We start from the raw sequence: 40,527 nt of genomic DNA, 5'->3' as shown, positions 1-40,527 counted from the left end.
TACTAATAGGCCGAGGACTTACCACAAAGAAGCTACGCGTCCACTGTGCGGTATCTGAAACAACACACAGATACCTTTGAGAAAACCTTGTTTTCTCCATCCCCCAACACCGGCAACATCAGGTGTTGACGGGTGGTGAAACCACGGTCATCGAAGGAAAGTTACTGTGACAGTTTCATAGAGTTACGGCGGTCATAGCGAAGGGGAAACGCCCGGTCCCATTCCGAACCCGGAAGCTAAGCCCTTCAGCGCCGATGGTACTGCACTCGACAGGGTGTGGGAGAGTAGGACACCGCCGAACACAACTTGAGAAAGCCCCCAACCTTCACGGTTGGGGGCTTTTTCGTGTCCCCGAAACACCACCGGCACCCGATATCGGACTCTATTGCAGCGCTGATTCCAATGTCTCGCAGAGCATTTCGAGAGTCCGAGGGTACTGGGACGGTGAGGGCGTGCTGTATCCGACAACGATGCCGTCAGAGCTGGCAGACGACGCGTCGGGGTGCCGAAACGTGGACAGCCCTTCAAGGCCGAGGCCGCGTGAATTCGCGGCAGCCATCACGGATTGTTCGCTGCCACGGGGCAATCGAATCACCGCATGAAGTCCCGCGGAGATCCCCTCGACCTGAACTTCGGGTACTCGCGCGGAGAGGATCGCAACTAGTTGATCGCGTCGTCGTCGGTAGGAAACCCGCATCTTCCGAATGTGAGTGTCGAACCGCCCCGACTCGATGAAGTCTGCCAGCGTCAGCTGATCGGTTGAGCTGACCCAACGCTCGTACGGCCCTTTGACCTCGAGCACCGGTTCGATCAATCTGTCCGGCAACACCATCCATCCGATACGAATGGCCGGCGAGAGTGTTTTGCTCGCGGTTCCGAGGTAGGCGACGTGTTGTGGGGCGATCCCCTGTAGCGCGCCGACGGGCTTTCTGTCGTAGCGGAATTCACCGTCGTAGTCGTCTTCCAGTATTACTCCGCCAGTGCTCGACGCCCAATCGATGGCAGTTGCCCGCCGTGCGGGTGTGAGCGGTCCGCCGAGTGGAAACTGGTGTGTCGGTGTCAGTAGTGCGGCTCCGGCGGATGTGGAATCGAGTTCGTCTGTGCACGTGCCTGATTCGTCAACCGAGATCGGAACGGTTCGTATGCCCTCGTCTATCAGTAACTTCCTGTGTAGATGAAGACTGTAAGCATCCACTGCAAACGTTCCTCCTAGGGCGCGGGCTAGAAGCGCGATCCCGTGACCTGAACCGGCGCTGACCACTATTCGATTCGGGTCTACCCGCACTCCTCTGGTTCGGCCCAGGTACCCGGAGAGGGCATTGCGAAGTTCGACGCGACCTCGGGGATCGGTGGCGCCGAACGCGTCGTTGGGGGCTGCGGTCAGGGCGCGTCGAGCAGACGAAATCCAGGCAGCACGCGGAAAGGCCGATACGTCAGGCGATCCGGGCATCAAACTGTGTGCGAAGCGCACTGCCGATGGTGCCCGCGCCGCGTCATTGCGGGAGTCCGCGAGCGAAGCGACCACCGTGCCGGAACCCTGACGTGTTGCGAGCCACCCGGCTGCGGCGAGTTCGGCGTAGCAGTTGGCCACGGTGTTTCGCGCTATGCCGAGGTCGTGTGCAAGAGTGCGCGACGGCGGGAGTCTGGTGCCAGGCGTCAAGACCCCGCCGTCGATCGCGTCACGAAGCGCCTGCAGAAGTGCTGCTTTGACGCCGACGCCTTGCGGCAGCTCTATATGCAGATCGAAACCGAGATTGGCCCACGAATTCACTCGCAAATTGAACCATGATTGAGGGTCATTTCGAGATTATCGTTCTAGGTATGACAACAACAGGGCAACGACTCAACATCGCACAGCTGGCACCCGAGGTTTACAAGGCGATGATCGCGCTGGACAGTGCTGCACGTAAGGGGCTGGATCCCACGCTGGTCGAGTTGGTGCTCACTCGTGCATCGCAGTTGAACCATTGTGCGTGGTGCTTGGACATGCACACACGTGATGCGCGCAAAGCCGGCGTGACGGAGCAGAAGCTCTATCTTCTGAACGCGTGGGAAGAAGCCCGAGATCTGTACTCCGACAAGGAGCGCGCAGCTCTCGCCTTGACGGAGGCCGTCACAGTCCTCACCGACGGGTTTGTCCCCGACGCCGTATACAACGAAGCCTCCGAGCACTTCGCAGATGCAGAGTTGGCTCAGCTGATCAGTGTCATCTTCACGATCAATGCATGGAACCGCATTGCCGTCACCTCGCGTATGGCGCCGCCTGTCCGGGACTGATTCCCGTCGTGTGGATAGTGTCGCGGCATGGATCTTCGACTTTCGGGAAAATGCGCAATTGTTGCTGGTGGTAGCAAGGGGATCGGGCTCGCGATCGCCAGAGGTTTGGCCGAGGAAGGCGTCGATCTCGCGATTCTTGCTCGAACAGAACAGTCGGTGGCCGACACTGCCCGAGAGCTGGCGTCGGAGTTCGGGATTCGAGCAATCGGTGTTGCCGCCGATACGAGAGACGACGACGCAGTTCAGGCTGCGGTACGCGAGGTTGTGGCGACGTTTGGTGGCGTCGACATCCTGGTGAACTCTGCGGCTACCCCGTGGAGTGCTGGTAGGCCGACGGATTTCTGGTCGACAACCGATGATGTGGTGCGGGGCGAAGTCGAGGTGAAGGTTCTCGGCTATCTCCGTACGGCCCGGGCAGTTGCCCCGCACATGGTGGCGCAGGGCTGGGGCAGGATCATCAACATCAGTGGCCTGGGCGCGCGTACCGCCACCTCGATTGCGCATACGGTGCGCAACGTCAGTGTCTCTGCGCTGACGAAGAACCTGGCCGACGAGTTGGGCCCGAGCGGAATCAATGTGACGGTGGTTCATCCCGGGGTGACTCGGACCGAACGGTTGACGACTCGGATCGAAGACGAGATGAATCTGACGGGGCGTTCGCTGGCCGAGGTGGAAGCCGGGATTGCTACCAATTCGATTCGCAAGATCGTCGACGCCGCCGAGGTGGCCGACGTAGTGACGTTCCTGGCGTCGCCGCGCAGTGTCGCGATCACGGGTGACGCGGTTGCTGTCGGCGGCGGTATTCCGGGGCCGGTGTACTACTGACCTGCAGGGAAGAGTATAAATACATCTTGTGTCTATGTTGCATTCCACGGCGGAGTCGGTATTCCGCGAAGTGAAGGAACTCATCCTGTCCGGGGAGTTACCCGGTGGTGAGCTCATCAGTGAGGGCGAGATCGCCAGTCGAATGGAGTGCAGTCGTACTCCCGTGCGCGAGGCGTTTCTCCGTCTCGAAGCCGAGGGCTGGATGCGTCTGTACCCGAAGAAGGGTGCATTGATCGTCCCCGTGGCGGACGGCGAGGCCGAGCACGTGGTCGCGGCGCGGCAACTGGTGGAGACGCAGAGTGTTCGTGTTGTGGCTGACCGACCGCAGGCTCGCAGCGGATTGATCGCAGCTTTGCGGGCAAGCATGACCGAGCAGCGTGACATTGCGGATCGTGGCGACGTCGCAGCATTCAGTGCCGCCGATGCAGATTTCCACAAGATGATTGTTGCTGCTGGTGGTAATCCACTGCTCGACACCTTCTACGCCGGTCTGCGTGATCGACAGCGGCGCATGACGGCACGATCCATCTCGCTCGACCCTGGCAAATTCCCCCGGATTCTCGAAGACCACACCGAACTGGTCAGCCTTGTCGAGGCCGGCGACGCCGATGCGTACAACGACGCGGTACTCGCTCATATGCGCAGAGTCCACGGTCTCGGACTGCAGGGAGGTCTGTGATGAGCGTCGAGACTCTGTTGTCGAACACGTCCACGGAGAGCCGTTCTGCCCGGACCTGGCTCATGGTTGCGGCCAGTATGTTCGCAGTTGCCTGGGGCGGCAACGAATTCACACCGCTGTTGGTGATGTACCGGACCGAACACGGCTATTCGCCCGTTATGGTCGACTTCTTCCTCTTTGCCTACGTGGTGGGCATTGTTCCTGCACTCTTGCTCGGTGGCCCGCTGTCCGATCGGCTGGGTCGACGCCCGATCATGCTCCCGGCCCCGTTCATCGCGATCGCCGGCTCGACACTGCTGGCATTCGGGGCAGACTCCGCAGCAGTTCTGATTGTGGGACGCATCCTCTGCGGCATTGCGCTGGGAATCGGCATGGCCGTCGGCGGTTCGTGGGTGAAGGAATTGTCCGCGGCTCCTTGGGATCCGGATGCCACCGAAGGTGCGGGTGCCAGACGCGCCGCGATGAGTTTGACCGCCGGGTTTGCGTTGGGCGCGGGCTTCGCCGGCGTGTTGGCGCAATGGGCACCACTGCCGAGTGCGTTGGCTTACATTCTGCATATCCTGATCACTGTGCTTGCGGGCGTTGCCTTGTGGCGAGCACCTGAGACTCGAGGCGCGCAACCGAAGAACGGGCGTCGACGGTTGATCGACGACCTGAAGATCCCGTCGGCCGGCCATCGTAGATTCCTGTACGTCGTTGTTCCGTTGGCGCCGTGGGTGTTCGGAGCAGCAAGTGTCGGCTACGCGGTCATCCCCGCGCTGATGACGGGCCACAGTGGCAACGCGCCGGTCGCCTTCTCTGCATTCCTCTGTGTTGTTGCCTTGGCCTGCGGATTTGCGATCCAGTCCCTCGGACGCAAGATCGACACGAACAGCAGTGCGCGCGGTGCCGTCGTAGCGCTGGTGTTCCTGGTTATCGGAATGGCTGCAGCGGCTGTGGTGGCGTCGACGCTGACAGTTGCCGCCGCGATTGTTGCGGCTGCGATCCTGGGCTGCGGGTACGGAATGGCTCTGGTGTCCGGCCTGCTCGAGATCCAGCGCATCGCCGGGCCGGATGACCTCGCCGGCCTGACCGCGGTGTTCTATTCGATCACCTACATCGGGTTTGCGGTTCCGGCGGTCTTGGCGATGCTGTCGGAAAGTATTCCGGCGCTGACCTATACGGTGACCCTGTTGTTCGGCTCGGCGGCTGCTGCTGCCTGCCTCGTACTCGTACTGTTCAAATCCCGGTCACATCTCCCGGCGGATGAGTCGGCTATCGTCAAGGCGGGCTGAGCCCAGCCCACGAATCAGGAGGAATGCTCAATGGGGACTTGGGGTTCGGGACCGTTCGAGAACGACGCGGCCGGCGATTTGCTTGTGGCGGTTCGGGCGGGTGACTTCGACATCACCGATTTCACCAGCCATGTCGACGACGAGTACGTCGAGGTGGACGATTCGCAGGCGGCACTCGCGGTGGCGGAGATTGTTGCAGTGGCGCACGGACTTCTACCGGCCCCGCCGCAACTCGAAGGTATCGATGCCGTTGCCTACACCGAGTCCTTGACCCCGGAGCAGCGGGAGTGGATTCTCACGACACTCGAACGCACAATTGCCGACCCCGAAACTTCCGAACTCTACGAGTTGTGGGCCGAGAACGGTCCGGAGGAAGTCGAGGAATGGCGAGCGCCGATCCTGAAAAGGTTGGAGAGCCTCAAAGCTCTGAGCTGAGTCGGACCGTCACCTTCGGGGCGGTAGCTCTTTGCTGTTCAGCCATGCGTCCCACAGCGGCCGAAGCGGGAGGTCGGTGAATCGTGATGCCAGATCGGTGAACTGCTCGGTGCTGACAGTGCTGTGACGGTGTTTGGTGGTCCACTGACGGAGGAGTTCGAAGAACTTGTCGTCTCCGAGGACCCCGCGCAAAGCGTGCAGGGTGAGAGCGCCTCGTTTGTAGATTCGATCGTCGAACATCAGGGCCGGCCCGGGATTGCCGAGGACGAGATCCTGAGGTTTGCGCATCAGTCCTTGGTAGGCGTTGGCCGCAAGGGTTTCGGACGACGGCCCGCCGGAGTTCTCGGACCAGATCCACTCCGCGTAACAGGCAAAACCTTCGTGCAGCCAGATGTCGCACCACGCCCCGATCGTGAGGCTGTTGCCGAACCACTGGTGTGCCAACTCGTGTGCGACAAGGCGTTCGGATCCGCGTCGGCCGGTGCAGTGATTGGCGCCGAAAATCGAGAGCCCCTGTGCTTCGATAGGAATCTCGAGTTCGTCGTCGGTGACCACGGCGGTGTAGTCGGCAAAGGGGTACGGGCCGAACAGTTTTCCGAAGACGTCGAGCATCTGCGGCTGGCGTGAGAAGTCGACGTCGAACTCGTTGTGCAGTCGGGGTGGATGAACCGCGAAGATCGGGACCCGGCCGGAGCTGACCTGCCGATGCTCGTACTGCCCGATCTGAATGGTCGCCAGGTAGGTGGCCATTGGCTCGGTCTGCTCGTACACCCAAGTGGTTGCGCTGGCGCGGGTTTGCTTGCGCACCAACGCGCCGTTGGCGAGTGCGTAGAACGGTGAATCGGTGGTGATCGAAATACGGTACGACGCTTTGGAACTGGGATGGTCGTCGCACGGGAACCACGACGCGGCCCCGTTGGGCTGGCTGGCGACGAGGGTTCCTTCGGTGAGTTCTTCCCAGCCGACTTCGCCCCAGAGACCTTTGATGGGTTCGGGGTTTCCGGTGTACTGAACGGTGACCGAGAGTGCTCCGCCGGCGGGGATCTTGGTGCCTGGCGTGATGATCAGCTTGTTGTTCTGGCGGGAGTACTTGGCGCCGCGGGCGCCGTTGACCGACACCTTGGACACCTGCAGGTTCTGAGCAAGATCGAAGCTGAACTTTGATCGGTTCTCGGTGGTGACGGCGGTGATGACGGCTTTGCCGGCCAGCCGGTTACTGAAAACCTTGTAGGTCAGTTCCAATTCGTATCGGGATACGCGATAGCCACGGTTGCCGTTCTGCGGCAGGTACGGATCGATCGGCTCTTCGAGCATCTTGTTCGGCTTCACGAAGCCGCCCATGGGGCAATGGGGTTGCCCTGCCACCGGGTCGACGGCGGAACTGTGTCACCGCGCATGACCAATGATGCAGGTCCGACGGTTGCGCCTGCGCCGATTCCGGCTGCGGGTAGCGCGACACAGTGTGGTCCCAGCGTTGCTCCTGCTCCCAAGGTGACGGTGTCCATGGCCATAATCCGATCATGGAAGAGGTGAGTTTGCACGACGCACCCCCGTTCGACGGTTGCCCCGTCACCCAAAGTCACGAGATCTGCTTCGGGTAGCCAGTACGACTCGCACCAAACCCCTTTGCCGATTTTGGCGCCGAGTCCGCGCAAGAAGATGTTCAGTACGGCAGTGCCAGTTGCTGCTCGAGCAAACCAGGGCGCCGCGACGGTCTCGACAAAGGCGTCGGCAACCTCGTTGCGCCAGACGAAGGAACTCCAGAGCGGATGCTCCACCTTCTTGATCTTGCCGACGACAAGCCACTTGGCCGCGACGGTGATCGCCCCGGCAACTGCGCCCGCGATCAGCAAGACGACGCCGCTCAGCAGAGCGGCGAACCAGAATCCGACGGCGCCTACGAGGGCTTCGAGTGCAAACAGCACGCCGAGACCGATGCCGAAGGTGACCATGACGGGGATGAGTCGGCAGGTTTCCACGACGCCGCGGGCGATCTTGAGACGGGTCGGGGGATTGAAGGTGCGGGCCGCGTCGGTGTCGCCGACTGCACGACGCAGACGCACGGGCGGGCTACCGAGCCACGAGGATCCGGACTTCGCCTTCGACGGCGTCGCGGACAACACGGCAACAAGTCCGTTCTTGGGGACGCGTCGGCCGGGAGCGGTCATCCCGGAGTTGCCGAGGAATGCGCGCTTGCCGATCTTGGCGTGCTCGATGTGCATCCAGCCGCCGCCGAGTCCGTAGCTGGCGACCATGGTGTCGTCGGCGAGGAACGCGCCGTCCGCGACTGTCGTGAACTTCGGAAGAAGCAGGACGGTGGACGCTTCGACGTTCTTGCCGATCTTGGCACCGAGGAGGCGCAACCAGCCGGGCGTGAGCAGGCTGGCGTACAGCGGGAAGAGGAAAGTGCGGGCGGAGTCGAGCAGACGCTCGGTGGCCCAGACCTGCCAGCCGATCCGGCTCCGGACGGGGTGGTATCCCTCGGTCAATCCGATCGACAACAGGCGCACGGAGACAAGAGTGATCGTGGCGAAGACCAGCAGACTCAGAATTGTCGCGAAGGGAAGCATGATGAGCGACTGGGCAATGGCGCTACCGAGGGTTTCGGTGTTGCGAATCCACCAACCGATCAACACGATTCCGGCCACCAGTGCAAAGATCGGCACACCGGCCAGGAAGACAGACGTGACGCCGTACACCGGAACCCACCCGGGGGCACGCTTCGGATGTTCCGACGGCCAAGGATGATTCGCTTTGCCGATCTTGGTAGCGGGCGAACCTGCCCACTGCTGGTTGGCTTTCACCCGGCCGAACACAGCCGATCCGGGTTCGACGACGGCGCCGCGTCCGACGCGTGCGCCGGGCAGAAGTGTGGAGCGTGAACCGACAGAAGCGCCGGCCCCGATCTTGATCTCACCGATGTGGATGAGATCGCCGTCGATCCAGTGACCGGACAGGTCGACTTCGGGTTCGACGGAGCACCCGTCGCCGAGTTCGAGCATGCCGGTGACGGGCGGCAACGTGTGCAGGTCGACGCCGTGGCCGATGTCGGCTCCGAGCGCCCGCGCGTAGTACAGCATCCACGGTGCGCCCGAAAGATTTGCTGCGCCACTGGCTTCGGTGAGTCGTTGGGCGATCCACAGCCGCATGTGTTCGCTGCCGCCGCGCGGGTAGGTTCCCGGCTGTAGATTGCGCAGCAGCGCGCGGGTGCCGATCACCGCGATCGTCATACGGCCGATCGGCGTGATGAAGACGAGGAACGCCAACAGAATCCACCACCACGAGACCGTCGGCGCCCAGCTGACGTCGACGAACCACGCGAGGACGTTGTTGGCGATCGCGAGCCACGTGACCCACTGGAGTCCGGCCAGGGTCGTGATCGGAACCGTTGCCGCGACCTGCGCCAGTTGGGTTTTCAGTGGCGTCGGTGTGACGATGCGGGGTTCGACGGTTTCGGTGGGGGCCAATTCGTCGAGGTATTCGGCCAGGGACCCCAACCGTGGATGATCGTAGAGTTGGGCGACGGTGACCTCGGGGAATCGTTCGCGTAGTGCCGTCACGAGCTGCGCTGCGGAGAGTGATCCGCCGCCCACTTCGAAGAAATCGTTGTCGAGGCCGGTGATCTGGGCGCCGAGAATCGAACCCCACAGTCCGGCTACCCAGGCTGCGGTTCCGTCCAGTCCTAGTGCGGCTCCGGCATCTTCGCCGGCACCGGGCAGTGGCCAGGGAAGAGCGTTGCGGTCGACCTTGCCGGAGGTACGCGTCGGGAGTTCGTCCATCAATGCCAGACGCGGAACGAGCGCTGCCGGCAATTGTTCGCTGAGCGTGGCGTGTGCCGCCTTGAGGTCGAAATCGGGGTCGGTGCTCGCGATGTATCCCACGAGGAGTTGGTTTCCGGCCGCGGTTTTCTTGACCGCGGCTGCAGCACCACTGACACCGGGAAGGTTCTGCAGCGCGTTGTCGACTTCGCCGAGTTCGATGCGTCGGCCGCCGAGCTTGACCTGATCGTCGGCTCGGCCCTGGAACATGAGTCCCTCGAGTTCGAGTCGGACGAGGTCGCCACTGCGGTACGCACGCTCCCAGCCGAGCGAGGGCATCGACGCGTACTTCTCGGCGTCTTTAGCCGGGTCGAGATAACGGGCGAGGCCGACGCCACCGATCACCAGTTCGCCCACCTCCCCGACTGCGACGGGGTTGTTCTGAGCGTCGACGACTGCAAGGTCCCAGCCGTCGAGAGGGAGTCCGATGCTGACGGGACTCTTGCCGTCCATCAACGCACCGCACGCGACAACCGTCGCTTCGGTGGGTCCGTACGTGTTCCACACTTCGCGGCCTTCGACTGCCAGGCGTTCGGCCAACTCGGGCGGGCAGGCTTCGCCGCCGAAGATCAGAAGGCGGACAGCTTCGAGAGCCTCGGCCGGCCACAGCGACGCCAGTGTCGGAACGGTGGAGACGATGCTGACGTCGCGGGAGACCAGCCACGGCCCGAGGTCCATGCCGCTGCGCACGAGTGATCGCGGTGCGGGAACCAAACATGCGCCATGACGCCACGCGAGCCACATTTCCTCACACGACGCGTCGAAGGCGACGGACAGTCCCGCGAGAACACGGTCACCGGGCCCGATCGGCTCGTCCTGAAGGAACATGCGGGCCTCGGCGTCGACAAACGCCGCGGCATTGAGGTGGGTGACGGCGACGCCCTTGGGTGTTCCGGTGGATCCGGAGGTGAAGATGATCCAGGCGTCGTCTTCTGGCAGGGGATCGCGGACGGGTGGGTGCTGCAGCCGTTTCGGTGCGGTGCCAGGCCCGATGCCGTCGCCGGTGATGATCGCGGCTACCTGAGCTTCACCGAAAACGAGTTCGGCGCGTTCTTCCGGATCATCGGCGTCTACGGGTACGTAGGCGGCACCGGCCGCGAGGATTGACAGGATTGCCACGTACAGCGAACGCGAACCGGACGGCATCCGGATGCCGACGCGATCACCCGCGCCGACTCCGGCGTCGGCGAGCCAGCGCGCGCCCTGTTCGATTTCGCCCAGCAGTTCCGCGTACGACAGCGTCGTGTCACCGTCGTCGATGGCAGGTGCTTCGGGGTTTGCCTGCGCGGATGCCCGCACGATGTCGATGAGGGTGCGCGGCGCAGGTGCCTGCGTCGAACGGAGGAATACGGACGGAATCCCCAAAGACGATTCCGTTTCCGCGTGCGGCTGGAGTGGCAAACCCGTTGATCCTGTTCTGCTCATGAATCTCAGTCGTGCGACCTGTCGAGTTGTTATCTCATGACAAGTTTGCGAGTTGGTGAACAGTTCTGCCTAATGCAACATGCCGACGCAACGGTTATTCCGAGTTCGTGACGCTCTGCAGGTGTCCCTCGGCCGAATCGGCGAACTCCGGAGTGTCGAATACTTCGCCGCCCAACGGGTCGACGGCCCGAGAATCTGTGGAGATGTCGACGACGCCGGTATCCGGGTTGATGTTGACCGCGTGCTGCGGGACTTCGTGGACTGCGACGAACATGTGGGTATCACTCGGATCAGTGGTGATGCCTGATTGCGACGGCGTCAGCCCGGCGAAGCTCGACGAGATGTTCAGGTCGCGCAATCGTTTGGTCGCCGGTTGTGGCACGTCGACCGAGCTGTTCGTAGTCGAGATCCGCAAGTACCGGGGAGCCGCGGCAACCTCGTATCGGAACGCTTTGAGCATCGACAGGCACGCCAGCACCATGATGATCGAGAACGGAACGGCCGTCGCGATAGCCACGGTTTGCAGGGCGGTCAGTGATCCGCTGCCACCGACCAGGAGCAGAACAGCCGCGGCGGCGCCGGACAGGAAAGTCCAGTAGACCCGGGTGATCTTGGATGTCTCCAGATTGCCGCCCGTCGCGAGAATGTCGATGACGATCGAACCCGAGTCGGCCGACGTCACGAAGAAGAACACGATGACAACGATCGCGAGAACACTCGAGATCGTTCCGAGCGGAAGACCGTCGAGAAGCGTGAACAGCGACGTGTTGGTGTCGACGGCGCCGGACCCGTCGAGCATGGTGCCCTCGTTGCGCTGACGCAGAATGCCGGAGTTACCGAAGATCGTGAACCACAACGAACCGACCAGCGTCGGGGCCAGCAGCACACCGAAGACGAATTCGCGGATGGTGCGACCACGTGAGATGCGTGCGATGAACATGCCGACAAACGGTGCCCAGCTCATCCACCAACCCCAGTAGAAGATGGTCCATGTGCCCTGCCAGCCGTCTTCCGCAAACGGGGAGGTGCGCAGCATCAGTTCCGGAAGGGCCTGAACGTAGCCGCCGAGGTTCTGTACCCAGGACTGCAGCAGGAACAACGTGGGGCCGAGGATCAGGACGAACAGGGCCAGCGCTGCAGCGAGCATCATGTTGATGTTGGAGAGCCACTTCAGGCCCTTGGTGACACCGGAGACCACGGAGAAGGTGGCCATACCCGTCACGATGACGATGATGGCGATGACCAGCCAGTTGTCGGTTTCCACCCAGCCGAGGTAGTCGAGGCCGGCGGTAATCTGCTGAACACCGAATCCGAGCGAGGTGGCGACGCCGAACAGGGTGCCGACGATCGCGACGACGTCGATGGCGTGCCCGATCTTGCCCTCGATGCGGGCGCGTCCGAGTAGGGGTTCGAGGAGCCAGCGGATCGAGAGCGGGCGACCCTTGCGGTAGGTCATGTACGCCAGTCCGAGACCGACAACAACGTAGATGGCCCACGCGTGCAGGCCCCAATGGAACATCGTCAGTTCCATGGCCTGATTTGCGGCCGCGTCGGTGGATCCTGCTACCCGGCCCGCGACCGGCGGGTCCACGTAGTGCGAAAGTGGTTCTGCCACTCCGTAAAACACCAGACCGATGCCCATGCCAGCACTGAACAGCATGGCAAACCACGACATCATGCCGAACTCGGGTTGTTCGTCGTCGCGGCCGAGCCTGATGTTGCCGATCCGGCTGATCGCGCAGTAGAGCGCAAAGACCACAAATCCGGTGGCGGACAGGATGTACCACCAGCCGACACCATCGGTGATGGCGTTGTTGAGGCTCTGGAAGGCGTCGGACGCAGTCCCGGAGTAGATCACGGCAAAGGCGATCAGCCCGAAGATCACTATCGATGCCGGGACGAATACGGGTTTCCGTAGTCCCTTCCACGCGTTTTTGACCGCAGTCATCTCGCTCCTTCACACAGTTCAGCGTGCCTATCGCACTCCGGCGACATCGTCGACGCGTTCAGCCCTCGTATGGCGGCCACAGGTCGCGTAGGTGGGCATGTGCTCGCACCATCGCAGTAAAGACCGGGCTATCGCTTTGCAATTCAACGTAGCTGCGCAGTTCTGTCGACTCAAATGAATGAAAGGTGGTGCAGTGTTGACGAATATGCCGGCTCTATTCGGCTATTCACCTGTATTTTGTTGCTGTTAAATGATTTTCGCAATCTCAGGTTCGAAATTTGTTCGAATCTCTCTGGAATTCAAGGAACGAAGGATCTTCGTGAGCTTCGGAACGAATCGAATTTGTCAAACTCGGCGAATGATTTTGTAGGTCACCGCTTATGGCCCGCGGATGCCGCTCTCGACGATAGCGGTGCCACGGAAGTCGAAACGTTGCCGTGATGGTGGTCACCACGAGGAGACGTCGGGCGATTTGTCGGTATCGAGAGCGCGCTCCGCGCTGGGGTTGACAAGCCGGTGGAGTCCTGTCATTCTCGTTTGCAGGTCACGAGTACCAGTGTTCAGCCCCGGCTTGCTGGTCGGCAACCCTCCTCCGCGGTGGGGTGCTCCGGGTGACGACCCGGCTGTATCCGAAAACGGATTCGGCAAGCGCGGACTCTTCCGGGGACATCACCCGAACGAATGAGTCCTTGAACGTGAGGATTGTCTTCGATGACTGCTGTTCTGAGTGCCGATACCTGCACCGCTCCCATCGCCAAGGTTTCCGGCGCCGACCTGCAGGTTCCCCTCGTCCAGGGTGGCGAGTGTTCCTATGCGAACTTCGACTACGCAGCGAGCGCGCCGGCGTTGGCCCAGGTCACCGACCGCATTGCGGAACTGCTTCCCACGTACGCCAGCGTCCACCGTGGTGCCGGATACGCCTCGCGGATCTCCACACTCACCTACGAGAACGCTCGCGAATCGGTTGCCCGCTTCGTGAACTGCGCCGACGATCAGGTTGTCGTCTTCACCCGCAACACGACGGACTCGCTCAATCTTCTCGCTCAGTCCGTGCCCGGCAGCACTGTCGTTCTCGACGTCGAGCATCACGCAAACCTGTTGCCCTGGAACGATGCTCGCATCGTCACGGCCGCTGATACCGTCGAAGAAACCATCGAGCGCCTGATCGCAGAACTGTGCACCAAGCCCGCCGCACTCCTCGCCATCACGGGAGCGTCCAACGTGACCGGCGAGATCCTGCCGATCGCACGCCTCGCGGACATTGCACATCGTTGTGGTGCACGCATCCTCGTCGACGCTGCGCAGTTGGCTCCCCACCGTCGTATCGACCTGCAGGACTGCGGAGTCGACTACCTCGCATTCTCCGGACACAAGCTGTACGCACCGTTCGGTGCCGGCGTCCTCGTCGGTCGCCGCGACTGGCTCGACGAGGCCAAGCCGTACCTCGCCGGTGGTGGCGCTGTCCGTGAGGTGACGCTGGAATCCACCGAGTGGGCCTGCGCTCCCGCCCGTCACGAGGCCGGTTCGCCCAACGTCCTCGGTGCTGCTGCAATCGCCGCTGCCTGCGACGCCCTGACCGCTCTCGACTTCGATGCCATCTCGGAGCACGAGAAGGCGCTCACCGCTCAGCTGACCGACGGACTGGCCGCCGTCGCCGGCGTCAACTTGCTCCGGTTGTGGGCCGATGCTCCCGACGCCGTCGGAATCGTCACCTTCACCGTCGACGGCTACGAAGCCGGCGAGGTTGCCGCATTCCTCTCGGCAGAACATGGCATCGGCGTCCGCGACGGACGCTTCTGCGCACACCCGTTGCTCTCACGTCTCGGCCTGTCCGGCGGTGCCGTTCGCGCCAGCCTCGGATTGGGCAGCAGCTCCGACGACGTCACCCGCCTGATCAACGCCGTGAGCATCCTGGTTTCGAATCAGCGTGATTGGAACTACGAAAAGACCGCCGGTGCATGGAATCCTGTGCCCGAGACCCGCACTTTCCTTGGTGGCACCGCCGGCGACGCCGGCGCAGCCGAATGCGTCTGAGCTCACATCCGGATGCAGTGATTGAAATAGGCAACTAACATGGCAGACATGACAACTGCGGCGTTTGGAATGTGTACGAGCTGACGATCGTCTCGCGCTCACCCCTCCCTCCATACTTTCGGAGATACACATGTCTTCTATCGCATCTCATTCCCTGCACGTAGCTGTTGAACTGACCGGATTCGGCCACCATCCCGCTGCCGAAGGAGCTCCCGGCAACCTGCCGCTCATCGGCGCGGATTACTGGGTCGATCTCACCGAAGGTGACACCCTTCTCGATCTGACGGCCTTCCCCGTCAATGTCATTCGGATCCGTGCCACCGACCTGCGCGACGCCCAAGCTCAGCGCGCCCAGATTCGTGCGGCGATTGCCGAGGACGGCCGTGATCCTGACTCTGTTGCCGTGTTGGTCGATCTCGAAATCCTGATCGCTCCGGAAGCGCGGGCTGCGCGTAAAGAGTTGGCGCAGTTGGACAGTGCGCTGAACGTCCCGCGTATCCCGGCGTCGCTGCACTACGTAGGAACACCGTCCGGTCTCGGCAGTTTGATCGCCGATATTCGGGCTGCCGACGTTGCAGACGGTGTGACGTTGCTTCCGTTGTCGTTGCCTCGCACTCTCGAACATCTTGTCGGCGAAACCATTCCGTGGCTGCAGTCGCGGGGATTGGTGACTCCGGCCACAGCTGTCGACGAGGTTCTCGGGCGCTTCGGATTGCCGCAGCGTCAGCGCACGCTCGCGTCCTGATCGCCGATTGCATCTGCGTAGAGGTGGAATAGCGACGGCAGTTGGTCGGCGCCATCCACCTGTGCCAGAAGCGCCCAGCACTGCGCAGTGATCGACCGCGCCCGCTTGCCAATCCAGTTGGTGGGCAGTAATTCCGGTGGTAGGAGCGGATCGGGTTCCATCGCTCGCGTGAATTCCGCCGCGAGTTCGATTGTCATCGTTACGGCGTCAGTGGCAGTGAAGGCTGAAGTGTGCCGCAGTTTGTGCAGGCGCGCGGTCGCCACGTTCAGTAGCTGATCGTATCCGGCTGCGATCTCGTCCAGTGGCCACAGTTGTGCGGCAATCTTCGAGGGGTCTGCGAGGGTGCCCACTTTCAGATCGCGAGTAGTCAGCGAAGACAGATATTGTTCGACGTCGAGTTGGGCGGCGGCATCGAGAACATAGGGTTCCCACGCGTGTGGCGAGACGTACAGGCCGCCCTGCACGAGGGCCCCGCCGAGATAGGTCACCCTGGTGCGCAGTGCATCTCGCGCTTTCCGTGACGACTCCGGAATTGCGAATCCCACCACATGCCAGCGCCCGTCCCATGGCGTCGTGGTGCCTCGATCTTGTTGATAGGCGAGTCGAACGAATTCGACGTCGGGGCCCATCTCCCGCACAGTCTTCGCGGTTGCTCGCAGCGTGGCTTGTCGTCCGCGCCCATCTTGCGTGAACTTTCCCTCGGCGACCAACCGCTTGATGCACAGTCGGATCTGCTGGTCCGTCATGTCGAGGGCGTCGGCGGTGGCATAAAGAGTGGGCCCGTCGACGGTTCCGTCCGCACGCAGAAGTCCTTCGATCAGAATCCGCGTGGGTACATCGACATGCGTGTCGGTCATCGCTCGGCCCCTTCATTCCTTCTCTGCATCTTCGCCCATCACTGTACTATCAAACACAAAACGGTCGTTTGAATTTCGTACGTTAGGGCGAGAAGATGGCAATGCAATCGGTGAGGGAGAGAAAAGGCAACACGCGTTTACGCAGGTGGGTGATCACTTCCCTGGCGGTAGTCGTCGTACTGATCGTCGGCCTGGTGGCATGGACGCTGTACCAGCACACCTACGACATCCGTGAGGAAAAAGTGACGATCACCGGGGGATCGGTGCCGCTTCAGGGAGTCCTGGCGCTTCCCGATCACGGTGACGGTCCTTTCGGGCTCGTGGTTTTTGTCCACGGAGACGGGCCGATCGATGCAACGCACGAGACCTTCTACCGGCCGATCTGGGAGTCGTTTGCAACGGCCGGGTACGCGTCACTCTCCTGGAATAAGCCGGGAGTAGGCGGGGCGCCGGGAAATTGGCTCGATCAGAGCATGGACGATCGGGCCGCGGAGACAGAAGCGGCAATCGAATGGGCACGGGGACGCTCGGATATCGATCCGTCTCGAATCGGTCTGTGGGGTGCAAGCCAGGCAGGCTGGGTGATGCCCAAGGTAGTAAATCTTGATCCGGACGTCGCGTTTGTCATTGCCGTGGGTCCCGCGGTCAACTGGCTCGAGCAAGGTGAATTCAACACCCTGGCAGAGCTTTCCGAGCGGAATGCGTCGGCCGACGAGTTCGAGAAAGCGCGAGCGGACCGAGCGAGGAACCTGGAACAGTTGGCCAGGGATAGCTCGTTCGACGATCTCGTGGCGTCCGGCGCGGCTGATGGCCTCACCGAAGATCGCTGGAACTTCATCCGGCAAAACTATCGGTCTGATGCCCGAATCGATCTCGAAACCGTGGATGTTCCGGTGCTCTTGATTCTCGGCGGACAAGACGTGAACGTCGACGTGGCGGATACTGAATCGGTATATCGCGAATTGCTTGACTCACCAGGGCAATTGGTGGTCAAGAAGTACCCTGACGCGACTCATTCACTGGTGGAGAAAAACCTCGAAGACTCGGAACTGATGTCGACCCTGGTGGCTGTTCTCGCCCCTCGTTCGATCTTCGCGCCCGGGTATCTGGCGGATCAAACCGCATTCTTGGAGGGAATTCAGGGCTGACGGAAGTGACGGTCTGTGACGCCGTGCTCGTACATGCGCTCAGATGACCATGTGGCAGTAGATACTGTCGCCACGGCGCACTGCCCCGGTTGCCAGGTCGGCAAGCGCGGTGAGGAATGGCACCGATTCTTCGGAAGGCTCGATTGTCTCGTCGATGGTCCACGCGCGGGCCGCTGCCATCACACCTTCGGCATCCAAACCGGCTAGCGCATCCCGTAGGTCGTCGGCGACGGTCAGGATGTAAGTGTCACCGTCGTCGTTGACGGCAACCAACGATCCTCGCCTGGGTTCGGCAGTGATCTCGTCATATGTCCTGCCGGTGAGCACCGACTCGAGGCGGCTGAGGGAGACGACCGGGTCGACACGCTTGGCTTGCACCGGGTCGATCGGGCCGTCGTCCAACGCGGTGGCCGCGACTGCATCCGAGGGGGCTGTGAAGTAATCGGTGATGGCAGACATAAGCGGCATATTCTCACATCTGTCTAACCACCGGTGGTCCTGGCGAATAAGGAAACCGTCGGCACCTGGTGGTGTCGACGGTTTCGCAAGGGTCGGTGCCCGTCTTGCGCCTCTCGGCAAGTGGCCGCTCGAAGCGGCGTTTCTGGGGTGGTACCCGGGGCAATGAACCGAACACCGACAGCCAGTACAACGACCGAGTCGCAGAAGTTATTCCACAGCCGTCATCTGCGGGTATTGATCATCCGAAGGGCAAAACGGAACACAACCGCGGCACCTACGCCGACAGCAAGGCCGGCCAGAACGTCGGTGAGTAGGACTCCGATACCAACCCCGAGGACCGTTGCGGCAGCAACGGCAAGGGCGACATCAGCGCGCGGAGCGGCTATCGCGAGGTCCTTTCCCGAGAATCGAACGAGTGCCAGTCAAGCGGAGCATGCCATAAATCCATGGCATGAAGCGCGACGTTAGCGCATCGGGGGTGCTGTGTGTCACGTCTGCCACGGCGAGTGCAGCATTTGTTGCTGTTTCGGCAAGGAACGTTGCACCAGCCGTGGAGATTGCTCATCCTGGAATGCATGAGCCACGAACACCATGACCACCAGAACCATGACCCCGCACACCATGACCCCGCACACCAGAACCATCACGACCACTCCGACACTACCGAGAACCCGTATGCCAAGGCAGATGCACAATTCTGGAACTCGCTGTACGCGGAGCGCCCCGCCCGCTGGAGTGGAAACCCCAACCCGCAGTTGATCGCCGAGGCGTCAGACCTCGCGCCGGGTACCGCACTCGACGTCGGCTGCGGCGAGGGCGCAGACGCTCTGTGGTTGGCACGCCGCGGATGGAAGGTCACGGGCACGGATATTTCGTCGGTGGCGCTCAGTCGCGCGAAGGCTCACGTCGAGGGCTCTGGCGTTGGTATCGAGTGGCTGGAAGCAGACCTGACCAAGTGGGATCCGCAGGGCCGTTCGTTCGATCTGGTGTCCGCGCAGTTCTTTCACATGCTCGAACCCGCACGCGGGGAACTGTTCCGCGCTCTCGGTGAACTGGTTGCACCCGGTGGCCATTTGCTGATCGTCGGCCATTCGCCCCACGAGTCGCCGACGGAGCACCATCGGGCAATGCTGCATACCCCGGACTACGTGGAGTCGTTGTTCACAGATGGGTGGAAGGTGTTGGTCTCGGAGTCGCGGGAGCGTGATCTTCCCGCGAACCCGGAGATGCATCACACCACGGATACCGTTGTGCTGCTTCAGCGATTGAGTGCGAGTACCGACAACAACTCGTAAGCGACGTGAGCCGCTGCGATACCGGTGATCTCGGCGTGGTCGTACGCCGGCGCGACCTCGACGATGTCGGCGCCGACCACGTTGAGACCCACCAGTCCTCGCAGTGTGTTCAACAGTTCACGAGATGTCATGCCGCCGGCTTCGGGTGTTCCGGTACCCGGAGCGTGGGCGGGATCGAGTACGTCGATGTCGACGGAGACGTACACCGGGCCGCCGTCGAGGCGCTTACGCATGCGCTCGACGATGCTGGCGACGCCGTCGACCTCGTAGTCGTCGCTGCGAATCACCTGGAAGCCGAGCACGCGATCGTCCTCGAGGTCCTTCTCACTGTAGAGCGGTCCGCGGATGCCGATGTGCTGTGAGCGCTCCATGTCGATGAGGCCCTCTTCGCTGGCGCGGCGGAAAGGTGTTCCGTGCGTGAAGGGTTGGCCGAAATAGGTGTCCCACGTATCGAGGTGAGCATCGAAGTGCAGCACGGCGATGGGTCCGTGATCGCGTGCGAGTGATCGAAGGATCGGCAGTGCGATGGTGTGGTCGCCACCGAGTGTGAGCACCGAGGAACCGTCGGCGCGCAGGTCGGTCACCGCGGATTGAACCGTCGTCAACGCTTCCTGGATGTCGAAGGGGTTGACGCCGATGTCGCCGAAGTCGGCAACTTGCTGGTTAGCAAAGGGTGAGACCTTCAGTGCCGGGTTGTACGGACGCAGCAGCTTCGACGCAGCGCGGATGTGACCGGGGCCGAAGCGCGCGCCGGGCCGGTAGCTGACCCCCGAATCGAAAGGGATTCCCAGAATGGTCACGTCGGCGCGCGAAACCTCGTCGAGGCGCGGCAGGCGCGCAAAGGTGGTCGGTTCGGCGTATCGGGGGACTCGAGTCGCGTCGACTGGTCCGATGAAAGATCCGGCGTCGTTGGTGGCCATTGGGGTCCCTGCCTGTGAACGGCACATCGGTGATGTAGCTCTCTGTGCAAGTATGGTTTCTTCGAGAAGCCTATTTGTCAACTCTTGTTTCCTGTAGGGGACGGGCTGTGTTGAAGGAGTTATCGCGTGGTGAAGATGAAGGACAGCTCGGAGCCTGGTAGCCCGCAGATCGGGGCGAGGCTCAAGGCTGCCCGCCAGTCGAAGCGGTTGACGCTCGACGACCTGGCCACATCGTGCGGAGTGACCAAGGGGTTCCTGTCGAAACTCGAGCGCGATCACGTGAATGCGTCGGTGGCGACCTTGATCAAGGTGTGCGCCGCACTCGAGGTCCCGATCGGTTCGCTGTTCGAGAACGCTTCTGCTGGTGAGGTGGTGCGCGTCGACGCCCGGCCGCAGATCAGTTTCGGCGGCGAGAAGATGGCAGAATTTCTGCTCACGCCGACGAATGAGCGTCGTATCCAGGTGTTGATGAGTGAGATCGAACCAGGTGGGGGAAGTGGGACCGAGTACTACAGCCTGCCGGCCGATGTGAACTTCGTTCACGTCCTCGAGGGTGGTTTACGGGTGTCGTTCGAGGGCGGGAGAACTGATCCGGAGGGTGAGTCCGTCGACGCCGAGGATGTGGTCCTGCAGGTGGGGGATTCGCTCACCTTTGCTCCGCGTCACAACCACAGTTTCTCGGCTGAGGGCACCGTGCGGGCCAAGGTTCTGTGGGTTTTGAATCCGGCCTTGCCGGAGGGGCCACGCGCACCTGCCTGAGGCCGAAGGTTGATTTTCGAGAAACATCAGTTGACAGATGTCGCGTTGCCGATCACCCTTTGAAGTCGAGCCCGTCGCATACTGACGTCACGGAACTTCTCGAGGAGCGCACGATGAAGGTCGATTCCCTCCGTGTCGGACTGTTTCAGGGCCCGCTCACATCGAAAGATGTCAATGCTTCGGTGGAGTTCAATCTGGGCGCGATCGAGGTGGCAGCACGCGCAGCAGCGGCGTCCGGTGCATCCGTCCTGGTGACGCCGGAAATGTCCGCAACGGGGTACAACATCGGCGGATTGGTCGGAACGCGCGCAGAACCGTCGGACGGACCGATCTTCGACGCGGTTGCGGCGGTCGCGGTCACCGCTGGCATCGCCATCGTCTACGGCTATCCCGAACTCTCCGGCGGCGATGTCTACAACAGTGTGCAGGTAGTAGGGCGCACTGGCCTCTCGCTTGCCAACTACCGCAAGACGCATCTCTTCGGCGCGCTCGATCGTGAGAATTTTGCGCCCGGTGACACTCTGGTCGTCGGTTTCGATCTCGACGGAATCCAGTGCGGCCTGTTGATCTGCTACGACGTCGAATTCCCCGAAGCTGTTCGTGCCCATGCTGATGCCGGAACCCAGTGGTTGATCGTGCCCACCGGACTGATGGCACCGTACGAACACATTGCACAGCAGGTTGTTCCGGCTCGCGCCTACGAGAGCCAGATGTTTGTCACGTACGTCAATCGCTGTGGTTCGGAGTCCGAGCTCACCTATTGCGGGTTGTCGTGCACGATCGATCCGGCCGGTAGGGAGCTTGCCCGAGCAGGTGCCGGGCAGGAACTGATCCTTGCCGATATCTCCGCCGCCGAGGTGAGTCGATCACGTTCCGTCAATACACATCTCGATGATCGTCGACTCGATCTGTACCCCGACTATCGTTCCCAGCGAGAGGGTCGCCGATGACCGTTCCCGTAGCTCCCGACAGTTCCTCCGAGCCTGGACCGCTTCCTCCGCTGACGATGTTCGGTCCCGACTTTCCGTTTGCGTACGACGACTACGTGTCCGACCCGGCCGGGTTGGGATCGGTGCCAGACGTCTCGTTCGGCACGGAAATCGCAGTGATCGGTGGCGGGCTTGCCGGCATGATCGTGGCGTACGAGCTGCTCAGAATCGGACTCAAACCGGTTGTCTACGAGGCAGATCAGATTGGCGGCCGAATGCGCTCGGTCGAATTCGACGGGTACCCGGGCATCGTCGCGGAGATGGGCGCGATGCGATTCCCACCGTCGTCGACAACGCTCTTCCACTACCTCGGCGAGATGGGGCTAGAGACCCAGGAGTTCGCCAATCCGCTGGCGGAGGTAACCCCGAGTACCGTCATCGACCTCAAGGGCGAAAGCCACTATGCGCACACACTCGAGGATTTGCCGCCGATCTTCACCGAAGTCGAACAGGCGTGGGCACGCACTCTTGAAGACTACGCCGATTTGATTCCCATGCAGCAGGCAATTCGGGACCGCGATACCGCTGAGATCAAGCGGATCTGGAACGAGTTGGTGGTGCGATACGACGACCAGACGTTCTACGGATTCCTCGCCGCATCGAAGCACTTCAAGTCCTTCCATATGCGGGAAGTGTTCGGGCAGGTCGGATTTGGGACCGGCGGCTGGGATACCGATTATCCCAATTCGATCCTCGAGATCCTTCGTGTGGTCATCACAGCAGCCGATGACGATCACCGTGGGATCGTCGGTGGATCGCAGCAGTTGCCGTTGCGTCTGTGGAGCCGAACCCCCGCGCGGATGAAGCACTGGCCGGCAGGCACAACGGTGTCTTCACTGAACGGCGGGAAAACGCGGCCGCGTGTCACTGAACTGCGACGCACCGAACCGGGTCGGTTCACGGTTGTCGATGCCGAGGGTTTCATCCGAACGTATGCGAGCGCCGTTGTCACCGTGCAGAGTTGGATGCTTCTCAACAACATTCGCTGCGCCGACGATCTGTTCCCGATCGATCATTGGACTGCGATCGAGCGAACGCATTACATGGGCTCGACCAAGGTGTTCGTTCTTGTCGATCGTCCGTTCTGGAAGGACAAGGATCCCGAGACCGGTCGCGATTCGGTGTCGATGACCCTGACCGACCGCATGAGTCGCGGCACGTACCTCCTCGATCAAGGGGAAGGAAAACCCGGCCTGATCTGTCTGTCGTACACGTGGTCGGATGATTCGTTGAAGTTGTTGGCGCTGAACGCTACCGAGCGCATGGAGATCATGTTGCGCTCATTGGAAGAGATCTACCCCGGCGTCGATTTCCGGAGTCACATCATCTCCAGTCCGGTCACGCTGTCCTGGGAAACCGAACGCGATTTCATGGGCGCCTTCAAGGCAAATCTGCCCGGGCATTACCGGTACCAGGAGCGACTGTTCTCGCACTTCGTGCAAAGTGACCTCGAACCGCGTCATCGCGGAGTCTTCCTCGCAGGCGACGACGTTTCCTGGACGGCGGGATGGGCCGAGGGAGCGATCCAGACCGCGATCAACGCAGTGTGGGGAGTCGTCCATCATCTCGGCGGTTCTACGCCATCCGAGAATCCTGGTCCTGGCGACGTCTTTGCGGACTTGGCGCCGATCCGGCTGGGCGACTGACCCGAGAGTTGCAACTGCCGGATTGTCGTGCCAGTCGAGGTTTAGCACTCCTATCGGGCACGAACTTTCTTCGGTGATGCACGTAACACTGGAAAGTGTTCGGATCCAATACTTTCCAGGAGGGTGTTCAATGGCGAGCACATCAACGGCAACCAAGTCAGAATTCGCAGACTCGACGGATCCAGCGTTGGGACTGGTTGCCGAGCTGGCAGCAGCGGGTCAACGACTGGTTTTCCGTCAGGGTGACGAACTGACCGGCGTGGTTCTGTGGCCGTCCGGAGAGCCCTCCCTCTCCGATCTGTGCGAGAACTTCGAATCCCTCGGACTGCGAGTGTCGACGCACCGCCCGCTTCCGACAGTTCTCGGATCGGCGCATCATTTCACCTTCGAGCCCTGTGCCTTCGACGGCGGTGCACTCGAGAAGATGGCCTCGGCTTTCGAAGCTGTGGTTGCAGGTAGGACCCGGATGGACAATTTCTCGGGCCTGATCGGACGAGCCGACATCACGTGGCGTGACGCAGAGTTGCTGCGCGCGGCGTGCCGGTTCCTCGCTCAGGCACGCATCGGATTGTCCGAAGGCTACATCGTGGGAGTGCTGGCAGCGAAGCCCGCTTTCGTGCGGGCGGCACTGGGACTGTTCACCGCGCGATTCGACCCGGCAGTGCCGAAGCGCAGTGTGGCGGTTGCCGCCGCGATCACCTTGATCGACGAGTTGGTCGACGGCGCAGACACTCTCGACGAAGACCGAGTTCTTCGTGGCGTTCGCTCGTTCCTCCAAGCAACATTGCGCACCAACTGGTACCTGCGCGACGACGCCGGCAATCCGCTGCCGTACGCGTCGTTCAAGATCGACTCGCAGCTTCTGTCGACGCCGCAGAAAACGGTTCCGTTCCGCGAAATCTACGTCAGCGCTCCCAATGTCGAGGGCGTTCACCTGCGTAGTTCGTCGGTGGCACGTGGCGGTCTGCGATGGTCCGATCGGTTCGAAGATTTCCGTACCGAGGCCTTGAGCCTCATGAAAACCCAGAGCGTCAAGAACTCGCCCATCGTTCCGACCGGAGCGAAGGGCGCTTTTGTCGTGCGCGGAACATCCTCACCCACACCGGCCCAGGTGCAGGAGTCGTACAGCACGTTCATTCGTGGACTGCTCGACGTGGTGGACAACATCGTCGACGGCTCGCCGGTACACCCAGCCGAAGTGATCGCGTACGACGCTGAAGACTCGTATCTTGTCGTGGCAGCGGACAAGGGAACCGCCCGGTTCTCCGACGTGGCGAACGGTATTGCGATCGAGCGTGGTTTCTGGCTCGGCGACGCCTTTGCGTCGGGTGGTTCGGCCGGCTACGACCACAAGGCTATGGGCATCACCGCCCGCGGCGCGTGGGTGGCTGTGCGACGCCATTTTGCCGAGCGTGGTGTGGACGTCGATACCGATCCCTTCACCGTCGCAGGGATCGGCGACATGTCCGGCGACGTGTTCGGCAACGGAATGCTGCTCTCGCACAAGATCCGTCTGGTTGCGGCGTTCGACCACCGCCATGTCTTCATCGACCCGAACCCCGACATGGAGGCGACGCTGCGCGAACGCGCCCGCCTCTTCACCGTGCCGCGCTCGTCCTGGGACGACTTCGATCGCACCGTGATATCGAGTGGCGGAGGCGTGTGGCCGCGCAGCGCAAAGTCCATCAGTCTTCCGCGCGAGGCACGTGACGCACTCGGAATCACCGAGGAGAAGCTCACCCCGCAGGAATTGATCAGGGCGATCCTGTGCGCCCCGGTCGACCTGTTGTGGAACGGGGGCGTCGGCACCTACGTGAAGGCGTCGGCCGAGAGCAACGTCGACGCGGCCGATCCGTCCAACGACGGCGTTCGGGTGAGTGCGGACGAATTGCGCGCGGGCGTGGTCGGGGAGGGCGGCAATCTCGGTTTCACTCAGCGCGCGCGGATCGAATACGCCGCCGGCGGTGGACGAATCAACGCCGACTTCATCGACAACGCGGCCGGTGTCGCGACGTCGGACCGTGAGGTCAACATCAAAATCGCTCTGGCGGGGTTGGATTCCGACTCACGAAATGCGCTTCTGGCGTCGGCACAGGACGAGGTAGCCGCGTCGGTACTGAAGGCCAGTGAAGATCAAACCCTCGCCATCAGCCTGGCCGAGCATCGAGCGCCGGCGCTTCTCGACCAGCATGAGCGACTGATCGAGAATCTGATTGCCGCGGGCGCCATGAAACGCGTCGAAGAATCGCTGCCGGACGCCAAGTCGCTTGCCGTGCGGGCCCGGGCAGGTCAGGGGCTTCTTCGCCCCGAACTTGCTGTGCTGGTAGCTCAGTCGAAGAATGTGCTGACCGCCGAGTTGGGTGCCTCGGAGGCCCCTGACAACAAGATCTTTGCCGGCCGTTTGACGCAGTACTTCCCGCCGTCGGTGGTAGAGGCAGCGCCCGAAGCTGTGAACACGCACCGACTCGCACGTGACATCATCATCACGTCGGTGGTCGACGAATTGGTCAACCGCGTCGGGCCGGGTGTTCTGTTCCGGTTGGAAGAGCACTTGGGTGTGCGTAGCCCGGAAGCGTCTTTGGCGTATGCGGTGGTCAGTGAGGTGCTCGGAACCGAGGAGCTGCGCCGCGGCATTCTGAACTCCGATCTTGATGCTGCCGAACAACTTCAGGCACTCGATCGACTGCAACAGTTGCTCGAGTCCGAAATGAGCTGGGTGCTGCGACGGCCAGGAGCGGCCGGACGGTTTGCGGTGAACCCGCGGGCAGACATCGATCGCTGGTCGGGGCCGGTGCGCGAACTCACGGCGGGGCTGAACTCGAGCGAACGTATCGAGGTGTCCTTCGGGGCTCTGGCGTTGGCCGACCTTGCACTGCAGGAGAATACGTCGGTCCAGGCGGCCGCAACCCTCTACCGTGAGCTTGCCGCAGAGCTCGATCTGGGTGACGTGCTCGGCGGCGTCGACGTTTCCGTCGGAGCTTCACACTGGGAGGTCATGGGCAGCGCTGCCGTTCATGCTCGATTGACGACGCGATTCGCGGATCTTGTGTCAGGTGCTCTCGACGACGATCGTGACGGCGTGGTGCAGCGGTGGTCGAGCGCCAATCTCGATGCTGTGCACCGATTTACGACGCTGATGTCCAGCGTTCGCCGCAGTGGTCCGCTCGACACGGCACGACTGTGCACTGTCGACGCAGAACTCGAACTGCTGATCCGCGGCACATCGTCGTTTTTGTCAGCGGCTCTCCCAAGCGAGTAACGACAGCAGTAGTTCAGCTCTGACCCTGGCCTCTCCGAGGTCGCACCGCAAGAGTTCTTCGACGCGGGTGATGCGACCTCGGAGAGTGTGCCGGTGGATGCCGAGCTCGGAAGCGGCAGATTCCCATTGGCCGTTGGCCTCGAGGTAAGCGCGGAGCGAGATCGCGAGCGCTGTTCCGTGTTTGTCGTCGTGTTCGGTCAGTACGGGAATCGTGTTGGCGGCCATGGCAACAAGTGCTTCTCTTGCCGGTTCGGACGCAAGAATCGTCGAACCCGTCAGTGCATCGAATTCGAGAATGCGCGCTGTAGCCGTTGTGAGGTTGGCTGCGGCGCGGGCTTGGACCAGTGCGCGCGCAGCGTCGAGAATTGGGTGCGGCGTGCTGATCCCGGCGCGAACCGATTTGGATTCGCTCGGAGACAGCTGCGCCAGAAGCGCTTGTGCGGTGTCGACGGTATCGCTGCCGCGAAGCAGCACGGTGAGTGCGGCGTTCTCCACCTGGGCAAAAAGAGGTCTTCCTGCGCGTGCAAGTGCGCTGTCCAGCTCGCGTAGAGCAGGTCCCAGCGCTGATCCTCGGATGTGGACGACGCGTACCAATCCGTTGGTGTCACTCGCTTCGCCGAGATACGACGGCACAGCGTCTTCGGCGATTCGTCCGTCGAGTAGCAAGCCGAATGCCATGGAGTTCAGTTTGGATCGCTCAGCCCGCAGGCGCACTGGCTTCTCGAGTTCCAAGGTCAACAGGGAAACAGCGTGTCCGAGAAGCACTCTGTCGATGTTGCTCAGTGGTCCCGATCCGGCCAGGGCCAGGTAGCCGTGCCAACTGTCGGTCACTCCGACCGGGGAGAGCGTAAGTGTCCGTTCGGGGGTGCTCTGCGAAATCGATGCCGGTGCATTGGGATCGCGAGTGGTCGCGGCCACGGCGCGCACCTCGGAGATCAGCGACTTCTGATTTGCCGGATGTACGGCGGTGATGCGGTCGCCGACAAACGCAACCGAAGTTTTTGTCGCCGTGGCCAGTTCGCGCACGATCGCGGAAACACCGCCGCGGAGCGCAACCCGGGTGATGCGCGTCTGTACTTCCGCGGCGCGCAGGACGGACTCGTACTCCTGCTGACTCAGCCGGGTCATCACCGCGCGGGTGACTGCCGCGAACGGTGTGGTGAACGGAACTTCGAGCAGGGGAAGTCCGCGACCGCTGGCAGCTGCGAGAAGTTCCGGCGGGACTTCTTTGTGAGAAAGTCCCGTTCCGAACCCCAGCGCCGACACTTCCGCCGCCGCCAAACGGTCGACGTAGTCGGCAAAATCAGTGGCAGTAGCGCCCACGAATGCAAGCCCGGTGGTGAGCACCAGTTCCCCGCCCGAGAGCCACGGAGTGGGGTCCGTCAGCTCTGTGGCCTGCGCAAACGTAACCGGCTGAGTGGATGACGACGGGTCGGTCAGCAATGTCAGCGACAGGTGCTTCTGGCGCAGAAGCCAGGAGATCGGAACGGTCACGAGTTCAAGGCTAGCGGGAGCTGCCGATGTGGAGTAGGCCTGAGTAGGTAGATATCCATTTCGGCACTGCTCGATGGTGCTCGCGCGTCGCATACTCGAATGCAATACACAACCGAGAGGGTGGTCACATGAGTGCAATCGAATACCGGCTTCCGCAGGAACGTCGCATCGTCACGGAGTTCCCGGGCCCGCGCTCGGCTGCGCTCGCAGAGCGTCGTAAGAAGGTTGTCGGCGCCGGTGTTGCGTCCACCCTTCCGGTGTACGTCGCTGACGCAGATGGCGGAGTGATCGTCGACGTCGACGGCAACTCGCTCGTCGACCTCGGTGCCGGTATCGCCGTGACCAGCGTCGGTGCATCCAACCCGGCTGTTGTCGCCGCAGTTCAGGATCAGGTTGCGCACTTCACCCACACCTGCTTCATGGTCGCTCCGTACGAGGGCTACATCGAGGTCGCCGAGCGCCTCGCCGAACTCACCCCCGGTGACCACGAGAAGCGTTCCGTGCTGTTCAACTCCGGCGCCGAAGCCGTCGAGAACGCCGTCAAGATCGCTCGTCACGCAACGGGCCGCGACGCCGTTGTGGTGTTCGATCACGCGTACCACGGCCGCACCAACCTCACGATGGCACTGACGGCAAAGTCCATGCCGTACAAGAGCGGCTTCGGTCCCTTTGCCCCCGAGGTCTACCGCGTTCCGATGTCCTACCCGTACCGCGAGGGACTGAACGTCGACGGTTCGAAGATCACCGGCGAGCAGGCTGCGCAGCGCGCCATCACGATGATCGAGAAGCAGATCGGCGCGTCGAACACGGCAGCCATCCTCATCGAGCCCATCCAGGGTGAGGGCGGATTCATCGTTCCGGCAGAAGGATTCCTCCCGACGCTCGTCGCGTGGGCCAAGGAGAACGGCGTCGTCTTCATCGCCGACGAGGTCCAGGCAGGCTTTGCTCGCACTGGTGCCTGGTTCGCCAGCGACCACGAGGGAATCGTCCCGGACCTGGTCACGCTTGCCAAGGGCATCGCCGGCGGCATGCCGCTCGCAGCTGTCACAGGCCGCGCCGACCTGATCGACGCCGTCCACCCGGGCGGCCTCGGCGGCACCTACGGCGGTAACCCCGTCGCCTGCGCCGCGGCGCTGGCATCCATCGACCAGATGCACGAGCTGGACCTCTGTGGTCGCGCCCGCACCATCGAGACCACCGTCGTCGGTCGAATGAACGCGCTGGCAAAGGAACTCGACGTCATCGGCGACGTTCGTGGACGCGGCGCCATGCTCGCCATCGAGCTGGTCAAGCCCGGCGGACAGGAGCCGGATGCCGACATCACGAAGGCAATCGCAGCTGCGTGCCTCGCGGCAGGCGTTGTGATCCTCACGTGCGGCACTTACGGTAACGTCATTCGTCTACTCCCTCCGTTGGTCATTTCCGAAGAGCTGCTCGACGACGCCCTGACAGTCCTCGAGTCTGCTATTCGCACTGCAGCACAGGAGAACTGACATGTCGAACGTCTCGGAACTTCTCGAATCTGTACCCCAGGGTCTCTGGTTGGGTGGCAAGCTCACGCCGGCCGAGAAGACCTTTGCGGTCTACAACCCGGCAACCGGCGAAGAGTTGGCTCAGGTAGCCGACGCCACGGCAGCTGACGGTATCCGTGCCCTCGATCTTGCTGCTGCGGCACAAGATGATTGGGCCGCTACGCCCGCTCGGACTCGTGGCGAGATCTTGCGCCGCGCATTCGAGTTGTTGCACGCCCGCGCCGAGGACTTCGCGTTGATGATGACCCTGGAAATGGGTAAGTCGTTGGCCGAGAGTCGCGGTGAGGTCAACTACGGCGGCGAGTTCCTGCGTTGGTTCAGCGAGGAAGCCGTCCGCATCGGTGGCCGCTTCACACAGGCTCCGGCCGGCAACGGTCGCATCCTCGTCACCAAGGAAGCCGTCGGACCGGTCCTCGCGATCACCCCGTGGAACTTCCCGTTGGCCATGGGAACCCGAAAGATCGGACCGGCACTTGCGGCCGGCTGCACCATCATCGTCAAGCCGGCTGAGGACACTCCGCTCACCATGCAGCTTCTCGGCCAGGTATTTGCCGACGCCGGCCTGCCTGACGGTGTGCTCTCGATCCTCCCGACCTCCGACGCCGCGGCGATCAGCGGACCGCTGATGGAAGATGCGCGTCTGCGCAAGGTCACCTTCACCGGTTCCACGGGCGTCGGAAAGTTGTTGGTGCGCAATGCAGCTGACAAGCTTCTCCGTACGTCCATGGAACTGGGTGGCAACGCTCCGTTCATCGTCTTCGACGACGCAGACATCGACGCAGCTGTCGACGGTGCGATGCTCGCGAAGATGCGCAACGGCGGCGAGGCCTGCACCGCAGCCAACCGCATTTACGTTGCAAACTCGGTCCGCGAAGAGTTCACCGACAAGTTCACTGCCAAGGTTGCGGCCTTGAAGGTGGGCGCAGGTGACGCCGAGGGCACCAACATCGGCCCGCTCATCAACACCAAGCAACTCGCCACCGTCACCGGACTCGTCGACGACGCCGTGTCCAAGGGCGCTCGCGTTCGCACCGGTGGATCGGCACCCGAAGGCCCCGGATTCTTCTTCACCCCGACGGTCCTTGATCAGGTTCCCGCTGACGCGCGTCTGTTGAAGGAAGAAATCTTCGGACCTGTTGCAGCCGTAGTCGGTTTCGATACCGAAGATGAAGCCGTCGCCGCAGCCAACAACACCGAGTTCGGTCTTGTCGCGTACTTCTACACCCGCGACATCGATCGTGCGATGCGTGTCTCGGCGAAGCTGGATACCGGCATGGTCGGCGTCAACCGCGGCGCGATCTCCGATGCCGCAGCACCGTTCGGTGGTGTCAAGGAATCGGGCTTCGGTCGCGAAGGTGGAACCGAAGGTATCGACGAGTACCTCGATACCAAGTACGTAGCGCTGTAAGTTCTTTCGCGAACTATGAAGGCCTCGCCGGATACCCGGCGAGGCCTTCGTTGTTTGAGGTTATTGTCCCAGCGGAGTGGGGCGGTAGTACTTGCCCTCGTGATAAAGAAGTGGCGCCGCAGCGGAATCATCGTCCTCGTCGGCGTGGACTCGGGTGACAAGTCCGACAACAAGGGTGTGATCGCCCACCGGAATCAACTGATCGACCGTGACGCGCATCCAACTGGGCGTGCCGTGCAGAACCGGCTCGCCGGTATCGAGGACAGCCCAGAGTGATTGATCGGCAAAACGCTGATCCGCGCTGCGTGCAAAGCGCTGGGCCAAATGCTGTTGGTGTTCACCGAGAAGATGAATCACCAAGGACTTCGCGGCCTTCAGAGCGGTGATGCTCGACGATGTCTCCGCGATGTTGAACGACACGAGCGGCGGTTCGAGTGAGAGCGACGAGAACGAGGTCGCCGTGAAACCTACCGGTCCGGTGCCGGAGTCGAGGGTGACAACAGTGACTCCCGCCGGGTGACGGCCCAGTGCTGCCCGGTAGTCGGCGGCGCAGATGCCGGTAGACAACTCGGGAGCGGCGGTCGCGTCGGGAGGGGTTGGGTCGGAAATATCGTTCGGCGTGTCAGTCAACGGGGGCTCTCCGGTGGGAAATATGGTCTTTCGACCCACTATAAGGGCGCGTCCGATCGTGCTTAGTCCATATCCACGGCAAGGCCAGCTGTGATGCGCAACAGTTCCGGATACGTCGTGCGGAAGACCGTGTTCGGATGGCCCGCTGCCGCCCACAGGATCGGATACGGCTCGAGCGCAGTATCGACATACGTCGGCAGGTTGGTCGGGTGTCCGAGCGGCGCCACTCCGCCGATGGGTTGACCGGTTGCGGCCTTTGCCATCTCCAACGGAGCTCGCGTCAGCTTGCCCTCGAGACGCTCACCAGTTGCCTGAAGATTGACCTGGTGCGAGCCTGAGACCAGCAACAACACTGGATCGTCGTCGAGTAGGAACACGAGTGACTTGGTGATCGCGCCCACCTCCACCCCGACAGCTGCCGCTGCTTCTTCGGCAGTGTGCGTCGCGTCGGCTTGCGTGACGATGACGCCGTGATGACCGCGAGCGATCAGAGTTTCGGCGACGTGCGAGGCGTTGGGGTGGAGGAGGCTCGTCATGAATTCAAGAGTAGGACTAGTCGGCGATTGTCACAGCCGGAGTAGGGACTGTGTCGGCGGACTTTCGGTTCTTCCTGATTGTAAATCCGAACAACATGGCGGCGCCGACCACGGCGTACAGAAAAAGTGTCAGTACTGGCTGGCCGACTCCGACGTTGCCGAAATACACGATGCTTCGAACACCCTCGGTGCCGGCGCCCGGAGTGATCCATCGGCCGATTGCCGCATAGAAAGACGGGAGCACGTTCGAGCCGAAAGCGCCTCCGGCACTGGGATTACCGAGGATGACGAACACTGCGATCGCCAACGGAACGGCGAGGACGCCGATTGCCGCGCGGAGTCCGACCGTGAACATTGCCGTGCCGAACACGACGGCACTTCCCAGTAGGGAGAGTGGGAGCCAGTGCCCGGCAAAGGTCCCGAGAACATGCGACGTGATGAGTGCGCCCAGCGCTCCGGAAATCACCGAGTACACGGCGATCACACCGGTATGCGCAGCTGCCTGTCGAAGTGTCTTCGGTGCACCGATGAACAGGCCGATTGCAGCGGCAAAGAGGTAGCCGCCCACAACCCAGCCGATCGAGAGGTAGAAGCCGGACAGGCCGCGGTTGTCGTGAGCGCCCACCGGGATCTCGTCGCGCACCACGAACTCGCGGTTCTGACTGCCCTCGACCTGGGTAAAGATCGATTCGAGTGACGTCGCAATGGAACTACCACCCGCGCTGGCGGTGATCAGGGTGTCGGCTCCCGCCGGATTGATGACAAACGCTCCCTGGATCTCGCGATCGTGGAGCATCCGACGCGCTGCGGCGGTGTTGTCGACAACACGCGCGTCGAGGGGGCTGCCGTCGATGGCGTTGAGCTTGTCGGCGATCTGCTGATCCATGCCGTCCGGTGTGCCCTGATCTGCGATGACCACAATCTCGATGTCACGTGGCGTCGGCTGATGGAACGCGGCGACGTAACTGAGGATGAAGCCCATCTGCAGCAGGATCATGCCGACGAACAGCGCGACCATGACTTTCGGGGCGCCGTATTTGGCGAGCAAGTTGTCGCTGGGGTGTTCGTGCTGAGGCGTGGGTGTTTCCGGTGCGGCGTGTGCCGGATGCGTTGTGGTCACGATGAGTCCTGATCTTGTCGAAAGTAAAGAGCTTGTCAATACCCGAGGTATTGAATACTCTAGGTATCGTGACTGAATCTCGTCAACCGGACTTCGTGCCGGCAACCCGCCCCGGACGCGACGTTGTGCGGCAAAGACTGCTCGACGCTGCGGCGGAAGAATTTGCCGAGCAAGGATTCAGTGCTGCACGTCTCACCGAAGTGGCCCGCCGAGCAGGCTTCACGAAGGGGGCCGTCTACTCCAACTTCGAGTCCAAACAAGATCTGTTTGCCGAACTTTTTGCGCAACGGTCACTCGAACTGGCCGGGCGGGTGCTCGCCGAAATCGCGGGCATGAGCCCCACCGACGCCGCCGGCAAAAGCGGCGAGGCAATCGCGTCGTGGATGGCCGGCAACCCCGGGTGGCTGCTGCTCGTCCTCGAATTCGGTGTCCTCGCCGGACGTGACCCCCAGATCGCCCAGGCATACCTCCGAGAGCGTCGGCACCTGCGCAGTCAACTGGTGGAGTTGATCGGAGCGCGAGCCAGTGAATGGGGCGTCGAGGATGCCTTCGACGTGCGGACTACCGCAATCTCGTTGATGGCCTTGATATCCGGATTGGTCCTCGAGCACTCCGTTGACCCGGAAGAAGTCGATCAACAGGCAATGGGCGCCGCAGTGACCGCTCTCTTTGCCGGCGCAGTCGCGCGGGCGGGTTTGCCTACCACCTAACGCATCGGCGTCTGATGGGCCTCCGGGATTCCTGAAAACCCATCCGCGCGCCAATTGTGCGCCCGCAGGCTTGATCAGGCGCGCGGCTGAAGATCAGCCGCGCGGCAAGCACAGCAATTCCGGCACAACAAAACAAAACGCCCGCGACCGGAATCGGCCGCGGGCGTTCGAGAAAAGAAACTCAGACTGTGGCTGGAGTGTTCTCGTCGAGTTTCGGATCTTCATTCGCGATCCGCTTGTTTCGGATGACGCTGCTGATAAAGGCGGCGCCGATCAAGAAGACACCGACAAGGCCGGTGATGATCTCGTTGATGTGAACGCCGATCGACACCATCAGAATGACGGCCAGAGCGCCGATGGCCCAGTGGGCGCCGTGCTCGAGGTAGACGTAATCGGACAGCGTGCCCTTGCGGACGAGGAAGACGGTGATGGAGCGGACGAACATCGCGCCGACAAAGCCGAGGCCGAGAGCGATGATGATCGGGTCCGAGGTGATGGCAAACGCGCCGATGACGCCGTCGAAGGAGAAGGACGCGTCGAGGACTTCGAGGTACAGGAACAGGAAGAACCCGGCCTTACCTGTTGCCTTGGCCAACTCGGAGGGTCCGCCGGACTTGGCGGTCTCTTCGTCTTCGTCCTCTTCGGGCAGGTTGAAGAGTTCACCCAATCCGTTGACGGCGATGTACGTGATCATGCCGAGCACGCCGGAGATCATGACCGTCGTGACCTTGTCGTCTGCGGCCAGGAACGAACCTGCCAGAACGAGGGTGAGGCCGGCAACGACAACTGCGAGCTGATCCAGCTTGCCGATCCGCGCAAGGGGCTTCTCGAGCCAGGACAGCCAGGTGATCTCACGCTCTTCGAAGATGAAGCCGAGGAACAGCATCAGCAGGAACATGCCACCGAATGCTGCGATTGTCGGGTGAGCGTCGGTGATCAGTGTTTCGTAGCTCGGATCGCCGTTGGGGAAGTAGGCGGCGTCGTCGGCCGGCGGGTTCAGCGCAAGGTCGAGTGCTGCGATCGGACCCAGGCCCGATGCCGCCCACACGATCACAAGCGGGAACACCAGACGCATACCGAACACCGCGATGACGATGCCGACAGTAAGGAAGATCTTCTGCCAGAAATCACTCATTCTTCGCAGAACGGTGGCATTGATGACGGCGTTGTCGAAGGAAAGCGAAATTTCCAGAATTGACAGGATGACAACGAGGAACAGCGCCTCGGGTCCGCCGTAGATGAACGCGACGATCATCGCGAGGATCGAAATGCCGATCGATAAACCGAATATTCGCAGTACCACGGAGCGTGGCCCTTTCTAGTTGGTCAGTGCGCAGTGGTTACTGCAGCGGTTATCTCACCGCAATCGAGACGAAGCAGGGGAGAGTTCCACAGCGTACTGCGGAACTCTCCCTTTGGTCAGCTCGACGGTAGGTCGACTATCAGACGTTGACGCCGTAGTCGCGTGCGATGCCCGCGAGGCCCGAGGCGTAGCCCTGGCCGATAGCGCGGAACTTCCACTCGGCGCCGTTGCGGTACAGCTCACCGAAGACCATTGCGGTCTCGGTGGAGGCGTCCTCGGACAGGTCGTAGCGGGCAAGCTCGTTGCCGTTGGACTTGTCGACGACGCGGATGTACGCGTTGCGGACCTGGCCGAACGACTGCGAGCGTGCTTCTGCGTCGTAGATCGAGACGGGGAAGACAACGCTCTCGATGTTGGCCGGAACAGCGGCGAGGTTCACGTCGATCTGCTCGTCGTCGCCTTCGCCTTCACCGTCGGTGTTGTCACCCTTGTGCTCGATCGAGCCGTCGGGCGAACGCAGGTTGTTGAAGAAGATGAAGTGCTGGTCGGAGACGACCTTCTTGTCTGCACCTGCGCCGATTGCGCTGGCGTCGAGGTCGAAGGCTGCACCGGTGGTGGAACGTGCGTCCCAGCCCAGGCCGACAACCACTGCGGTCAGGTTCGGGGCCTCCTTCGTGAGAGAGACATTGCCGCCTTTGGTCAAGCTGACGCCCATTCAGGGGTCCTTTCAAGAGAAGAGACATGGCCCGCGACGACGATTGGCCGTCTTGGGAATGTGTTTACCTCCTCCACCCTAACGGCACTTCGGGTGTGGCTGCGGTAACAGTGGAAATCGAAACGGAAGCGCAAGCAGTCGGCCCCGTAGGATTCAATCGTGGTAGGCAGATGGTCGGAGCGCTTCAATCGGGGGGTGAGCGTGGAGGAGTCGATCAGTCGTGCGCGGGAGGCGCAGACTGCGATGGTCTCGGCGTTTCTCGACATGGACAAGCGCCAGACGATTGCTTCTGCGGCCGTCAAAGCGTCGACCGAGCTCTTCCCCGAGCGTGGCCTTGGCGAGGCCTGGAAACCGGTGAGGGACAAGTGCTACGTGGCGGTGTCGAACTACCTGTCCACGAGCGAGCAGTACGGGAACGACCAGGCACTCCATCGTGATGCGCGTACTGCCACTGCGGCCTTCGAGAAGTCGGTGGCCGAACTGGTATCCGCAGCTCAAAGCATTGATGCGTTCTACAACGGCAACCGAAGCCACCTCGAGCAGGCCACGACGACGATGTCCACGATTCCGGTTCTCGGTCAGCAGGCGCGCACGGCTGCCGAGGCCGCTCGCCGCGCATTGAGTGATACCGATCGGCGCTATTGCGAGTACCCGTCGGTTGTTGCGTCGTCGGAGCATCTGGACGCGGCCGTTGCCGCGCTCGCCCGGGCGGAACACGGTGAGCGGGCAGACGAAATCCGGGTCGAAGCCGAGCGGGTCAACGCCGCGGCAGCAGCACTCACGGAAGCATTGGCACAGGCACCGTCCACGCAGCGACATGCGCAGACGACGGTGTCGGCCGTGTCGACGAGGCTGGCCGCGGTACGAACGCGGGTGGATCGCCTCGACCCTGCGTATTCGGCGTTGCTCCGGGAGTTCAATGCTGCGAGTTCAGCAGATCTGGTCAACAACAGCAGTCGGAGTCGTGAACATATCGATAACGCCGCTGCCGATTTGAACGAGGCAATGCAGGCTTTGGATGTGGGCAATCCGGAGCATGCGTTGGCGTTGATGGCAGATGCGCGTCTGCATCTTGCCGAGGCGGAGGCTTGCGTCGATGCTGTGACGGATCGTTTGACAACACTTCGGGCAGTTCGGGCAGATCCGACAGAAACAGAGCGTCAGGTCCGTTTTCGTTTGAAAGACGCGCAGATGTTTGCCGTCAATCACGGTCTGGTGGCGGAATGGGGGTCTGTGCTCGATGCGCAGTTGGCGCGGATCGAACGGGCGGCTGCGTCACTGACGGGAACTCATCCGGACTACTGGTCGTATGTCATGCAGTTGGATTCGGTTTCGGCGTTCATCACCGAAGTCGTCGAAAAGATGCGGATGCAAGCAGGAAGACGCTGACCGGAAACTGAATATGCAGGTCGGGACCGATCGGGGGATCGGGATGGACACCCGAAAAACAAGTGGGGGAATGAAACGTGGAATTGCCATCGGTCATAGAGAGAAGAGACATGCAGCACTTTCAACACCTCGAGGATGACGTGCGGGAGCAATTGTTCCTGCACGCTCCCCGGACCTTCAGCGATTCCGACGAGCGAGATCTGCTGGCGATCGCCTTGGGCGCGACTCTCTACGTTCCCGCGACGCGTGCAGGGCTGGCCGAGATCGTGGAGAAGCGCGCTGCCGAAGGTGTCAGTTCGATGGTTCTCGACCTCGAGGACGCCGTCGCGGACGACGAGGTGGAAACTGCACGGGCCAATGCCGTGGCCGCGCTCGACAAGATCGCGGCAACGGATGCGGTCGGCATGTTGCTCTTCGTCCGGGTCCGTGAAGTGTCCGACATCGCGGACATTGCCCGATCGCTGACGATTGGGCGCGATGCGCTGACCGGATTTGTGATCCCCAAATTCGGGAGTGAATCCGGCGAGTCATTCCTCGATGCCATCGCTGACGCGTCCGAGGCGCTCGGAAAGCACCTCTATGCCATGCCGGTGCTCGAATCGCCGGAACTGGTACACCGTGATACCCGCGATCATGAATTGCGCAGTGTCCAGGCGCTTCTGGCTCGTCATCGGGATCGCATTCTTGCGGTTCGCATCGGCGCCACCGATATGTGCAGCACGTTCGGCATCCGCCGTGACCGTGACTTGACGATCTACGACGTGCGTGTGGTTGTCGATGTCATCGCCGACATCGTCAATTATCTTGGCCGAGCCGATGGTTCGGGTTTTGTCATTACCGGGCCGGTGTGGGAGTACTTCGCCGACCACGAGCGTATGTTCCGTCCGATGCTGCGAGCGACGCCGTTCGAGGAGCACGACGCGGTACGGTTCCGCCAGCACTTGGTGAGCCGCGACCTGGACGGTCTGTTGCGGGAAATCGCGTTGGACCGGGCCAATGGCATTCAAGGTAAGACGGTTATCCACCCATCGCATGTTGCCGCGGTCAATGCGCTGTCCGCAGTCACGCATGAGGAGTACCACGACGCTCTCGACATTCTGGGCGTCGAGAGCGGTGGAGTTCAGGCATCCGGCTACCGGAACAAGATGAATGAGATGAAGCCGCACCGCAACTGGGCTAGGCAGACGGCCTTGCGCGCACGTGTTTTCGGCGTGACCAACAAGGGGATCACTTTTGTCGAACTGCTGACGGCGTTGGTTGATCGATGACCAGCAGTGTGGGGTCGGTTCCCTGGGCCACAGAAGAATTCGGATTGGATCTTGTACACGGCGACTCCGCTGTCGGACGGACGGTGCCGGAGCTGGTGATTCCCGGACTGCGTCGCAACCCGCGCCGGGCACACCTGTTGGTGTCGACGGTACTCGGCAAACACATCCCGACGCAGCCGTCGGTCGTCATCGGGGCCGCCGACGAACTGGGGGACCTGGTGCGCGAGCGCCTGGGCGTCGGTGTTGACGTTGTAGTGCTCGGATTTGCCGAAACTGCAACGGGTTTGGGTCATTGTGTTGCTGCCCGACTGCATGCCCACTGCTACCTGCATTCGACGCGCCGCGACGTACCCGGGGCGACCACCCTGGCCGGGTTCGAGGAGGGGCACTCGCATGCGACGAGTCACCTGATGCAGCCGACGTCGGCGGAACTGTTCGAGAACAATTTGCCCCTGGTGTTGGTAGACGATGAAATATCGACCGGTGCAACAGCTATCGATGCCATTCGCGCACTGTACGGCCAGTGCCCGCGCGAGCGGTACGTCGTGGCGTCGCTGGTGGACATGAGAACCGACGAGCACCGTGCGGCCAGTGATGCGGCCGCAGCGGAATTGGGAGTGGCTATCGACTACGTCAGTCTCGCATCGGGTTCCACCGTTCTGCCGTTCGGGCTGACGGAACGAGTCACGGCACTGGATGCTCCCACTCTCAATATTGCCGGTACCCGTCGCGGTGCGGTCACCAGAGTGGACCTACCGTGGCCTGCGGCAGTACCGGACGGAGGCCGGCACGGATTCCTCGACGCGGACTCGGCAGATTTCGACAGCGCGGTCGAAGCCGCTGTCAAGGTTCTGGATTCGACGGTGGAACCAGGCCGTGCACTGATTGTGGTCGGTCACGAAGAGTTGATGTATCTCCCTCTTCGCATCGCGAGCGGTCTCGAACTCGGTGGCCGCCAGGTGCGATACCAGACGACAACGCGATCTCCGGCGTACGTCATGGATCACGTCGGCTACCCGCTGCGTCGTGGATTCACCTTTGTTGCACCGGAATCCGGCGAGAACGATCCGCGTTTTCTGTACAACGCGCAGTGGCCGGACATGGCAGTCGACGCACTTGTCGTGCTGATCGTGGACGAGCCAGCCGACACCGATCGCCTGATGGCGTCCGGCGGTGTCGTGGAGGCACTGAGAAATGCCGGGACCGATGTTGTCGTGGCAACGGTGCGCGGCGCAAACCCGTCGACGTTGCGGGATTCGAGAGAAAGTGAGGGCAAATGACGACGCCTCTGGTCGGACCCGAGTTCGGTTCGTATGCCCCCGACGAAGTGACGTGGTTGCTCAAGGACCTGTCTCACGTCGACCTCGAAGCGGATGTTGCGCTGCGGGAGAAGCGTATTCAGTCGGGTGAAGCGCACTATGCCGAATCTCTTCCCATCGAGTACCAACCCGATGCGGCGTATCGCGAACTGTTCGAAACCGTGTTGTCGGAGAGCGCGCCCCGGTTGGCGCGTGCGGTCGGAACGGTCACAGACCTGGTGCTGGCCGAGCGCGGGTCCGACGTCGTATTGGTGTCGCTCGCCCGCGCGGGTACTCCGATCGGAATCTTGATGCGTCGGTGGGCGCAGCAC

33 protein-coding genes, 1 rRNA gene and 1 riboswitch (1 of these 35 running past the window's edge) are annotated in these 40,527 nt (G+C 62.0%); of the genes, 21 read left to right on the top strand and 13 right to left on the bottom strand.

The window, feature by feature from the left end; all coding sequences use genetic code 11:
* Positions 1–184 precede the first annotated feature (184 nt).
* A 5S ribosomal RNA gene (gene rrf, locus V2B23_RS15485) occupies positions 185–301 on the top strand.
* An 81-nt stretch (positions 302–382) separates the two neighbouring features.
* Here the strand turns inward: rrf and V2B23_RS15480 are convergent.
* Entirely contained in the window at positions 383–1,771 is a 1,389-nt protein-coding gene (locus tag V2B23_RS15480) for a PLP-dependent aminotransferase family protein (RefSeq protein WP_430951143.1), read from the bottom strand.
* A gap of 50 nt (positions 1,772–1,821) precedes the next feature.
* Here V2B23_RS15480 and V2B23_RS15475 point away from each other — a divergent pair, with 50 nt between their 5' ends.
* Genes V2B23_RS15475 through V2B23_RS15455 form a run of 5 tightly spaced genes read left to right on the top strand, consistent with a single transcriptional unit; the run spans position 1,822 to position 5,490 of the window.
* Complete coding sequence (locus V2B23_RS15475) at positions 1,822–2,277, top strand: carboxymuconolactone decarboxylase family protein (protein ID WP_430951142.1); 456 nt, start codon at positions 1,822–1,824, stop codon at positions 2,275–2,277.
* A 27-nt stretch (positions 2,278–2,304) separates the two neighbouring features.
* Entirely contained in the window at positions 2,305–3,102 is a 798-nt protein-coding gene (locus V2B23_RS15470) for an SDR family NAD(P)-dependent oxidoreductase (protein WP_430951141.1), read from the top strand.
* 34 nt (positions 3,103–3,136) lie between these two features.
* Positions 3,137–3,781, top strand: coding sequence for a GntR family transcriptional regulator (locus V2B23_RS15465; protein ID WP_430951140.1), 645 nt, complete (start codon positions 3,137–3,139; stop codon positions 3,779–3,781).
* Positions 3,781–5,055 (top strand): MFS transporter, encoded by a 1,275-nt coding sequence (locus tag V2B23_RS15460; protein WP_430951139.1) that lies wholly within the window; start codon positions 3,781–3,783, stop codon positions 5,053–5,055. The genes V2B23_RS15465 and V2B23_RS15460 overlap by 1 nt, the downstream gene beginning before the upstream one ends.
* 30 nt (positions 5,056–5,085) lie before the next feature.
* Positions 5,086–5,490: a DUF4259 domain-containing protein gene (locus tag V2B23_RS15455; RefSeq protein WP_430951138.1), complete on the top strand. Its 405-nt coding sequence runs from the start codon at positions 5,086–5,088 to the stop codon at positions 5,488–5,490.
* A gap of 9 nt (positions 5,491–5,499) precedes the next feature.
* On the opposite strand, the gene V2B23_RS15450 is transcribed toward V2B23_RS15455, so the two are convergent.
* The 3 genes from V2B23_RS15450 to V2B23_RS15440 all read right to left on the bottom strand — a co-directional run bounded on the left by V2B23_RS15450 (position 5,500) and on the right by V2B23_RS15440 (position 12,681).
* Positions 5,500–6,831 carry a M1 family metallopeptidase gene (locus tag V2B23_RS15450; protein WP_430951137.1) on the bottom strand — a complete coding sequence of 444 codons (1,332 nt, stop codon included), beginning with the start codon at positions 6,829–6,831 and terminating at the stop codon, positions 5,500–5,502.
* Complete coding sequence (locus tag V2B23_RS15445; protein WP_430951136.1) at positions 6,816–10,733, bottom strand: Pls/PosA family non-ribosomal peptide synthetase; 3,918 nt, start codon at positions 10,731–10,733, stop codon at positions 6,816–6,818. Before V2B23_RS15445 ends, V2B23_RS15450 begins: the two co-directional genes overlap by 16 nt.
* A 94-nt stretch (positions 10,734–10,827) precedes the next feature.
* Complete coding sequence (locus tag V2B23_RS15440) at positions 10,828–12,681, bottom strand: BCCT family transporter (RefSeq protein ID WP_430951135.1); 1,854 nt, start codon at positions 12,679–12,681, stop codon at positions 10,828–10,830.
* Positions 12,682–13,223: 542 nt separating this feature from the next.
* Positions 13,224–13,338: riboswitch (SAM riboswitch) on the top strand.
* A 54-nt stretch (positions 13,339–13,392) separates the two neighbouring features.
* Between V2B23_RS15440 and V2B23_RS15435 the strand changes: the two genes are divergently transcribed.
* The gene (locus tag V2B23_RS15435; RefSeq protein ID WP_430951134.1) at positions 13,393–14,715 is read left to right on the top strand and encodes an aminotransferase class V-fold PLP-dependent enzyme; all 1,323 of its coding nucleotides are present in this window, start codon (positions 13,393–13,395) and stop codon (positions 14,713–14,715) included.
* Between the two features lie 130 nt (positions 14,716–14,845).
* Positions 14,846–15,460, top strand: a complete 615-nt coding sequence (locus V2B23_RS15430; protein ID WP_430951133.1) for a hypothetical protein — start codon at positions 14,846–14,848, stop codon at positions 15,458–15,460.
* Here V2B23_RS15430 and V2B23_RS15425 read toward each other — a convergent pair.
* Positions 15,439–16,317: a PaaX family transcriptional regulator C-terminal domain-containing protein gene (locus V2B23_RS15425; protein ID WP_430951132.1), complete on the bottom strand. Its 879-nt coding sequence runs from the start codon at positions 16,315–16,317 to the stop codon at positions 15,439–15,441. The genes V2B23_RS15430 and V2B23_RS15425 overlap by 22 nt on opposite strands.
* A 149-nt stretch (positions 16,318–16,466) precedes the next feature.
* On the opposite strand from V2B23_RS15425, the gene V2B23_RS15420 reads away from it, so the two are divergent.
* A complete protein-coding gene (locus V2B23_RS15420) occupies positions 16,467–17,465 on the top strand; it encodes an alpha/beta hydrolase family protein (protein ID WP_430951131.1) in 999 nt (332 codons plus the stop codon).
* 39 nt (positions 17,466–17,504) lie between these two features.
* Here V2B23_RS15420 and V2B23_RS15415 read toward each other — a convergent pair whose 3' ends face one another.
* Complete coding sequence (locus V2B23_RS15415; RefSeq protein ID WP_430951130.1) at positions 17,505–17,924, bottom strand: hypothetical protein; 420 nt, start codon at positions 17,922–17,924, stop codon at positions 17,505–17,507.
* A gap of 575 nt (positions 17,925–18,499) precedes the next feature.
* On the opposite strand from V2B23_RS15415, the gene V2B23_RS15410 reads away from it, so the two are divergent.
* Positions 18,500–19,219, top strand: a complete 720-nt coding sequence (locus tag V2B23_RS15410; RefSeq protein WP_430951129.1) for a class I SAM-dependent methyltransferase — start codon at positions 18,500–18,502, stop codon at positions 19,217–19,219.
* Here the strand turns inward: V2B23_RS15410 and speB are convergent.
* Positions 19,183–20,139 (bottom strand): agmatinase, encoded by a 957-nt coding sequence (gene speB, locus V2B23_RS15405; RefSeq protein WP_430951128.1) that lies wholly within the window; start codon positions 20,137–20,139, stop codon positions 19,183–19,185. The two genes, V2B23_RS15410 and speB, sit on opposite strands and share 37 nt — an antisense overlap.
* A gap of 135 nt (positions 20,140–20,274) precedes the next feature.
* Between speB and V2B23_RS15400 the strand changes: the two genes are divergently transcribed.
* The 4 genes from V2B23_RS15400 (at position 20,275) to V2B23_RS15385 (ending at position 26,792) form a co-directional block, all read left to right on the top strand.
* On the top strand, positions 20,275–20,898 hold the full coding sequence (locus V2B23_RS15400) for a helix-turn-helix domain-containing protein (protein ID WP_430951166.1): 624 nt from the start codon (positions 20,275–20,277) through the stop codon (positions 20,896–20,898).
* Positions 20,899–21,011: 113 nt separating this feature from the next.
* Positions 21,012–21,848, top strand: a complete 837-nt coding sequence (locus V2B23_RS15395; RefSeq protein WP_430951127.1) for a carbon-nitrogen hydrolase family protein — start codon at positions 21,012–21,014, stop codon at positions 21,846–21,848.
* Positions 21,845–23,533 carry a flavin monoamine oxidase family protein gene (locus V2B23_RS15390; protein ID WP_430951126.1) on the top strand — a complete coding sequence of 563 codons (1,689 nt, stop codon included), beginning with the start codon at positions 21,845–21,847 and terminating at the stop codon, positions 23,531–23,533. Before V2B23_RS15395 ends, V2B23_RS15390 begins: the two co-directional genes overlap by 4 nt.
* Before the next feature lie 130 nt (positions 23,534–23,663).
* Positions 23,664–26,792 (top strand): NAD-glutamate dehydrogenase domain-containing protein, encoded by a 3,129-nt coding sequence (locus tag V2B23_RS15385; RefSeq protein ID WP_430951125.1) that lies wholly within the window; start codon positions 23,664–23,666, stop codon positions 26,790–26,792.
* Here V2B23_RS15385 and V2B23_RS15380 read toward each other — a convergent pair.
* Complete coding sequence (locus V2B23_RS15380) at positions 26,769–28,286, bottom strand: PucR family transcriptional regulator (RefSeq protein WP_430951124.1); 1,518 nt, start codon at positions 28,284–28,286, stop codon at positions 26,769–26,771. The genes V2B23_RS15385 and V2B23_RS15380 overlap by 24 nt on opposite strands.
* A gap of 128 nt (positions 28,287–28,414) precedes the next feature.
* Here V2B23_RS15380 and gabT point away from each other — a divergent pair, with 128 nt between their 5' ends.
* Together gabT and V2B23_RS15370 are read left to right on the top strand one after the other, a co-directional pair.
* Positions 28,415–29,779, top strand: coding sequence for a 4-aminobutyrate--2-oxoglutarate transaminase (gene gabT / locus V2B23_RS15375; RefSeq protein WP_033236294.1), 1,365 nt, complete (start codon positions 28,415–28,417; stop codon positions 29,777–29,779).
* Position 29,780: 1 nt separating this feature from the next.
* Positions 29,781–31,226 (top strand): NAD-dependent succinate-semialdehyde dehydrogenase, encoded by a 1,446-nt coding sequence (locus V2B23_RS15370; protein ID WP_430951123.1) that lies wholly within the window; start codon positions 29,781–29,783, stop codon positions 31,224–31,226.
* Between the two features lie 60 nt (positions 31,227–31,286).
* Here the strand turns inward: V2B23_RS15370 and dszD are convergent, their stop codons facing one another.
* The 3 genes from dszD to V2B23_RS15355 all read right to left on the bottom strand — a co-directional run bounded on the left by dszD (position 31,287) and on the right by V2B23_RS15355 (position 33,512).
* Positions 31,287–31,856 carry an NADH:FMN oxidoreductase DszD gene (gene dszD / locus V2B23_RS15365; protein WP_430951122.1) on the bottom strand — a complete coding sequence of 190 codons (570 nt, stop codon included), beginning with the start codon at positions 31,854–31,856 and terminating at the stop codon, positions 31,287–31,289.
* A 62-nt stretch (positions 31,857–31,918) separates the two neighbouring features.
* Entirely contained in the window at positions 31,919–32,392 is a 474-nt protein-coding gene (locus V2B23_RS15360) for a YbaK/EbsC family protein (RefSeq protein ID WP_430951121.1), read from the bottom strand.
* A gap of 16 nt (positions 32,393–32,408) precedes the next feature.
* Positions 32,409–33,512: a hypothetical protein gene (locus V2B23_RS15355; RefSeq protein WP_430951120.1), complete on the bottom strand. Its 1,104-nt coding sequence runs from the start codon at positions 33,510–33,512 to the stop codon at positions 32,409–32,411.
* 68 nt (positions 33,513–33,580) lie between these two features.
* Here V2B23_RS15355 and V2B23_RS15350 point away from each other — a divergent pair, with 68 nt between their 5' ends.
* Positions 33,581–34,222: a TetR family transcriptional regulator gene (locus V2B23_RS15350; protein WP_430951119.1), complete on the top strand. Its 642-nt coding sequence runs from the start codon at positions 33,581–33,583 to the stop codon at positions 34,220–34,222.
* 181 nt (positions 34,223–34,403) lie between these two features.
* On the opposite strand, the gene V2B23_RS15345 is transcribed toward V2B23_RS15350, so the two are convergent.
* Both V2B23_RS15345 and V2B23_RS15340 read right to left on the bottom strand, forming a co-directional pair.
* Complete coding sequence (locus tag V2B23_RS15345) at positions 34,404–35,525, bottom strand: DUF475 domain-containing protein (RefSeq protein ID WP_430951118.1); 1,122 nt, start codon at positions 35,523–35,525, stop codon at positions 34,404–34,406.
* A 139-nt stretch (positions 35,526–35,664) separates the two neighbouring features.
* Positions 35,665–36,240 (bottom strand): TerD family protein, encoded by a 576-nt coding sequence (locus tag V2B23_RS15340; protein WP_033236300.1) that lies wholly within the window; start codon positions 36,238–36,240, stop codon positions 35,665–35,667.
* A 243-nt stretch (positions 36,241–36,483) separates the two neighbouring features.
* Between V2B23_RS15340 and V2B23_RS15335 the strand changes: the two genes are divergently transcribed.
* The 4 genes from V2B23_RS15335 to V2B23_RS15320 form a co-directional block, all read left to right on the top strand.
* Positions 36,484–37,629: a hypothetical protein gene (locus tag V2B23_RS15335; protein ID WP_430951165.1), complete on the top strand. Its 1,146-nt coding sequence runs from the start codon at positions 36,484–36,486 to the stop codon at positions 37,627–37,629.
* Between the two features lie 110 nt (positions 37,630–37,739).
* Positions 37,740–38,897 carry an HpcH/HpaI aldolase/citrate lyase family protein gene (locus V2B23_RS15330; protein WP_430951117.1) on the top strand — a complete coding sequence of 386 codons (1,158 nt, stop codon included), beginning with the start codon at positions 37,740–37,742 and terminating at the stop codon, positions 38,895–38,897.
* On the top strand, positions 38,894–40,177 hold the full coding sequence (locus V2B23_RS15325; protein WP_430951116.1) for a phosphoribosyltransferase family protein: 1,284 nt from the start codon (positions 38,894–38,896) through the stop codon (positions 40,175–40,177). The genes V2B23_RS15330 and V2B23_RS15325 overlap by 4 nt, the downstream gene beginning before the upstream one ends.
* Positions 40,174–40,527 carry the 5' end (the start) of a cysteine protease StiP family protein gene (locus V2B23_RS15320; protein ID WP_430951115.1) on the top strand. The gene runs 756 nt beyond the window's last position, so the window shows 354 of its 1,110 coding nt (coding positions 1–354); its start codon is at positions 40,174–40,176; its stop codon lies off the right edge, out of view. The genes V2B23_RS15325 and V2B23_RS15320 overlap by 4 nt, the downstream gene beginning before the upstream one ends.

Source organism: Rhodococcus sp. 24CO, assembly GCF_050586165.1.
Taxonomy (GTDB): domain Bacteria; phylum Actinomycetota; class Actinomycetes; order Mycobacteriales; family Mycobacteriaceae; genus Rhodococcus_F.
The sequence above is the reverse complement of the archived record's forward strand: the minus strand, read 5'-3'. Positions and strand labels throughout refer to the sequence as shown.

Coding starts and splice junctions, on each gene's coding strand:
- V2B23_RS15335 (WP_430951165.1), top strand. CDS start 36,484: ATGGTCTCGGCGTTTCTCGACATGGACAAGCGCCAGACGATTGCTTCT.
- V2B23_RS15445 (WP_430951136.1), bottom strand. CDS start 10,733: ATGAGCAGAACAGGATCAACGGGTTTGCCACTCCAGCCGCACGCGGAA.
- V2B23_RS15390 (WP_430951126.1), top strand. CDS start 21,845: ATGACCGTTCCCGTAGCTCCCGACAGTTCCTCCGAGCCTGGACCGCTT.
- V2B23_RS15330 (WP_430951117.1), top strand. CDS start 37,740: ATGCAGCACTTTCAACACCTCGAGGATGACGTGCGGGAGCAATTGTTC.
- V2B23_RS15475 (WP_430951142.1), top strand. CDS start 1,822: ATGACAACAACAGGGCAACGACTCAACATCGCACAGCTGGCACCCGAG.
- V2B23_RS15455 (WP_430951138.1), top strand. CDS start 5,086: ATGGGGACTTGGGGTTCGGGACCGTTCGAGAACGACGCGGCCGGCGAT.
- V2B23_RS15395 (WP_430951127.1), top strand. CDS start 21,012: ATGAAGGTCGATTCCCTCCGTGTCGGACTGTTTCAGGGCCCGCTCACA.
- gabT (WP_033236294.1), top strand. CDS start 28,415: ATGAGTGCAATCGAATACCGGCTTCCGCAGGAACGTCGCATCGTCACG.
- V2B23_RS15430 (WP_430951133.1), top strand. CDS start 14,846: ATGTCTTCTATCGCATCTCATTCCCTGCACGTAGCTGTTGAACTGACC.
- speB (WP_430951128.1), bottom strand. CDS start 20,139: ATGGCCACCAACGACGCCGGATCTTTCATCGGACCAGTCGACGCGACT.
- V2B23_RS15325 (WP_430951116.1), top strand. CDS start 38,894: ATGACCAGCAGTGTGGGGTCGGTTCCCTGGGCCACAGAAGAATTCGGA.
- V2B23_RS15360 (WP_430951121.1), bottom strand. CDS start 32,392: ATGACGAGCCTCCTCCACCCCAACGCCTCGCACGTCGCCGAAACTCTG.
- V2B23_RS15415 (WP_430951130.1), bottom strand. CDS start 17,924: ATGTCTGCCATCACCGATTACTTCACAGCCCCCTCGGATGCAGTCGCG.
- V2B23_RS15450 (WP_430951137.1), bottom strand. CDS start 6,831: ATGGGCGGCTTCGTGAAGCCGAACAAGATGCTCGAAGAGCCGATCGAT.
- V2B23_RS15460 (WP_430951139.1), top strand. CDS start 3,781: ATGAGCGTCGAGACTCTGTTGTCGAACACGTCCACGGAGAGCCGTTCT.
- V2B23_RS15435 (WP_430951134.1), top strand. CDS start 13,393: ATGACTGCTGTTCTGAGTGCCGATACCTGCACCGCTCCCATCGCCAAG.
- V2B23_RS15425 (WP_430951132.1), bottom strand. CDS start 16,317: ATGACCGACACGCATGTCGATGTACCCACGCGGATTCTGATCGAAGGA.
- V2B23_RS15470 (WP_430951141.1), top strand. CDS start 2,305: ATGGATCTTCGACTTTCGGGAAAATGCGCAATTGTTGCTGGTGGTAGC.
- V2B23_RS15465 (WP_430951140.1), top strand. CDS start 3,137: ATGTTGCATTCCACGGCGGAGTCGGTATTCCGCGAAGTGAAGGAACTC.
- V2B23_RS15400 (WP_430951166.1), top strand. CDS start 20,275: ATGAAGGACAGCTCGGAGCCTGGTAGCCCGCAGATCGGGGCGAGGCTC.
- V2B23_RS15410 (WP_430951129.1), top strand. CDS start 18,500: ATGAGCCACGAACACCATGACCACCAGAACCATGACCCCGCACACCAT.
- V2B23_RS15340 (WP_033236300.1), bottom strand. CDS start 36,240: ATGGGCGTCAGCTTGACCAAAGGCGGCAATGTCTCTCTCACGAAGGAG.
- V2B23_RS15440 (WP_430951135.1), bottom strand. CDS start 12,681: ATGACTGCGGTCAAAAACGCGTGGAAGGGACTACGGAAACCCGTATTC.
- V2B23_RS15385 (WP_430951125.1), top strand. CDS start 23,664: ATGGCGAGCACATCAACGGCAACCAAGTCAGAATTCGCAGACTCGACG.
- V2B23_RS15370 (WP_430951123.1), top strand. CDS start 29,781: ATGTCGAACGTCTCGGAACTTCTCGAATCTGTACCCCAGGGTCTCTGG.